Source organism: Paenalcaligenes suwonensis (assembly GCF_011290505.1).
Lineage (GTDB): Bacteria > Pseudomonadota > Gammaproteobacteria > Burkholderiales > Burkholderiaceae_B > Paenalcaligenes > Paenalcaligenes suwonensis.
Window position 1 is genome coordinate 171,588 of record NZ_JAANPV010000005.1, and the last position, 56,983, is coordinate 228,570.

General features: G+C 50.6%; 60 protein-coding genes and 1 pseudogene (2 of these 61 only partly in view). 28 read left to right on the top strand and 33 right to left on the bottom strand.

What is annotated here, in order from left to right; translation table 11 throughout:
• Together GY634_RS09415 and rsgA are read left to right on the top strand one after the other, a co-directional pair.
• Window positions 1-714, top strand: the 3' portion of a protein-coding gene (locus tag GY634_RS09415; RefSeq protein WP_166408284.1) for a M48 family metallopeptidase. 549 nt of this gene lie to the left of the window's left edge; 714 of the gene's 1,263 nt are visible here — the last part of the coding sequence; its start codon lies off the left edge, out of view; its stop codon occupies window positions 712-714.
• Window positions 692-1,594, top strand: a complete 903-nt coding sequence (gene rsgA / locus GY634_RS09420; protein ID WP_166408285.1) for a ribosome small subunit-dependent GTPase A — start codon at window positions 692-694, stop codon at window positions 1,592-1,594. The genes GY634_RS09415 and rsgA overlap by 23 nt, the downstream gene beginning before the upstream one ends.
• 4 nt (window positions 1,595-1,598) lie before the next feature.
• On the opposite strand, the gene GY634_RS09425 is transcribed toward rsgA, so the two are convergent.
• Together GY634_RS09425 and rplS are read right to left on the bottom strand one after the other, a co-directional pair.
• The gene (locus GY634_RS09425; RefSeq protein WP_166408286.1) at window positions 1,599-2,321 is read right to left on the bottom strand and encodes a CoA pyrophosphatase; all 723 of its coding nucleotides are present in this window, start codon (window positions 2,319-2,321) and stop codon (window positions 1,599-1,601) included.
• Between the two features lie 67 nt (window positions 2,322-2,388).
• Window positions 2,389-2,760 (bottom strand): 50S ribosomal protein L19, encoded by a 372-nt coding sequence (gene rplS / locus GY634_RS09430; RefSeq protein WP_166408287.1) that lies wholly within the window; start codon window positions 2,758-2,760, stop codon window positions 2,389-2,391.
• A 284-nt stretch (window positions 2,761-3,044) separates the two neighbouring features.
• On the opposite strand from rplS, the gene lplB reads away from it, so the two are divergent.
• Window positions 3,045-3,323, top strand: coding sequence for a lipoate-protein ligase small subunit (gene lplB / locus GY634_RS09435; RefSeq protein WP_166408288.1), 279 nt, complete (start codon window positions 3,045-3,047; stop codon window positions 3,321-3,323).
• Complete coding sequence (locus GY634_RS09440) at window positions 3,320-4,099, top strand: lipoate--protein ligase family protein (RefSeq protein ID WP_166408289.1); 780 nt, start codon at window positions 3,320-3,322, stop codon at window positions 4,097-4,099. Before lplB ends, GY634_RS09440 begins: the two co-directional genes overlap by 4 nt.
• A 352-nt stretch (window positions 4,100-4,451) precedes the next feature.
• On the opposite strand, the gene GY634_RS09445 is transcribed toward GY634_RS09440, so the two are convergent.
• The 3 genes from GY634_RS09445 to GY634_RS09455 form a co-directional block, all read right to left on the bottom strand.
• Entirely contained in the window at window positions 4,452-5,093 is a 642-nt protein-coding gene (locus GY634_RS09445) for a peroxiredoxin (protein ID WP_166408290.1), read from the bottom strand.
• 262 nt (window positions 5,094-5,355) lie between these two features.
• Complete coding sequence (locus GY634_RS09450; RefSeq protein ID WP_166408291.1) at window positions 5,356-6,285, bottom strand: electron transfer flavoprotein subunit alpha/FixB family protein; 930 nt, start codon at window positions 6,283-6,285, stop codon at window positions 5,356-5,358.
• A 3-nt stretch (window positions 6,286-6,288) separates the two neighbouring features.
• Window positions 6,289-7,038, bottom strand: a complete 750-nt coding sequence (locus tag GY634_RS09455; RefSeq protein ID WP_166408292.1) for an electron transfer flavoprotein subunit beta/FixA family protein — start codon at window positions 7,036-7,038, stop codon at window positions 6,289-6,291.
• 232 nt (window positions 7,039-7,270) lie between these two features.
• Here GY634_RS09455 and mltB point away from each other — a divergent pair, with 232 nt between their 5' ends.
• Complete coding sequence (gene mltB / locus GY634_RS09460) at window positions 7,271-8,428, top strand: lytic murein transglycosylase B (RefSeq protein WP_166408293.1); 1,158 nt, start codon at window positions 7,271-7,273, stop codon at window positions 8,426-8,428.
• A gap of 8 nt (window positions 8,429-8,436) precedes the next feature.
• Here the strand turns inward: mltB and GY634_RS09465 are convergent, their stop codons facing one another.
• Window positions 8,437-9,198, bottom strand: coding sequence for an RNA polymerase sigma factor FliA (locus tag GY634_RS09465; protein ID WP_166408294.1), 762 nt, complete (start codon window positions 9,196-9,198; stop codon window positions 8,437-8,439).
• Between the two features lie 242 nt (window positions 9,199-9,440).
• Between GY634_RS09465 and GY634_RS09470 the strand changes: the two genes are divergently transcribed.
• The 20 genes from GY634_RS09470 (at window position 9,441) to fliR (ending at window position 25,387) form a co-directional block, all read left to right on the top strand.
• On the top strand, window positions 9,441-9,866 hold the full coding sequence (locus GY634_RS09470) for a flagellar protein FlaG (RefSeq protein ID WP_166408295.1): 426 nt from the start codon (window positions 9,441-9,443) through the stop codon (window positions 9,864-9,866).
• A gap of 98 nt (window positions 9,867-9,964) precedes the next feature.
• On the top strand, window positions 9,965-11,359 hold the full coding sequence (fliD, locus tag GY634_RS09475) for a flagellar filament capping protein FliD (RefSeq protein WP_166408296.1): 1,395 nt from the start codon (window positions 9,965-9,967) through the stop codon (window positions 11,357-11,359).
• 2 nt (window positions 11,360-11,361) lie between these two features.
• Complete coding sequence (fliS, locus tag GY634_RS09480; protein ID WP_166408297.1) at window positions 11,362-11,781, top strand: flagellar export chaperone FliS; 420 nt, start codon at window positions 11,362-11,364, stop codon at window positions 11,779-11,781.
• 49 nt (window positions 11,782-11,830) lie between these two features.
• Window positions 11,831-12,169, top strand: coding sequence for a flagellar protein FliT (locus GY634_RS09485; RefSeq protein ID WP_166408298.1), 339 nt, complete (start codon window positions 11,831-11,833; stop codon window positions 12,167-12,169).
• Window positions 12,166-13,413 carry a flagellar hook-length control protein FliK gene (gene fliK / locus GY634_RS09490; RefSeq protein ID WP_166408299.1) on the top strand — a complete coding sequence of 416 codons (1,248 nt, stop codon included), beginning with the start codon at window positions 12,166-12,168 and terminating at the stop codon, window positions 13,411-13,413. The genes GY634_RS09485 and fliK overlap by 4 nt, the downstream gene beginning before the upstream one ends.
• Window positions 13,403-13,720 (top strand): EscU/YscU/HrcU family type III secretion system export apparatus switch protein, encoded by a 318-nt coding sequence (locus tag GY634_RS09495; RefSeq protein WP_166408300.1) that lies wholly within the window; start codon window positions 13,403-13,405, stop codon window positions 13,718-13,720. Before fliK ends, GY634_RS09495 begins: the two co-directional genes overlap by 11 nt.
• Before the next feature lie 120 nt (window positions 13,721-13,840).
• The gene (gene fliE / locus GY634_RS09500; protein ID WP_166408301.1) at window positions 13,841-14,173 is read left to right on the top strand and encodes a flagellar hook-basal body complex protein FliE; all 333 of its coding nucleotides are present in this window, start codon (window positions 13,841-13,843) and stop codon (window positions 14,171-14,173) included.
• Window positions 14,174-14,297: 124 nt separating this feature from the next.
• Window positions 14,298-15,986: a flagellar basal-body MS-ring/collar protein FliF gene (gene fliF / locus GY634_RS09505; RefSeq protein WP_166408302.1), complete on the top strand. Its 1,689-nt coding sequence runs from the start codon at window positions 14,298-14,300 to the stop codon at window positions 15,984-15,986.
• Entirely contained in the window at window positions 15,970-16,974 is a 1,005-nt protein-coding gene (gene fliG / locus GY634_RS09510) for a flagellar motor switch protein FliG (RefSeq protein WP_166408303.1), read from the top strand. The genes fliF and fliG overlap by 17 nt, the downstream gene beginning before the upstream one ends.
• Complete coding sequence (gene fliH / locus GY634_RS09515) at window positions 16,967-17,734, top strand: flagellar assembly protein FliH (RefSeq protein ID WP_166408304.1); 768 nt, start codon at window positions 16,967-16,969, stop codon at window positions 17,732-17,734. The genes fliG and fliH overlap by 8 nt, the downstream gene beginning before the upstream one ends.
• Complete coding sequence (fliI, locus tag GY634_RS09520; RefSeq protein WP_166408305.1) at window positions 17,731-19,179, top strand: flagellar protein export ATPase FliI; 1,449 nt, start codon at window positions 17,731-17,733, stop codon at window positions 19,177-19,179. Before fliH ends, fliI begins: the two co-directional genes overlap by 4 nt.
• Window positions 19,176-19,625 carry a flagellar export protein FliJ gene (gene fliJ, locus GY634_RS09525; protein WP_166408306.1) on the top strand — a complete coding sequence of 150 codons (450 nt, stop codon included), beginning with the start codon at window positions 19,176-19,178 and terminating at the stop codon, window positions 19,623-19,625. Before fliI ends, fliJ begins: the two co-directional genes overlap by 4 nt.
• Window positions 19,626-19,637: 12 nt before the next feature.
• Window positions 19,638-20,900, top strand: coding sequence for a flagellar hook-length control protein FliK (locus tag GY634_RS09530; protein ID WP_207625566.1), 1,263 nt, complete (start codon window positions 19,638-19,640; stop codon window positions 20,898-20,900).
• A 158-nt stretch (window positions 20,901-21,058) separates the two neighbouring features.
• A complete protein-coding gene (locus GY634_RS09535) occupies window positions 21,059-21,655 on the top strand; it encodes a flagellar basal body-associated FliL family protein (protein ID WP_166408307.1) in 597 nt (198 codons plus the stop codon).
• Window positions 21,656-22,678 carry a flagellar motor switch protein FliM gene (fliM, locus tag GY634_RS09540; protein ID WP_166408308.1) on the top strand — a complete coding sequence of 341 codons (1,023 nt, stop codon included), beginning with the start codon at window positions 21,656-21,658 and terminating at the stop codon, window positions 22,676-22,678.
• Window positions 22,659-23,198, top strand: coding sequence for a flagellar motor switch protein FliN (gene fliN / locus GY634_RS09545; RefSeq protein WP_166408309.1), 540 nt, complete (start codon window positions 22,659-22,661; stop codon window positions 23,196-23,198). Before fliM ends, fliN begins: the two co-directional genes overlap by 20 nt.
• A 6-nt stretch (window positions 23,199-23,204) precedes the next feature.
• The gene (gene fliO, locus GY634_RS09550; RefSeq protein ID WP_166408310.1) at window positions 23,205-23,525 is read left to right on the top strand and encodes a flagellar biosynthetic protein FliO; all 321 of its coding nucleotides are present in this window, start codon (window positions 23,205-23,207) and stop codon (window positions 23,523-23,525) included.
• 64 nt (window positions 23,526-23,589) lie between these two features.
• Complete coding sequence (gene fliP, locus GY634_RS09555; protein ID WP_166408419.1) at window positions 23,590-24,309, top strand: flagellar type III secretion system pore protein FliP; 720 nt, start codon at window positions 23,590-23,592, stop codon at window positions 24,307-24,309.
• Window positions 24,310-24,319: 10 nt separating this feature from the next.
• The gene (fliQ, locus tag GY634_RS09560) at window positions 24,320-24,589 is read left to right on the top strand and encodes a flagellar biosynthesis protein FliQ (protein ID WP_166408311.1); all 270 of its coding nucleotides are present in this window, start codon (window positions 24,320-24,322) and stop codon (window positions 24,587-24,589) included.
• Between the two features lie 9 nt (window positions 24,590-24,598).
• The gene (gene fliR, locus GY634_RS09565) at window positions 24,599-25,387 is read left to right on the top strand and encodes a flagellar biosynthetic protein FliR (RefSeq protein WP_166408312.1); all 789 of its coding nucleotides are present in this window, start codon (window positions 24,599-24,601) and stop codon (window positions 25,385-25,387) included.
• Window positions 25,388-25,391: 4 nt separating this feature from the next.
• On the opposite strand, the gene GY634_RS09570 is transcribed toward fliR, so the two are convergent.
• From GY634_RS09570 to flgB, 15 genes and pseudogenes are all read right to left on the bottom strand, one after another.
• A complete protein-coding gene (locus GY634_RS09570; protein ID WP_166408313.1) occupies window positions 25,392-26,048 on the bottom strand; it encodes a 3'-5' exonuclease in 657 nt (218 codons plus the stop codon).
• 35 nt (window positions 26,049-26,083) lie between these two features.
• Complete coding sequence (locus GY634_RS09575) at window positions 26,084-28,009, bottom strand: DUF294 nucleotidyltransferase-like domain-containing protein (protein WP_166408314.1); 1,926 nt, start codon at window positions 28,007-28,009, stop codon at window positions 26,084-26,086.
• A 170-nt stretch (window positions 28,010-28,179) separates the two neighbouring features.
• A complete protein-coding gene (locus tag GY634_RS09580) occupies window positions 28,180-28,488 on the bottom strand; it encodes a hypothetical protein (RefSeq protein ID WP_166408315.1) in 309 nt (102 codons plus the stop codon).
• 3 nt (window positions 28,489-28,491) lie between these two features.
• Complete coding sequence (locus GY634_RS09585) at window positions 28,492-29,943, bottom strand: methyl-accepting chemotaxis protein (protein WP_166408316.1); 1,452 nt, start codon at window positions 29,941-29,943, stop codon at window positions 28,492-28,494.
• Between the two features lie 66 nt (window positions 29,944-30,009).
• On the bottom strand, window positions 30,010-31,296 hold the full coding sequence (gene flgL, locus GY634_RS09590) for a flagellar hook-associated protein FlgL (RefSeq protein WP_166408317.1): 1,287 nt from the start codon (window positions 31,294-31,296) through the stop codon (window positions 30,010-30,012).
• Window positions 31,297-31,322: 26 nt separating this feature from the next.
• Window positions 31,323-33,002 carry a flagellar hook-associated protein FlgK gene (gene flgK, locus GY634_RS09595; protein ID WP_166408318.1) on the bottom strand — a complete coding sequence of 560 codons (1,680 nt, stop codon included), beginning with the start codon at window positions 33,000-33,002 and terminating at the stop codon, window positions 31,323-31,325.
• Window positions 33,003-33,099: 97 nt separating this feature from the next.
• On the bottom strand, window positions 33,100-34,059 hold the full coding sequence (gene flgJ, locus GY634_RS09600) for a flagellar assembly peptidoglycan hydrolase FlgJ (protein WP_166408319.1): 960 nt from the start codon (window positions 34,057-34,059) through the stop codon (window positions 33,100-33,102).
• A 4-nt stretch (window positions 34,060-34,063) separates the two neighbouring features.
• Complete coding sequence (locus tag GY634_RS09605; RefSeq protein WP_166408320.1) at window positions 34,064-35,179, bottom strand: flagellar basal body P-ring protein FlgI; 1,116 nt, start codon at window positions 35,177-35,179, stop codon at window positions 34,064-34,066.
• A 15-nt stretch (window positions 35,180-35,194) separates the two neighbouring features.
• Window positions 35,195-35,877, bottom strand: a pseudogene (locus GY634_RS17400) (flagellar basal body L-ring protein FlgH).
• A gap of 38 nt (window positions 35,878-35,915) precedes the next feature.
• Window positions 35,916-36,701, bottom strand: a complete 786-nt coding sequence (gene flgG / locus GY634_RS09615) for a flagellar basal-body rod protein FlgG (RefSeq protein WP_166408321.1) — start codon at window positions 36,699-36,701, stop codon at window positions 35,916-35,918.
• Between the two features lie 34 nt (window positions 36,702-36,735).
• Window positions 36,736-37,482 carry a flagellar basal-body rod protein FlgF gene (flgF, locus tag GY634_RS09620; RefSeq protein WP_166408322.1) on the bottom strand — a complete coding sequence of 249 codons (747 nt, stop codon included), beginning with the start codon at window positions 37,480-37,482 and terminating at the stop codon, window positions 36,736-36,738.
• A 10-nt stretch (window positions 37,483-37,492) separates the two neighbouring features.
• Entirely contained in the window at window positions 37,493-38,722 is a 1,230-nt protein-coding gene (gene flgE / locus GY634_RS09625) for a flagellar hook protein FlgE (RefSeq protein ID WP_166408323.1), read from the bottom strand.
• Window positions 38,723-38,774: 52 nt separating this feature from the next.
• Window positions 38,775-39,464 carry a flagellar hook capping FlgD N-terminal domain-containing protein gene (locus GY634_RS09630; protein ID WP_166408324.1) on the bottom strand — a complete coding sequence of 230 codons (690 nt, stop codon included), beginning with the start codon at window positions 39,462-39,464 and terminating at the stop codon, window positions 38,775-38,777.
• Between the two features lie 11 nt (window positions 39,465-39,475).
• Entirely contained in the window at window positions 39,476-39,883 is a 408-nt protein-coding gene (flgC, locus tag GY634_RS09635; RefSeq protein WP_166408325.1) for a flagellar basal body rod protein FlgC, read from the bottom strand.
• An 8-nt stretch (window positions 39,884-39,891) separates the two neighbouring features.
• Window positions 39,892-40,299, bottom strand: coding sequence for a flagellar basal body rod protein FlgB (gene flgB / locus GY634_RS09640; protein WP_166408326.1), 408 nt, complete (start codon window positions 40,297-40,299; stop codon window positions 39,892-39,894).
• A gap of 171 nt (window positions 40,300-40,470) precedes the next feature.
• Between flgB and flgA the strand changes: the two genes are divergently transcribed.
• From flgA to GY634_RS09655, 3 genes are all read left to right on the top strand, one after another.
• Entirely contained in the window at window positions 40,471-41,157 is a 687-nt protein-coding gene (gene flgA, locus GY634_RS09645; protein WP_166408327.1) for a flagellar basal body P-ring formation chaperone FlgA, read from the top strand.
• Window positions 41,158-41,269: 112 nt separating this feature from the next.
• Window positions 41,270-41,560 (top strand): flagellar biosynthesis anti-sigma factor FlgM, encoded by a 291-nt coding sequence (flgM, locus tag GY634_RS09650; protein WP_166408328.1) that lies wholly within the window; start codon window positions 41,270-41,272, stop codon window positions 41,558-41,560.
• Between the two features lie 15 nt (window positions 41,561-41,575).
• Window positions 41,576-42,043 (top strand): flagella synthesis protein FlgN, encoded by a 468-nt coding sequence (locus GY634_RS09655; protein ID WP_166408329.1) that lies wholly within the window; start codon window positions 41,576-41,578, stop codon window positions 42,041-42,043.
• Window positions 42,044-42,046: 3 nt separating this feature from the next.
• Here the strand turns inward: GY634_RS09655 and flhF are convergent, their stop codons facing one another.
• From flhF to motA, 12 genes are all read right to left on the bottom strand, one after another.
• Entirely contained in the window at window positions 42,047-44,398 is a 2,352-nt protein-coding gene (gene flhF / locus GY634_RS09660) for a flagellar biosynthesis GTPase FlhF (RefSeq protein ID WP_242683667.1), read from the bottom strand.
• Between the two features lie 38 nt (window positions 44,399-44,436).
• On the bottom strand, window positions 44,437-46,551 hold the full coding sequence (flhA, locus tag GY634_RS09665; RefSeq protein ID WP_166408331.1) for a flagellar biosynthesis protein FlhA: 2,115 nt from the start codon (window positions 46,549-46,551) through the stop codon (window positions 44,437-44,439).
• The gene (flhB, locus tag GY634_RS09670; RefSeq protein WP_166408332.1) at window positions 46,548-47,705 is read right to left on the bottom strand and encodes a flagellar biosynthesis protein FlhB; all 1,158 of its coding nucleotides are present in this window, start codon (window positions 47,703-47,705) and stop codon (window positions 46,548-46,550) included. Before flhB ends, flhA begins: the two co-directional genes overlap by 4 nt.
• A gap of 171 nt (window positions 47,706-47,876) precedes the next feature.
• Window positions 47,877-48,524 carry a protein phosphatase CheZ gene (gene cheZ / locus GY634_RS09675; protein WP_242683668.1) on the bottom strand — a complete coding sequence of 216 codons (648 nt, stop codon included), beginning with the start codon at window positions 48,522-48,524 and terminating at the stop codon, window positions 47,877-47,879.
• A gap of 15 nt (window positions 48,525-48,539) precedes the next feature.
• Window positions 48,540-48,926, bottom strand: a complete 387-nt coding sequence (cheY, locus tag GY634_RS09680) for a chemotaxis response regulator CheY (protein WP_166408333.1) — start codon at window positions 48,924-48,926, stop codon at window positions 48,540-48,542.
• Window positions 48,927-48,975: 49 nt separating this feature from the next.
• Entirely contained in the window at window positions 48,976-50,031 is a 1,056-nt protein-coding gene (locus GY634_RS09685) for a protein-glutamate methylesterase/protein-glutamine glutaminase (protein ID WP_166408334.1), read from the bottom strand.
• Between the two features lie 44 nt (window positions 50,032-50,075).
• Entirely contained in the window at window positions 50,076-50,924 is an 849-nt protein-coding gene (locus GY634_RS09690; protein ID WP_166408335.1) for a CheR family methyltransferase, read from the bottom strand.
• 12 nt (window positions 50,925-50,936) lie between these two features.
• Entirely contained in the window at window positions 50,937-52,667 is a 1,731-nt protein-coding gene (locus GY634_RS17340; RefSeq protein ID WP_166408336.1) for a methyl-accepting chemotaxis protein, read from the bottom strand.
• Window positions 52,668-52,718: 51 nt separating this feature from the next.
• Window positions 52,719-53,219 carry a chemotaxis protein CheW gene (locus GY634_RS09700; protein WP_166408337.1) on the bottom strand — a complete coding sequence of 167 codons (501 nt, stop codon included), beginning with the start codon at window positions 53,217-53,219 and terminating at the stop codon, window positions 52,719-52,721.
• Window positions 53,220-53,242: 23 nt separating this feature from the next.
• Window positions 53,243-55,303: a chemotaxis protein CheA gene (gene cheA, locus GY634_RS09705; protein ID WP_166408338.1), complete on the bottom strand. Its 2,061-nt coding sequence runs from the start codon at window positions 55,301-55,303 to the stop codon at window positions 53,243-53,245.
• Between the two features lie 62 nt (window positions 55,304-55,365).
• Window positions 55,366-56,280, bottom strand: coding sequence for a flagellar motor protein MotB (motB, locus tag GY634_RS09710; protein WP_166408339.1), 915 nt, complete (start codon window positions 56,278-56,280; stop codon window positions 55,366-55,368).
• A 2-nt stretch (window positions 56,281-56,282) separates the two neighbouring features.
• Window positions 56,283-56,983, bottom strand: partial view of a flagellar motor stator protein MotA gene (gene motA / locus GY634_RS09715; RefSeq protein ID WP_166408340.1) — the 3' portion only. The gene runs 175 nt beyond the window's last position; 701 of the gene's 876 nt are visible here — the last part of the coding sequence; the start codon falls outside the window, past its right edge; its stop codon occupies window positions 56,283-56,285.

A 56,983-nucleotide genomic window follows, 5' to 3' on the forward strand; every position in this document is an offset into this window, starting at 1 on the left:
TTTAACTTATTTTTGATTTGGGCCTATCCCACGTTTATTGCCCCGCTATTCAACAGCTTTAAGCCACTAGAACGTGACAGTCTGCGTGATCGCATTAATGCTCTTGCCGAACGCAGTGGCTTCAAACTCAATGGTTTGTTCGTAATGGATGGCTCTAAGCGTTCTGCCCATGGCAACGCCTACTTTACGGGCCTAGGCAATAACAAGCGCATCGTATTTTTCGACACTTTACTGAACAAACTGGATGATGAGGAAATCGAAGCCGTATTGGCGCACGAGTTGGGGCACTTCAAACACCACCATATACGTCAGCGCCTCATTTTTAGCTTCGTCGGCTCCCTAGTTCTGTTTATTGTGTTGGGCTGGCTGTCGCAAAAAGCCTGGTTCTATGTAGACCTAGGCGTGATTCCACAATTAGGTCGTGCCAACGACGGTATGGCGCTAGTGCTGTTTTTCTTATGCTTGCCGATATTCACCTTCTGGGTTACCCCGCTAACCAATCTATCGTCCAGAAAACACGAATACCAAGCCGATGCCTTTGCTGCCGCGCAATGCCCACCCATACACCTGCGCCATGCGCTGCTTAAGCTGTATAACGATAATGCGGCAACCCTAACCCCCGATCCCCTACACTCTGCGTTTTACGATACGCACCCAAGCGCGTTAAGCCGCCTCCAACACCTGGAACGTTATGAAAACCAGCAATCTATCTAGTGGTACCGTTATTGCGGCACATGGCCGTCACTATTTTGTAGAAGACCAAAGTGGCGAGGTACGCAAGTGCTATACACGCGGTAAACGTAGCGGGATCTGCGTGGGGGATACGGTGGACTTTAGTGTGCAAAGCGCAGAACAAGGCACCATTGAAACCATACACCCACGACGCAACCTGCTGTATAGATCTGACGAAGCACGCTCCAAACAGTTTGCCGCCAACATTGATCAATTATTGATTGTTGTGGCCTCTGAGCCGCCTTTTTCAGAAGACCTGTGTGGGCGCGCCTTAGTTGCTGCAGAGTTTGCAGACATTGCCCCTATCATTATTTTGAACAAGGCAGATCTACCTAGCGTAGAACACGCCAGAAAACAGCTGCAGCCTTTAGCCGATCTAAATATACCCATCATTGAATTAAGTGCACTCAATGAAGAACAAGTAAAAGAGCTGCTGTATCCTGTGCTAGAAAACCGCTGCACCTTGCTGTTGGGACAAAGCGGGATGGGCAAATCCACACTGCTAAACACCTTAATCCCTGAGGCCAAAGCGCATACCCAAACACACTCTGAAGCCCTAGGCACAGGCAGACACACCACCACCAGCACCCGCCTGTACCACATACCTGGTATTACAGGCGATCTAATAGACTCGCCCGGATTCCAAACCTTCGGATTAGCTCACTTAGAGCCTTCGGATATTGTGCGCGGCTTTCCTGAGTTCATGGCGGAACTGGCTAATTGCAAATTTTATAATTGCACACACCGCCATGAACCCCACTGCGGTATTGTGGAAGCCTTAAAAGCAGGAAGAATTCATGCTGAGCGTTATGCGCTGTACGAACGCTTGCTCGCCGAGTACGAAGCGCAAAGTCGTTACTAAGGACTTAGGCTAAACGTTGGTACGCAGCGTGTAGGTAATGGTAGAAATTACGTACAATCACTGCCGTTGCACCCCAAATAAAATGCTGCTGCCAACGAATAGCAAAATACTGCCTATAGTTCACGCCATCCACCTTCACTTGATGCAAGGTATGTAGGCGAGGGTCTAGCAAGGTAGACAAGGGTACTTCAAACACCTCGGATACCTCTGCTGGCGACGGCACGATTCTATAGCCAGGATGAATCATACCCACCACAGGACACATAGCAAAACGCGTAGAGCTTAAAAAAATAGGCTGCTGCCCTAATGGCTCTAAATAATCGGGTTCTATGCCCACCTCTTCGTGGGTCTCACGCAAAGCAGCTGCTTGCACACTGCTATCTTCAGGGTCTATGCGCCCACCCGGAAAGCTAATCTGCCCGGCATGATGCAACAACTGCGCTGAGCGGCGCGTGAACAGCATAGACAAGCCTTCCTTACGCTGCAGCAAGCCCAGATACACCGCCGCTGGTATAGCCGTAGGAGCCGTAGTGAAACTGTCTACAAACTGATCTTGAAAGTAAGGGTCTACCTGTCCAGAGGCCAAGGTTTTGAAAGCCTCACGTATGAAATCTTCTTGCAAGGCTTCTGCAGCCAAGCGAGGTAAAGCGTCTAGTGCAATAACGGGTTGAGTCTCTGGATTAAACCAGATGCTCCGTTTAGCTTCTGTAGGCGAGATTTCAGACATTAGCACCCTCTAGTTTCAAAAAAGGCACCCTAAGGTGCCCTTTCTGATGGTAGTACAGCTTTTACGCTTAAACTGCTTTGCGTACCAATTTTTCTTTGATACGTGCAGCTTTACCGGAGCGGTTACGCAGGTAGTACAGTTTCGCGCGACGAACAGCACCACGACGTTTAACTTCAATACTTGCAACCTGTGGGGAGTACAGTTGGAATGTACGTTCCACTGCTTCACCGGAAGAGATTTTACGTACGATGAAAGAAGAGTTCAGACCACGGTTGCGGCGACCAATCACCACACCTTCGTAAGCCTGTACACGTTTACGTGTACCTTCAACTACGTTAACGTTCACAACAACGGTGTCACCAGGAGCGAACTCAGGGTGTGCTTGACCGTTTGTCAGGCGTTGGATTTCTTCCTGTTCCAGGATTTCGATAAGATTCACAATTAGCTCCAAAGCATCTTGACTGGGTATTGTTTGCCATTTGTAGGGCTATTTTTAGTGTTAATAGACCTAATTACCCATCAGAGGATGAACTCGGCATTTTAGCACCCATCTTGAAAAAAATCCTTATTTTCAAGGCCAAACGTAGCGTATCTTCCTAAAACCTACAGAATTTCGCTAGCATACAACTTCGTGCAACGCCGTCTCGCTGCTGCACGCTTATTTATGTACGTCTGGTTTACACCACGTAGTGCAAACCCTCTCGTTTACTCAGGAACCTACACATGAAGCATGGTGAGTATAAAGTCCCCAGTGGAAAGCTGGTGGTCATAGACTTTGAAGTTCACAACAATCTGCTGACTAACGTACAGCTTAGTGGCGATTTTTTTCTAGAGCCGCCAGAGGCACTGGACTTGATCAACCATGCTTTGACTGGATTAGCCGCCACCAGTGATGCCACTACCATTCAAGCTGCCGTAGACAATGCCCTGCCTGCCGATGCCCAGCTTTTTGGCTTTGATGCCGCTGCCGTTGCTGTTGTAGTAGGGAGAGCCTTAGCATGAGCCAACGTACTGACTGGAACCACTACCGCTGGCAGCTCATACATGACCTGCCACAAGATCCCGCCCTGCACATGGCCTTAGACGAAATTCTCACCGACGACGTAGGTACAGGAAAACGTCCTCCGTTACTGCGTATCTGGGAATGGGCATCGTCTACGGTCATTATTGGCCGTTTTCAATCGCTTAAAAACGAGGTAGACCCAGAAGGGGCTGCGCGCCACAACATTTCGGTAGTGCGCCGTATCAGTGGTGGTGGTGCTATGTTTTTAGAACCAGGTAACGGTATCACCTACTCTATTTGCGCTCCTGACGCCCTAGTGCACGGCATGAGCTTTCAGGAATCCTATGCGCTGATGGATAGCTGGGTAGTGGAAACACTCAAAACCCTAGGCATAGACGCGTGGTACCAGCCGTTAAACGACATCACTAGCAGCAAAGGGAAAATAGGCGGCGCAGCCCAAGCTAGGCGCTCTAAGGCTGTGCTACATCACACCATGCTGGCATACGACATCAATGCCGACAAAATGCTGGAAGTGCTGCGCATTGGTAAAGAAAAGCTCTCGGACAAAGGCACCACTAGTGCTAAAAAACGCGTGGACCCTTTGCGTAGCCAAACTGGACTAGAGCGTGAAGCCATTACTCGCTGCATGATTGAGCAGTTTAAAAAGCTAGCCCCGTTAGAAGAGGTTTCTTTGGATGCTGACACCCTGCATCGAGCAGAGCAATTAGCAGAACAAAAGTTCAGAACAGCGCAATGGACTACATTGGTTCCGTAAAGATCTATAAACCGCTATACGCCCCTAGCCACATTAAACCCGGGATAGATACGCCCCACAATGCCACCAGGCATACATCCAAGGCTTTTGAATAACGCTGGGAGCGCTTAGCAGCCGCATAGTAGTTTTTTTCTACCTGTGTAGATCGGCTCAATACAGACGAACGGATATGGGAGGACACGTTGTGGCTCTGCTGTTCTCTATACGTAGTAAAAGACATCACACACCTCAATTAACTGTTTTCTTATACAGTACTGTATAGATACACAGCAATTGATGCAAGCAAAAAAAACCCTCTGTGGCTGATAACACCACAGAGGGTAGAACTACATAGCAAGCAAACGTCTATAAATTACTTGTTAGGCTGAGGGGTAATGCGCAAGTAAGGGCGCACCTCTGTATAGCCTTTAGGAAACTTCTGTTTAATCAGCTCAGGGTCTTTCAACGATGGCACGATAATCACATCTTGGCCATCTTCCCAGTTCACAGGTGTGGCCACGCTGTGACTATCTGTCAGTTGCAGGGAATCAATCACACGCAAGATTTCATTAAAGTTACGACCTGTGCTGGCAGGGTAGGTAATCGTCAAACGTACTTTCTTAGCTGGGTCGATGATAAACACTGAGCGCACAGTCACTGTGGTGCTGGCATTAGGGTGAATCATGTCGTACAGCTCGGACACTTTACGGTCCTCATCCGCCAGGATAGGGAAATTAACCGTAGTTTTTTGTGTATCGTTGATGTCGGCAATCCATTCTTTGTGGGACTCGTTACCATCTACGGATACCGCAATGACTTTCACGCCGCGTTTTGCAAACTCATCTGCCAATTTTGCGGTGTAACCCAGCTCGGTCGTGCACACAGGTGTGAAGTCAGCAGGGTGAGAAAACAATACCCCCCAGCTATCGCCAAGGAATTCATGGAAACGAATCTTGCCAGCGGAAGACTCTTGTTCAAAATCAGGGGCAATGTCACCCAAACGCAATGTAGCCATGATTACTCCTTAGTCATTTTCATGAATCTATGAATAAGCCGCCTATCACCGACGACCTAGAATGAATATATTCTCCCAGCATTAAAAAGCACAAACAAATAACTATTAGAAATAAACTTATGATACCTAGAGGCTCGCGTCCACACGCAAAAAGGCCGGGTGCTCTATAACGAAGCACCCGGCCCTATGCCCTACTGTATGACTTACCTTAGCCTCAAAGCTAGCCTACTTGTAGGGCCTATTACCCTTATATCTGCACTGATTACAACGCAGACTCCAACTCAGGTAACACAGTAAACAAATCAGCCACCAGACCGTAGTCTGCCACACCAAAAATAGGTGCTTCCGCATCTTTGTTCACCGCAACGATTACTTTGGAGTCTTTCATACCAGCCAAGTGCTGGATTGCACCGGAGACACCAAACGCCACGTACAGTTGTGGAGCCACGATCTTACCGGTTTGACCAACCTGCCAATCGTTAGGTGCATAACCAGCATCTACCGCTGCACGAGAAGCGCCAATAGCAGCCCCCAGTTTGTCGGCCACAGGCTCCAACAACTTGAAGTTTTCAGCACTGCCCATACCACGACCACCCGTTACCACTACGGTTGCAGCGGTTAATTCTGGACGATCATTTTTTGCCACTTCACGGCCCACAAACTGGGACTTACCGGAAGCAGCGGCGGCGGCAACGCTTTCTACCGCAGCAGAACCACCTTCAGCAGCTTGAGGATCAAAGGCCGTAGTACGAACAGTGATCACTTTTTTGGCATCCAAAGATTGCACAGTAGCAATCGCGTTACCAGCGTAAATAGGACGCTTGAAGGTATCGGCTGACTCTACCGCAATGATGTCAGAAACCTGTGCCACATCCAGCTTAGCCGCTACACGTGGTGCAACGTTTTTACCTGCTGACGTTGCTGGGAACAAAATATGACTGTAATCCCCCGCCACTGCCAATACTTGTGCAGCAACGTTCTCAGCCAAACCATCAGCCAAGCTCGCATCATCAGCCAACAACACTTTGCTTACGCCGGCCACTTTAGCGGCGCTATCGGCAACCGCTTGTGTATTATGACCTGCAACCAATACATGGATATCACCACCCACCTTAGCGGCAGCGGCAACCGTGTTCAGAGTCGCAACGTTCAGACTCTGATTATTGTGTTCTGCAATTACAAGAATAGCCATGACTTAGATTACCTTCGCTTCGTTTTTCAGTTTCTCAACCAAGGCAGCTACATCTGCCACGATAACCCCTGCTGAGCGTGCAGGCGGTTCACTGACTTGCAGTGTTTTCAAACGTGGGCTCACGTCCACCCCAACCTCTTCAGGCTTGATGGTTTCCAAGGGCTTTTTCTTCGCTTTCATGATGTTTGGCAGCGTGACGTAACGCGGCTCATTCAAGCGCAAGTCGGTAGTAATCACGGCAGGAAGGTTTAGCTTCAATGTTTCCAAGCCACCATCAACTTCGCGTGTTACTTGTACGGAATCTGCAGCCAACTCTACTTTGCTTGCGAAAGTAGCTTGCGGCCAATCCAACAACGCTGCCAACATTTGGCCTGTTTGGTTAGCATCATCGTCAATGGCTTGTTTGCCCAGAATTACCAGCTGTGGCTGCTCTTTATCCACTACTGCTTTCAACAGTTTGGATACGGCTAGCGGTTGCAGTTCAGCATCCGTTTCAACCAGAATGGCACGGTCAGCACCAATAGCCATTGCTGTACGCAAGGTCTCTTGGCAAGCTGTCACACCGCACGATACGGCAATCACTTCACTGACCACGCCCTGCTCTCTTAGACGTACGGCCTCTTCGACTGCAATCTCGTCAAAAGGGTTCATCGACATTTTGACGTTAGCGATATCCACATCGCTTTGATCAGATTTCACGCGCACTTTTACATTGTAATCAACGACGCGCTTCACGGGTACCAAGACTTTCATCCGGTTATCTCCAAAACACTTTTAAACAAATTTCAATGGCACTCATAGTTTGAGCGATTGCAAATCACCATACCCAACCTATCACTATACCTAAATCTGCAGCGTTCATACTGCAAAATTATCACAACGACTGCAGTTTTACTCACAATCTCAGTACCGAACTTTTACGGTTTCAGCATATACAGTAGCCACTCAAAACCAGTAACATAGTGGCTCTTGAAGGAAAGCCACTATGCCTATTGCCGTGACCATTCTACGAAGCTGCCTCTTACTCTCTTTGCTGACTGGCTGTGCTGCGCCGCAGACAACCGCCCCTACAGATAGCACCCCCGTTGCCGCTACTACCGCCCCAGTGGCTAATGCGAAGCAATCAGGCCATCGAGAATTAGTCATCTACGACGACCTCAACGCCGGTGATTCCAGTGCTAGCAGACGTCAGCCACCGGTACGTGCCGACGGTTCACTTCAACCCTGGGCTGCTGAATGGGCGCAAGCCTTAGAGGCCCAACGCCAAATTCCAGTAGCCTACACGACGGCCCTACTGCAAAACGCTAACTACAATGCCACCGCCGCCAAGCTCATGGCACCAAGCAAAGGGCGCATTAAGAAAAGCTGGGGCACATACCGTAATCGTTTTGTTGAGCCTATTCGCATTCGCGAAGGCTTAGCCTTTTGGCGCAACCATGCCGAAACTCTGGCCAAAGCAGAACAGCAATATGGCGTGCCTGCTTCTATATTGGTTGCCATCATCGGCGTAGAAACCTTATACGGTAAATACACGGGTGACTTTAATGTTTTGGAAGTGCTAAGCACCTTAGGTTTTAGCTATCCTGATGACAACCGCCCCGAACGCGGTGAACTGTTCCGTAACCAGTTGGCTGACCTTATTTATTTAGACCAGGCAGGTATTTTGGATGCCAGCTCGGTAGAGGGCTCTTTTGCTGGTGCGATGGGTTTGCCGCAATTCATGCCCGGTAGTTTGCTGCGTTACGCACGCGACGGCGACAACGATGGCAAAATCAGTTTGCATGACTCTATTGCCGATGTCAGCGCGTCTATTGCTAACTTCTTGCTAGAACACGGCTGGTCAGTAGGCCAACCACCGTTCTTAAGCGTGCCTTTGCCATCACAACCCGAAAAACTGGTTACTGGCGGCTTAGAAGCCACCCTAAACTGGAATGATCTGTACCCAAATCAATCGGCACCTAATCAGCTAAGGTCTGTGCCTTTGGGCATTGTGAACTTGGTGGATGAGCCTCGTGGAACGGTAGAGTATCGTGTTGCTACACCTAGCTTCTTCTCTATCACCCACTACAACCGCAGCTACTTCTATGCTGCATCGGTAGTGGAACTGGCTAATGCGTTGGAAGCCGGCATGAAAAAACAGTAAGGCTTGCCTTACAGCAATGCGGAGTATTCCACACTACCTGGCGAATACTCCCATTGCTCTCTGGACAGCGCGGCACGAATACGGGCTATAGCCTGACTACGTAGTTGCGAAACACGGCCTTCTGTTACTTCCATCACCATCGCAATTTCTTTTTGGTTTAAGTCTTGCTCAAACTGTAGCGACAACAATAGTTTTTCACGCTCAGGTAACTGATCTATGGCAGAGATCAAGGCACCACGCAAAGCCTGAGACTCCAACTGCAGCAACGGATTTTCTAGCGGTGACGACGGTTTGGCACCACCAGATAAAAACTCTAACGCATCACCCGCCCCCTCTTCGCGGCGAGCTAAGTCTTCATAATGCAGCACTTGTACACCACTGGCTTCTTCAAGTAGTTGGTAATACTGCTCTATGGTTAAATCCAATTGCTCTGCAATTTCAGACTCTAAGGGCTCGCGCATAAGCTGCTGACGCAACAACGTCACGGCATTATCAATTTGCCGTGCTTTAGTACGCACACTACGCGGCAACCAGTCTTGACTGCGTAACTCGTCCACCATTGCTCCGCGTATGCGGGTAACGGCATACGTTTCGAACTGCGCCTCTACCATCACCTGATAACGCCTAACGGCATCCAGCAGGCCAATCATCCCTGCTTGAATAAGGTCATCAAGCTCAACACTTGATGGCAGACGCGACACAAGCAGCAGCGCCTGGCGTCTAACGAGCGGCGCGTACTTCTCGATCAAAGCGTTTTCTGAAGCGGTCATGTGTGATAGATCCGGAAATACTTACACATAATTTAGCTATTCTCAGGCCTACACCACATTTGAGGTCTATGAATCAAGCGCTGATTTCCACGCCTATTCACATTATTAGCTTAGCGATTGCGCTTTAAGGGCTCGCTAAAGATTCCGTAGCGCTGTCCGTTAAGTTCAATAGATTCCTTACACCCTTACTGGCAGCTTTTACGCTTGCCCTGTGCTAACCGTCCCGGATCGGAGCCATCGTCATGATCAACCCAACAGGACACGCTTTATCACTTTCCTCTACGAGCTTAACCACCGCCCAGCAAAATCTGGAGTCGGATGCCGTAACGGATGTGGATGCAGCGGTAACCGTCACTGAATCAACTGCCGCAGACAAAGCAACAAACCACAAGCAACCTTCAACACCTTTTGATAAGCATGCTGCCGCCTACGCATCCGAATGGGAAAAGAGCACGCTAGATAAAGCGCTAGAAACGTTGAATCAAGACATGCAAGCATGGGCAACAGGTTTGCGTTTCGACATAGACCCTGACACACAACGCATTGTGCTTTCAGTAGTCGATAACGACAGTGGTGAAGTCATTCGTACCGTACCCTCAGAAGCCGTCATGGCCGTCGCCAAAATGATTGCGAAATTCCAAGGTAAAGGCATTAACACTAAGGCGTAAATGGTAACGAAACCATTGATCTAAGGAACTTTAGGCACGCTAACAGCCGCTTTGCAAGCAGGCTGCCTCAGGCACAATACAGAACAAGGAGCTTTTTTATGGCAATTTCATCCGTTGGGGTAGGCTCAGGCTTACCTGTAGACAAAATTCTCGCTGACCTACGTAAAGTAGAAAATCAGTCGCTGGCGCTCATTCAAAACCGTAAAACGGCGGCTGAAGCACGCTTGTCTGGCTATAGCGTATTGAAAGGCTCCTTAGATGGTTTGCAAAGTGCAGGCAAGAAGCTGGCTGACCCAGATATTTTCAGTGCGTTTAAAGCCACTGCTTCCAATGATGCCATTACCGCCAAAGCGAACAGCAATGCGATTCCCGGCTCGTACGAAATCGAAGTCAAAGCCCTTGCCACGGCACAACGTCTCACCAAAACTGATGATCGCGAAAGAATACTCAGCGATCAAGAAGGCGGCAAGATTAGCGTCACCATGGAAAATGGCGACACACATGAGGTAGACTTGGCCGGTTTTGACAACACCATGGAAGGCATGGTGAAAGCCATCAATAGCGACCCCAAACTGGGCATTAGCGCTACGCTCATTAATGCCGGCGAGGGGAAAACACACTTGGTGATTAGCTCTACCAAAACAGGTGTAGGTAACGCAGTTAGCAAAATCGAAGTCAAAGACAATGCACAACTAAATGACTTCTTAGGCTACGAGAAAGAAGTCAATGCCAACGCGTACACAGAGCGCGCAGCACAAAACGCTGAACTTACTATTGATGGCATTGACATCACCAGCCAAAGCAACACGGTTGAAAATGCCGTTGAGGGTGTCACCCTAACACTCAACCAAACCACCACTGGCAGTGAAAATGGCAAAACCACCCGTCTTGCTCTAACTCGTGATGATGCGGCGACAAACAAAACCATCCAAGAATTTGTGACGGCTTACAACAATGTAATCAGCACAATTTCCTCGCAGACTAAATATGACATAGACGCCCAAAAAGGTAGCGCGCTCACTGGCGAAGCCCTGCCTCGACGTATTCAGTCTGATATTCGTAATGCTATCGGCCATAACCTAAGTGCTGGCGAGGTGCGCAGTCTGTCGCAAGCGGGGATTACCATCAATCTCAGCACCGGCATGATGGAAGTAGATCAGAAAAAACTGGATGCTGCCCTCAAAGATAATAGCCAAGACCTCGCACGTCTGTTCTCTGGCAAAGAGGGTATTGGACAACGCTTGGTAGACAGCACCGAGGTCTATCTAAAGAAAAAAGATGGCTTGCTTTCTGTCACCAACGACAACATCACCAAAAGCATCAAAGATATTGATAAGCAGATGAAAGTTGCTGAGGCCCGCATTGAAAACACAATGGAAGCCTACCGCAAACAGTTTTCCAACTTGGACAAAATGATGAGCCAAATGGGCGGCATCAGTGAATACCTTGGCCAGCAGCTTTCTATGCTGGGTAACATGAACGACAAGAAATAGTTATGACTTACGCCCCCACTAGACGCGGCTACGGCCAACGCTCAGTACAAACCTATGCCAACATAGGGTTGGAAACCGAAGTATTAAGCGCTTCTCCAGAACGCCTTATTACCTTACTGTTTCAGGGGGCACGAGCCGCCATACTTCAAGCCAAACTGCATTTTGACAATAACAATATTGCTGAGCGCGGCAAAGCCATCTCTAAAGCATTAGACATTGTTGACAGCGGCCTTAAGGCTTCTGTTAACACCGAAAAAGGTGGCGAGGTGGCACAAAACCTCATCACTGCTTACGACATTATTTTGCATCACCTACTGCGTGCAAACTTGGACGCTGATCGCACCAAGCTAGATACTGCTGACAAGCTACTAGAAGAGCTTGGACAAGCCTGGACCACCGCTGTTGATCCGCAACGCGCCTAAAGAGGTTACCCCTCTTTACTCTGGCATATCCACACCGAGCACTACCATCATGAACACCACTGCCCCCACCCTGCTGCAACAGTACGAAACCATTGCAAACATTACCAGCAATATGCTGCAACAGGCCCAACTTAACGCCTGGGATGAGGTGCTTATACTCAGCGAACGCTACATTGAAGCGGTAGACTGCTTGCGTACACTAGATTCGTTAAGCGGCAGCGATAAAGACACCAGACGCGAATTACTCACTCGCATACTGGAAGATGACGCACAAATACGCCATCTCGCCACACCCGAGCTAAAACGCCTAGATCAACTGCTAGGCAACATGAAGCGCCAACAGAATATTCTGCAAACGTACTACCCAAATACAGCTAGCCATTCATGAGCATTGGCGGTCACTCCCCTCTAGGTACTCTACTGATACAGCGCCTAGATGCTGCGCTGGGTAATACGGTTGGCCAGCAAAGCAACATCAGCACTGGCGCCAGAGCGGATGCAGTTAGCCAACCTCAGCAGTCTGAACGCAATCAGCGCAGCGACAACACCACGACACGCCATCCACAACATAGCGTGGAGCAAGCCAGTCGTCATGCCCAACATGGCAAACAACAGCAACTACGGCAAGATGTAAGCCTAAACCGTCAGGCTGCCATTGAGTCGCTGCTTCGGCACACCAGCACTGCCGCCACAAAGTCCGCCCCCACTACTCTGGGTAAGGCGGCACAAACTATTGTGCAAATTATTGATCGCTACCCAGAGATCAAACAAGGCCTACAAGGGCGTCACCCTCTGGCAAACAATGGTGACTTGCGCAGCTTACTTCACGCCGCGCTGACTCAGGCCCGCACCCACACCGTTAGCTCGCCTGCTCAACAAACACCACAACCGCCTACGCCCACAACCGAGCAAGCTACTGCAAACACTCAACTTGCTCGTCCCGCTGCTGCAGCTTCCAGTTTGCTGCAGCAACTAGACACCACAGCACTGGCGCAGAGCTTCATGAAAGGCCTGCAACAAACCGTGCAACACAGCGGCATGTTTTACGAAGCCCAGCTTGCACGCTTTGCCTTTGGCCAAGGCGCATTACAAACCTTGGCGCAACAGCCGCAAAACCAAACAACTAACGCTCAACAAGCACACTCCTCACACAAAAGCGGTCATACGGAAACGCAACACACATCGCCCACCACACACAGCGCACCAGCCGCCACAACGGACAGCAGCGATTCTCCACACTCATTGCTGATACGACAGCAATTAGAAGTACTAGCGAATCAACAGTTTCAGTGGCGTGGTGAAGCATGGCAAAACGTACCGCTAGACTGGTTAATCCAACGCAAACAACAACACGAAGGCTCTCCTAACCACAAACGTACCGTTAGCAGCCAACAGTGGGACAGCCACCTACGACTGCAACTTCCTTTGCTAGGAAGCATAGAAATTGCCGTAACACTGGTAGATAAACAATTATCGCTACGCATTGTTGCCCCTGATGGGCATGATGCCTTGCAAGCTCATTTACCCACCTTGCAAGGTAGGCTAGCGGCTCTGGATTTCAATTTGCATACCCTCACCATGCAAGAAGACAGCGCTTCAACTCCTTCTGCATCAGAACAGCATGACGGATAAAATTTTTTCTCCACCCTTGCGCCCTAGTGCCGTTGCATTGCGCTACGACGCCCACGACCCTGCCCCTAAAGTGGTTGCCAAGGGCTATGGCAACATCGCTGAAACCATTATTCAAACCGCTACCGCCAATGGCCTGCACGTGCATGAGTCTCGCGAACTCGTGAGTTTATTGATGCAAGTAGACTTAGATGCTCATATTCCGCCTCAACTCTACCAGGTTGTGGCTGAGCTACTGGCATGGGTCTACAGCATTGAAAACCTTGATAGTCAGCCCCTCACCTCGCCTGAAAAAAACCATAAGGCTTGAAAAGCCCACTTTTTTGGCGGTAGATACACCGCTTGCCTTAGTGCGTACACAGGTACAGTAGGCTGTGTAATCGACTCATTATGAGAATGGGTTCCGTGCACCACTTTGGACGAGTTTTAAATGTCTACCTCCATGCTTTCCAGCCTAGAGTCTGTCTTGGCAAAAATGCAGGCCCTTAGCGACGTAGCCGGCAATCGCCCTATTAGCGCTAAACCTACTAGCTCTACTGAATCCGGCTTTGCCGCCGAACTGTCTCGTTCGTTGCAACGCCTATCTGCCATGCAAAACCAAGCCCAAGATCAAGCCAAAGCGTTTGAAGCTGGTGTACCCGGCATAGCACTGAACGACGTCATGATTGATATGCAAACCGCTAGTGTGGCATTTCAAACCACCGTTCAAGTTCGCAACCGTTTGGTAGCGGCCTATCAAGAAATTGCCAGCATGCCGGTATAAGTCCCGCTGCTATCGCCACATTTAACTAGGCCACGTCCGTTTTCATGTTTCACATGGTCGTATCACTACTCCCGCACAGTCCTGTCGCGACATCCCGCGATGCATTAAGATGAGGTAATCTGTCGTGAATCAGGCAGTGCAGATTTTTTCTCGCGTTCCCGGTTTTACTAAAATCATGGCCCTTCCCCGACCCGTACAGTTGGGGATAGCAGCGGCGATGATTGCTTTGGTTGCTGTTGCAGCCATGTGGGCCCGCAAACCCGACTACGGTGTTTTATTCTCCAACTTGGATGACCGCGATGGCGGCGCCATTGTGAGCGCACTGGGTCAACTCAATATCCCTTACCAGTTTTCTGATAACGGTACCGCCATTCTTGTGCCAACAGCCCAAGTGCCAGAGGCCCGTATGCAACTGGCGAGCCAAGGCTTACCCAAAGCCGGTAACGTAGGCTTCGAACTGCTGGACCAATCCCGCTTTGGTGCTAGCCAATTCACCGAGCAAGTGACGTACCAACGCGCACTAGAAGGCGAGCTGGCTAACTCCATACAAGCGTTGCACTCGGTACAAGAAGCCAGAGTGCATTTGGCGATTCCGCGTGAAACCTTATTTGTCCGCGACCGACAAGAACCCACCGCGTCTGTACTGCTAAGCCTCTACCCTGGCCGTAACTTAGGTGAAGATCAGGTGTCTGCCATCACGTGGCTAGTGTCCTCTAGCGTACCCAACTTGAATGCGCAAAACGTATCAGTAGTAGACCAAAACGGCAGATTGCTCACCATGCCTGTAGGTGAAGGCGGTGTGAATAGCCAGCAGCAGAACATGGTAAACGATATAGAGCACCGCTCTGTACAACGTATTCTGACTTTGCTGAATCCCATTCTGGGCGCCGGTAATGTACGCGCACAAGTTAGCGCCGACATGGACTTCGCCAAACGCGAAGAAACCTCTGAAATCTACCGCCCCAACCAACGCCCTGGTGAAGCGGCTGTTCGCAGCGAACAAAGCAGCACCTCTATTAATAACAATTCCCTGCCCGCTGAAGGCGTGCCCGGCGCACTGAGCAATCAACCTCCTGTAGACCCTGTTGCTCCTATTGTGAACCCGGTTGCCAATGCAGCAGAAGGCACCGCCACAGAGGCGGCAGCACCACAAGACCAACAACAGAACGCCCTGCGCAACCTTAATGAGCAAGCCAGAGAAGTCTCTGCCACCGGTAATGCACGCCGCGACGTCACCACCAACTACGAAGTAGACCGCACCATCAGCCACATCAAAGGGCCTAATGGTCAGTTAAAACGCCTGTCTGTCGCGGTTGTAGTGAACTACCGCCACGAGCAAGGTGAACTGGTTGCCTTAGACGACAGCGAGTTAGAGAACATACGCGAGCTAGTTAAACAGGCCGTGGGCTTTTCCGTAGAGCGCGGTGACAGCATCAGCGTCGTAAACAGTCGATTCAGCGACCTACCTGACACCTCGGTTCCTTTCTGGAAAAACAACGACTATCTAGAGCTAGGCATGTCCCTCATCAAATATCTGTTGTTAGCGATACTGTTCTTCGTCTTCTGGCGCATTGTGATCAACCCCATCATCCAAGGGTTCATCCAAGCCTCTGCGCAAGCTGATGCGCGTCGCGCCGAACAAGACCAAGAGTTGGAGCGTCAGCAACAGGCTCAAGACAGGGCCTCTGAAATCAACCGTTATGAAGACAACCTGAGCACCGCACGCTCTATGGCCGAACAAGACCCACGAGCCGTAGCCATGGTATTGCGCAGCTGGATGACCAAAGAAAATAAAGATGAAAAGCGCGGATAACAAACTAAGAGAAAGTGCCATCCTAATGATGGCCATAGGCGAGGATGCCGCTGCCGAAGTATTCAAGTTTTTGAACCCTAAAGAGGTACAAGAGCTTGGCTCAGCAATGGCCAGCCTAAAGCAACTGACCCGAGCCGACATGGACTCCATCTTGGAAGAGTTCAGACAAGAGGCCGATCAGTTTATGGCCGTAACATTAGACTCCAACGAGTACATTCGCTCTGTCTTAAATAAAGCGCTGGGCACCGACCGTGCGGCAGGCTTAATTGAAGACATTCTGGAGGCCGGTGATGGTGTCAGCAGCGGTATTGATGCCCTGAACTGGCTGGATGCCCACAGCGTGGCTGAACTGATTAGCGATGAGCACCCTCAGATTATCGCCACCATTTTGGTGCACTTAGAGCGTGACCGCGCCGCAGACATTCTGACTGAACTGCCCGAGCGTCTGCGTGACGATGTGATCTTGCGTGTTGCCACCTTTGGTGGGGTGCAACCCAATGCGCTGCATGAACTGACCGAAGTGCTAAACGGAATGCTGTCTGGGCAAGGTGCCAAACGCAGCAAAATGGGTGGTACGCGTACGGCTGCTGAGATTCTGAACTACCTAAGCGCCAGCGACGAAGAGTCCGTGATCAAGAGCTTGCGTGGTATCGATAATGATCTTACCGATCGTATCGTGGAAGAAATGTTCGTCTTTGACAACTTGGCTGACATTGAAGACACCGCTATCCAGCTGATCTTGAAAGAAACAGAGACAGCCTCGCTAACCGTTGCCCTGAAAGGCGCAACCGACGAGCTACGCGACAAGTTCTTCAAAAACATGTCCAATCGTGCGGCCGATATGCTGCGCGAAGATCTGGAAGCCCAAGGCCCTGTACGCATGTCCAAGGTGGAACAAGAGCAAAAAGCCATTGTGGAAGTGGCTCGCCGATTGGCCGAAGGTGGCCAAATTACATTGGGCGGCTTAGGAAGCGACGAGTATGTCTGATCACACCCCTTCCTCACCTTATGGTCACTGGCAACGCTGGGAGATGCAAGCTTTCGAGTTACCGGAACTAGCATCCAAACAGCGTAAGCGAGAAGAAGCTGCCAAACCGGCTATGCCTGATGTCGCACAGTTGATGGCTGAAATTGAAGAGCTACGCCAGGCGGCCGTTCAACGCGGTCACGCTGAAGGCTTTCAAAATGGCCACGATCAAGGACATCAACAAGGCTACGCCCAAGGGGTAGAGGAAGGCAAAGCCAAAGGGCATGAGGAAGGGCTGACTCTAGGCCATGAGAAAGGCTTTGCAGAAGGCCAAACGCTGGCACATGAACAAGCACAGCAGCTCAACACTTTACTGACCAGTACTCAGCAACAACTTGAAAGTCTGTATAGCGACATGGGTGAGGCACTGCTCAATACCGCTGTACGTATTGCTAGCCATGTTGTGCAACACACTTTGCACACCCAACCTGAGCACCTACTGCACCTAGTACGCCATCTGCTGGAGTCCAACATGGATGACCAAAGCGGTATTAGCTTTTACGTGAACCCAAGTGACTACAACGTGGTGCATGACTACCTCAGTAACCGAGAACACGCTCCCGCATGGCGTGTACTGGAAGATAACAGCATCACCGCTGGGGGCTGCAAAGTACGCACAGCGTTAGGCGATATTGATGCCACCTTGGAAACTCGCTGGCACCGTGCTATCCATACTCTTAACCTTGCCTCTTCTGAGGCAAGCGCGCTGGAACTATCATGAGTACACTGCCAGCCTCCCCCTTCTCTCGCTGGCAAGCTCAACTGCAAAACGCGGTCTTGCGAGTGGAGTCCACCGATCCTTTGCTCTATAGTGGACGCGTCATACGCGCTACTGGATTGGTAATTGAAGCAACGGGGCTGCGCTTGCCTGTGGGCTCCGCCTGCCGCATCGAATTATCCTCAGCACAAGACTTGTGGGCCGATGCCGAGGTGGTAGGCTTTGAAGGCGGAAAACTGTTTTTAATGCCCCAAGGCGATACTGCTGGCCTAACACCTGGCGCCCGCGTGCTGCCACTGGAAGCCAGTTACGATCACCCCGTCGCCTTACCTAAAGATGGGCAATCTACCCCACCTCCGCCGCCCGCCATCACCCACCATCTTCCCGTAGGAGATCACCTGCTTGGGCGTGTGCTAGATGCTTCGGGCAAGGCACTGGATGGTTTTGATGAGCCCTCTACCGCCAAAACAGCCAGCCTACATACCGAGCTGATCAACCCCTTAGCCAGATCCCCTATTGATACAGTATTAGACGTTGGCGTCAAAGCCATTAACGCACTGTTAACGGTGGGCAGGGGTCAGCGCATGGGGCTTTTTGCAGGCTCCGGGGTGGGTAAAAGTGTGCTGTTAGGCATGATGGCGCGCTACACCCAAGCCGATATTATCGTGGTGGGGTTAATTGGCGAGCGTGGTCGCGAGGTTAAAGAATTTATTGAGCACAACTTAGGCCCTGAAGGCTTAAAACGTGCTGTGGTGGTCGCCGCCCCTGCTGACGTTTCACCCCTGCTGCGCTTACAGGGTGCCGTATACGCTACCCGCATCGCTGAGTACTTTCGCGATCAAGGCAAGCATGTGCTGCTTATTATGGACTCCCTTACCCGCTATGCCATGGCACAACGGGAAATTGCCCTAGCTGTGGGCGAGCCTCCAGCCACAAAAGGGTATCCACCTTCCGTATTTGCCAAACTGCCCGCATTGGTAGAGCGCGCCGGTAATGGCGCCGTCAATCAACACGGTAAAGCAGGTTCTATCACGGCGTTTTACACCGTGCTGACCGAAGGCGATGACCAACAAGACCCCATTGCTGATTCTGCCCGCGCCATTCTAGACGGTCACATTGTGCTGTCCAGAAGCCTTGCTGAAACGGGGCACTACCCCGCCATTGATATAGAGGCCTCTATTTCTCGCGTGATGTCTGCTGTTGTACCGCCAGAACAAATACAGTCGGTACATCGTTTCAAAGGGCTGATCTCTCGCTATCAACGCAATCACGATTTGATTGCGGTAGGTGCCTACACCAAAGGTAACGACCCCGCCATTGATGAAGCCATAGACCGTTTCCCATGGCTGGAAAGTTTTCTCAAACAGGACGTCAACGAACAAGTGAACTACGACGACTCCGTCGCTTTGCTGCGTACCGTCCTGCATTCAGGGAGCAATAGCCTATGAAGCCGCAACACTCATTAGCCATGTTGATTGAATTGAGCGAACACCGCCGAGACGAGGTAGCTCAGCGACTTGCAGCGCTAAACCAAAGCTATAACGCCGCTCAACAACAGCTCACGATGCTGCAGGAATACCGCCAAGATTATGCCCAACGCTTACTAGAGGCTGGTCAAAATGGTGTTGCCATGTCGAACTACATGAATTTTCAGCGCTTCATTGGCACTTTGGATGAAGCCATTCAGCAGCAAAATACTATATTGGGTCAGTTGTCAGAAAAAATCAGCAAAGAACAAAGCCTGTGGCTGGAAGAGAAAAAACGCCTACATGCTTATGAAACTTTGCATGCCCGTCGTCATGCTGAGTGGCAGCGCACACAAGCGCGCCAAGAACAACGCTTAAACGACGAGTTTTCGGCAGCTTTATTCCAGCGTTTACACCCTACACATTAGTCCGAGGCAGTTATGACTACACAGGCTCTTACTCTGGTTGCTCCCGTTTCTGCCAGTGCCCCTACTACCGCTGCAGCACAAAGCAGCCCAGATACAGACAGCTTCGCATCGGTGCTGGCGTCGCAAAACGAAGGTGGCAACAGCAAAGAAGGGGCTACAGATTCTGTCATAACTCTCCCTAGTCACACCCCTCGCGACAAACAAAAGCTGGACTCTTTACTTGATGTCGCTGAAGAAACCGACGACAGTGCAGACTCGGCGCTAAGCATGATCGCGACCACCTTGTTTATTGCTGCCGAATCCGTCAGCATTCAGCAAGGGTTACGCCAACACGTAGCCGCCAACAACGCTGACTCAAACGCATCAGATGCCGCGTTTTCACACGCTAAAACGGCGGATAATCTCCCACAACGTTCCAGGCTACCGCTAAGCGATACAACTCCTGCGCTATCCAAGCCAATGCTAGAAACAAGCAATGATGGTGCGCTACGGTTCACCAATGCCGCACTGCCTCATGACGTGAGCACGGCCCCAGTTGACACCAAAGCCTCTAGCAACGTGGCACAGCCGGCCCTAGCAAAAAATGAGTCTACCGCTAGTGTGCTCAGCACCGCACCGCTTGCCGGAAAAACAGCAGTGCTTACCGATAACGTGAAAGCGGCATTGTCTTCTCTGCCCGCCGCGCATACTCCCGTGTCCACACAGGCAGAGCAGATCCCCCTTGCGCAAGACACTCCCACTGTCACCACAGCCATTGCTAGCGCCACGAGCAACATCACCACGCTGGCCACACCTGGCTCCTCTCCCGTCCTGCAAAGTAGCTTACATCAACCGTTAAGCTCGCCAGCATGGGGCCAAGAGTTCAGCAAAACCATGGTGAGCTTCTCGCGCCAAGGCATACAGCACGCCGAACTACGACTGGATCCGCCAGAGCTGGGGCCGTTACGTATTAGCTTAAAACTGAGTGACAACATCGCGCACGCCTACATTGTGTCAGCGCATGCCAACGTACGTCAGGCAGTAGAGCAAGCCTTACCTCAACTGCAGCAGGCCTTGGCACAATCTGGTCTCTCTTTGGGGCACACCGACGTAAGCGACCAGCCATCAGAGCAAGCGTTTTTATTCCAGCAAGGCTCAGAAGAGTCCTCTTCTGAGTCGGCGTCTTCTAACCGTTTTGACGACCTACTGCATGGACGCACTTCCTCGTCCACCGAGACAACAGCACCACCGGTACGCCGAGCTATCCCTGACGCATTAGTAGATACCTTTGCTTAATCAAGCTAACTAGCTCAAGTTTTTACTTAGCACACCGTAAAGAGTGGATTAAGACGGCAATACCTCCCTTATTCCACTGCATTTGAATTGACTGCCTAGGGCACAATGACCTCAGGCTTTTTTTGCTGCGACACAGAATTTCGCGCGACATTGTTACTATGGCTACTTCTACTACAGTTCGCTCCAAAAACGCATCCTCATCGGCAACCACCACGACTGAGCGACCACCTCGTCGCCCAGCACGCTCTGGTTTTTCCCGTTTTCTTAAAAATCTGCTGATTGTCTTGCTGATTATTGCAGCCAGTGTAGGCGCTACGTTGTACTACTCATGGCAACAAGGCGGCATTAGCTTTTTTGCGGCTCCCAAAGCGGCTGGCGCAGAACCAGACGCAGAGGTCGAAAAAACCGTTGCAGCACCTGCTGCTCCCGTTGTTTCCGCTAAGCCTATTTTCACATCGCTAGAGCCCTTCACCGTTACGGTTAGTGATGGTCAACGCTCGCGTATTCTCTACACTGCGTTAACGCTGCGTGTAGAAGATGAGGAAACCCGTTTACTACTGGGTGAGTTCATGCCAGTGGTTCGCGATCGCGTACTTAAAATCCTCTCTGCTCAACACCCTTTCCACGTGCAAACACCACAAGGTAGAGAAGAGTTGGTTAATGCGCTCACTCTCGTGCTGAACGCTCCTTACGAGCCCAGCCAAGTAAAACCTCGTATCGCTAACGTTTTATTCACCGCTTTTGTGGTCCAGTAAATGTCGTACCAAAGCTTTTTATCGCAAGACGAAGTCGATGCCCTGCTGGCGGGTGTCACCGGTGAAGGCACCGACAACCCCAGCAAAGAGCTCCCTGCCAGCGGTGTAAGGCCCTATGACTTGGCCTCTCCCGAGCGGGTAATTCGACACCGTATGCAAACGCTTGAGCTAATCAATGAGCGTTTTGCCAGACGGTTGCGCAGCACAATGCTCAGCTTTATGCGTCGTAATGCGGACATTACGGTAGGCACGATTAAAGTACAAAAGTACAGCGACTTTGAGCGTAACCTGCCCGTCCCTAGTAACCTGAACATGGTGAATCTCAAGCCTTTACGTGGCATTTCACTATTCACCTTCGACCCCAGCTTAGTTTTTCTAATTATTGATAGCTTGTTTGGTGGTCATGGTCGCTACAGCACTAGGGTTGAAGGCAGAGACTTCACCGTAACCGAACAACGCATTATTCAACGCTTGCTGACGCACACGTTGGAAAACTATTGCGAAGCGTGGGAGAACGTCTACAAGCTCGAATACGAGTATGTGCGCTCTGAGATGCATACCAAGTTTGCCAGCATCAGCTCAGGCAATGACTTGGTGGTGGTGACCTCCTTCAACATAGAGTTTGGTGCACAAGGCGGCAATCTGAATATTTGTCTGCCCTACTCCATGATCGAACCGGTGCGTGACTTACTGACTCGCCCACTGCAAGACACCAGCAGTAGCGCCATTGATCAACGTTGGACCCAACAGCTAACACGCCAAGTACGTAGCGCTGATGTAGAACTGGTGGCCGATTTTCAAAAAATCCAAGCCTCTATTTCTACGCTGATGCAGCTACAAGTTGGCGATGTATTACCTATTGATATTCCTGAACGCATCTTTGCACACGTTGATGGCGTACCCATCATGGAATGCCAATACGGCACTTCCAATGGACGTATGGCACTACGCGTACAAAAAGTGCTGACCTACACAGAGCCTGATTTCCGAAAAGCGAACCAACATGACAGAACCTCAGAATAACAACCCTACACAGCCTGTTTCTTCTGACGACAACACCGAGCTAGACTGGGATGCTGCCATGGCTGAACAATTGGCCGGCCAAACTGACGACAAATCCTCATCCACCCAAGCGGCTGGCTTGGAAAGCATGAATGATGATTGGGCATCGGCTCTGGCCGAACAAACCGCCGCTACCTCTAGCGACAGCGCGAGTGTGGCCGCTACACCCAATGCAATCTTCCCAGCTCTCAGTGGTGGCGCGGGCAGCAGCCAAAGCGATATAGACATGATCATGGATATTCCTGTTCAGTTGTCTGTAGAGCTGGGCCGTACACGCCTGACCATTAAAAACATTCTGCAGTTGGGTCAGGGCTCTGTAGTGGAACTGGATGGTTTAGCTGGTGAGCCTATGGATATTTTTGTTAACGGCTACCTGATTGCTCAGGGTGAGGTGGTAGTCGTAGACGAAAAGTACGGCATTCGTGTGACCGATATCATCACGCCTTCAGACCGTATTCAACGCTTAAACACGCGTCGATAAATCACTATGAACGAAGCCGACCTACTACGGATCAGCGCAAGCTTGATTGCGGTCATTTTATTGATCGTAGTAGGTGGCTGGCTGGCCAAACGCACGAAGCTGCTACGCCCCTCGGGTAAAAAGCCCTTGATCTCCATCTTGGACAAGCAAAGCGTGGGGCCACGCATGCAGGTGTTACTCATCGAGAGCGAAGGCCAGAAACTACTGCTAGGGGTAACACCACAGCAGATTAACTTGTTGCACTGTTTTGAATCCTCCGCTGCGACACCAGAGAGCTTTCAACAGCATCTGCAACAACACCAACATGAGCAGAACCCTAATTCTTAATCAACGTGCTGATCGCCAGCCGCTACGCCTTAGTTGGCTTCTGTACGGCTGCGCTCTGATCGCGATGTTGCTGCTAGTGCTTTACCCACACAATGTCTGGGCGCAAGCCAGCTTACCTGCATTCACAACGTCACCCACCCCTGATGGTGGGCAACGCTGGTCACTCAGCCTAGAAACGCTAGCGCTGCTGACCATGATGTCGTTCCTGCCTGCCATTTTGTTATTAATGACAGGCTTTACTCGCATTGTGATTGTATTGGGCTTGCTGCGTAATGCGATGGGTACAGGCTCAGCACCACCCAACATGGTGCTGATTGGCTTAGCCTTATTTCTGACTTTCTTCACGATGGGCCCTGTGTTTGAAGAAATTCATGAACAGGCCTATGCCCCCTTATCCCGTGCAGAAATTTCATTTCCAGAAGCCTTGGAGCGCGGTAGTCAGCCTTTAAAAACCTTCATGCTGCACCAAACCCGCGAAACGGACCTTAAGCTGTTTAGCGAAATGGCTGGGGTGAGCAATCTGGAATCCCCTAGCGACGTACCCTTGCGCGTACTGGCCCCCGCTTTTATTACCAGCGAACTGAAAACAGCCTTCCAAATAGGTTTCACTATTTTCATTCCCTTTCTCATCATCGACTTGGTCATTGCCAGTGTGCTGATGTCATTAGGGATGATGATGGTACCGCCTGTAACTATTTCCCTCCCCTTTAAGCTCATGCTGTTTGTGCTCGCTGACGGTTGGAATTTATTGCTGGGCTCGTTGGCGCGCAGCTTCTATATATAAGAGAAAGACCATGACTGCTGAAACCGTCATGACCATGACCTACATGGCACTGAAAATAGCACTAACCATCGCCGGTCCACTGCTATTGGTAACGCTGACAGTAGGTTTGGCCATTAGTATTTTTCAGGCGGCCACACAGATTAACGAGATGACACTGTCGTTTATTCCCAAGCTGCTAGCTGTGGGCATTACCATCGTCATCCTAGGTCCATGGCTAATCAGCACGCTGGTGGACTACATACAAAGCCTGTTCTCTTCTATACCAGGCTTGGTGCAGTAGCACCTCTACATGATTCAATTCACCACTGAACAGGCCTACCTCTGGCTCAATAGCTTTATATGGCCTTTTTTTAGGCTATTAGGGCTAGTTGCCACAGCGCCTTTGTTCAGTGAGTCCTCTATTCCCAAAAAAGTGAAGGTAGGTCTAGCGGCGCTGATTGCCATTGTGATTGCACCCAGCTTGTCTGACATGCCGACGCTACCCACAGGCTCGTACCCTGCTCTACTACTGGGTATACAGCAGATATTGATAGGTATAGCGCTGGGTTTAATTATGCGCATTGTGTTTGCGGCGGTGCAAACAGCAGGAGAATTTATTGGCCTGCAAATGGGGTTATCCTTTGCCTCCTTTTTTGACCCTGCTACCGGCTCTAACACCGCTGTGCTGTCACGTTTTTTAAACTTGGTAGCCATGCTGGTATTTTTGGCGTTAAACGGCCATCTCATCATGCTGCAAGTGGTATTTCGTACCTTTGAAATACTCCCCATCCAACCCGGTAGCTTGAACAGTAATGGCTGGGGAGTGTTGCTAGAGTGGAGCGCTCAGCTCATGATTAGTGGTCTGCTGCTCGCCCTACCACTGATTATTGTGCTGCTGACCATTAACTTAGCGTTTGGGATTTTGAACCGTACCGCCCAGCAGCTAACGGTATTTGCCGTGGGTTTCCCTATTAGCCTATTGGTAGGGCTATCGCTCTTAACGGTGGTCATCCCCCAAATCACCCCCTTTCTCATGCGCTTCTTTGATTCTGGCTACAGCGCTATGCTACGTATGGCCCGAGGCCTAGCTGGCTTATAAGCACTTAATACCCACGTTTCTTACGCTGTATCTGACGTAGTTGCCGCAACTCTGCCCAGGTAGTAATGCCTTGTTGTGTTGCCTTGCGCAAGACAATTTGTAGCAGCTCAGCCGTCACCATGGCATCCCCCAACGCATTATGTCGCTCTATGGCATGCAAACCAAAGCGCTCTACCCAATCATCTAGGTTTTGCTGCGTTGCAGCATGATCCGAAAATAATGCCGGTAAATACTCCGCCACATTCAAGATCACGGGTTCACACGACCACTGCAATACCGACTTGAAGGCCTGTTGCAGCAACAACGCATCAAAGCCCGCATGGAAACCTACCCATACACTATGCTGGCCTTGCTCGCACAATGCGCCCAGCACCGCTTCGGTACTATCGCCTTGCTGCAGTGCAGTAGGCGACAGACCATGGATCAGCATGGCATCTGCCTGCAAGTCGCCCGTGTGATGAAGCACATGATAAAAAGCCTCGCTATAACGTAATGTCTGCTCAACTACCGCGATGGCTCCTACCGATAAAATCCGGTTATTTTTGCGCTGCAACCCATCCGACTCTAGGTCTACCACAAAGTAGCGCGTACCCAGCAGAGGAAGCTCCCATGGGTCTAACCAGGGCGGCGTTATCACCGACGCTGAGTCGGTTTTTTTCATATAACATTGGAAGAACTTTCTCAAGCGTGTCGTGGTCATTTTTCTAAGGCTTCACGCAACGGCATAATTTGTCGTAATGCCTCGCGAAACAACCTTTTTTCCAAAGGCGTTAACATACTGGCTTCGTCCGGTGTGTACTCACTTTTTACCGTTTGCTGGTGCTTTAGCAAATGCAGATAATTGAATGCTTGGCGTAAGGCATGGGCCGATTCTAGCGGTATAACCTGATGCTGCACCAAGCATTGCAAACGCAGCAACGTATTGGTATCGCGACAACCCTGCTCTAACGCCAAGATGCGCACGGCTTGCGTCAACACTCGTAACCCTTGTTTACGGAAATCTTGATCAGCCACCACAAACTGTTTGCTTTCCAAAAACCGCTGTAGTTGCTCTGCCGTTGGTAGCCTATAACGCAATACCGTTTTCTTTAAGCGCCGTAAGGCGGCGTCATGCTGTTGCAGGCGATTAAGCCAGAACTCATGCACCTGCTGCCACGCCAAACCACTGCCCCATACACACCGTTGATCTAGCAAAGACTGCTGCTTAGAAAGCAACCGGGCGGAGCCCTTTTCTAACCATTTCTGCATGGACTGCTGCCACCCTTGTACTGGCTGACAATAATCGGGGTGGCTAGCCAGTTTCTCACTCAGGCATAGCTGCATGCCGCATTGCTCTAAGAGCCCTATCACCTGCTCGGCCAGCGGCAAGAGTAACTGCTGCCGACCCTGAGCCTGCTCGGCATCCACCGCATCAAATACAATCCCACTTTGCTGTTTACTAAACAGCCACTGCTCTGCTCGAGCCCCCGCGCCGAACACAATCCAGTCAAAGGGAAAACTCACACCGGGATGGTCCAGCAAACATAGCTCTATAGCTCTGCTGATGCAATGATCACGTAAGCCACTAATTAGCTCCATCAGCTGTATAGCATCAGCCCCATGCGCTTGCATGGTGGTGAGTACCGGCTGTACGCTGCGATACACTGCTACTAATTCAGCCGCACTACTGGCGTGATACAACTTGCGCGATACGCTCACCAGATCTACCCTCTGCAATGCAAATACATCACGCTCGGAAATAACACCGTATAACCTACCGCCCTCGATAATACAGATATGACCTATACGCTGCTTTGCCATCAATAACGCCACATCAAACACCGAAGCACTCAAGCCCAAAGCCACCAACTGGCTACTCATCACCTGCGATACAGGCTGCTCTAAGCTTTCCCCCTGCGCCACAATGCGACGTAGATCCCGTAGCGTGAATATCCCTATGGGGTACTCGTTTTCTACGATCACAATGCTACTAATCGCCTGTTCATGCATCTGACGCACGGCCTCACGCAAAGGCACCCCTGGTGCACAGGTGATGGGCTCGCGTGACAACAGGGTATCTAAGGGGGCATTCAGGTTTGCGCCTACAGCGTTGCGCTCGTAGGCACTGGTGCGCGTTTTCTCGTATAACTGCCCAAATAAACTGCTCACACCTTTGAAGACGAAGTGACGCAAACTGTCAGACTGGTGCACCACCTGTAAAAAATCGGTTTTCGCTATCTGCACACAGAACACATCTTCGGCGGCCACATACAGGCGACTGGTAGGCCGCTCGGCCATCAATGCTCCCATAGGAAAGCAGTCGGCCACGCCCAACATACCTATTACTTGTTTTTCAACGCAGGCTTCGCCTGAAGAATTATCTACACTTGCAATACGCACCATGCCCTGACGCACAATCCACAACTGCTCGCACACACCCTGCTCCGGCGAAGCAATCACATCGCCTTGCGCATAAAACACCAACTGACCGCGCTTGAGCAGTTGCTGCATTTCCTCCACCGACAAACTGCTAAACGGTGGGTATTGCGTAAAAAGCTGAATTAACGCGTGCAAGCCTTGTCGCACGGCTTCTTGTCCGGTGCTTAATACGGCTGAAGGTCTGGATACTAAACTGGAACACATCGCGTAGTCTGCCTCAGGAAAATATCGTGGCTACCTGCGGTAGCCCCTACTCTTACCCTAGCATAAAAGCCTATTTTTCACGATGAACCAAAAGTCGTAGAAGCTACGTGCTGAATACAAAAAAGCACACAGGGTTGCTGTGTGCTTTTTGGCGTAAAACGCTGTGGTACTTAACTGGTGGAGCGACGCAATATTTGTCGTAGTACCTGATTAGGGCCAAACTCCAGCCACAACTCACGCTCTACATAAATCGCATTAGGCACTATAGATTGGCTAGAAAACCATACCTGTATAGAACCACCATCCGTCTGGGGATACACCGTGGTAGGTGCCGTCCCCAAACCTAAGCGTGCATCAGCAACCGTGGTAACACCCGGCTCTAACCATGCCGTATTGCTGTTGTATGAGTTACCGGTGCTGTAACACGCGGATAGCGTTATCGTTACAGCCACCACACCTGCACGCCAAAGCTTCTTCACGTTTTAGAACTCCACCCAATCGTCATCACTGTTTTGCGCTTTTTTAGTACCGCTCAAATCAGGACGCAACAAGGTCATGTCATTTGAAGCCGCGCCACTGCTTTTCTTAGGCAAGCTAGGCGTGCTGTTCGCCGCTGTTGCTGTACGTGCAGAAGCCAGTTTTTTGCTGGTTGTAGCGTGGGTAGCAGCGGAAGTCTGGTCATTGCTTACTTGCGCTTTACGGGATTGTCGGGCGCGCACTTGGCGTGCCGCAATATCAATCACTTCGGACTCAGGCAGTCTGAAACTGGTCACTGCATCTTGCACATGCTTTAACTCTGCATTCAAGGTAGTCGCTGCTCTTGCCGTTTGCTCTACTAATCTAGAGTTGTATTGTGTGGCTTCATCCATTTGGCCCACAGCACGGTTAATCTGATCAATCCCTGAGGACTGCTCTATCGTCGCTGCGGTGATTTCGCCCATGATATCGGTGACACGTTTTACGGAATCCACGATTTCCTGCATGGTGGCACCAGCGCGCTCTACCTGGCCTGAGCCTTCGCTTACCTTAGAAACAGAGTCATCAATCAACGCGGTAATTTCACGAGCGGCTTGCGCACTGCGTTGTGCCAATGCACGCACCTCAGACGCCACCACTGCAAAACCGCGGCCTTGCTCACCAGCACGGGCCGCTTCCACTGCCGCATTCAGCGCCAGAATATTGGTTTGGAAAGCAATGCTATCAATGACGCCCACAATGTCAGCTATTTTGCTGGAGCTTGCCGAAATACCTTGCATCGTAGCAACGACCTCTCCCACAGCCTTACCGCCGCGCTGTGCAACATCAGAGGCTGTAGCAGCTAGCTGGTTAGCTTGGTGTGCGTTATCGGCGTTTTGACGTACAGTACCCGCCAATTGCCCCATGCTTGCTGCGGTTTGCTGCAGTGCAGCCGCTTGATCGCTAGTACGGTCGCTGAGGTTACGGTTACCATCGGCAATGTCTACCGAACCCGCACTGATTTCATCCATACCGTTGCGTACGGCGCTGACCATACGAATCAGCGCATCTTGCAGTCTACGCAGGGCAGAAAACATATTGCCCATTTCGTTATTGGTTTTAACCGTTACACGCTGGCTTAAATCACCCGATGCCATGCTATCGAAATGCTGCATCACTTGATGCAATGGACGCACAACGCGTGTAGACAAGTAGTGGTACATCAAAATTGCCAAAACAACGGTTAGTACACCCAAGGCAATAGACCAATACAAACTAACTTGATACAAGCCTTCTGCTTGCTGCAAATGTGTTTTCAAGGCGGATGCACTAGCGCTACCACTGGCCAACTGCTGCAACGCCGTTAAACTTTGCGCATGAAAATACAGGCCCAGTATGGCAATCAGTACTGCCGACAAGAACAACCCTGCCAGCAAAACGGTAGCACCCGTTTTGATTTTAATATTTTTGAATAACATCTGCTTTTACCCAGTTTAGATAGTCAACTGCCTACTACGAATCAAAATTCTGTGCGTGATCAGCGATTACGCTTTCATTGCCAGCAAACTTGCGCCTTGGATTTTTTTGAATGCCAACACAGCTGCTTCCAGCGCAGCACTACGCTGCTCTAACTGTGAAGAGGCCGTGTAATAATCCAAATCTTCTATACGTATTAGCTCTTTACTTAGGTGTAATGCCTGTAACGTACCGTTGTCGTTAAGCGCGGAAATTTCATTCATACGACCGCCCACCGACGCACGTACCGTCAAGATGTTGTCGTAGTTAATATCTAAACGCTGCATGGCACCGTTTAGCTGGTTACGCAATGCCGCTTGTGCAACTGGGTCGCCAGAAGAAGGCTGCTCAAGCACATTAATCAAATCACTCAGCGTGTTGAACAGGTTCACATCTGTTTGTGGGTAGTCACCACGTGCTGTAGCACTCGCGCGTTCCACGTTAAAGGTATCTCCAGCAGCCGGTTTGCCGCCAAAGAAAATGCTGATCCCAGAATCATCGGTGCCTGCTGGCAGATTGATAATAGTTTCGCCTTTCTCGTTAACGGTATAGGCCTGCGCTGGTGACACGACATTCGTAATAGAACCATCAGCCTCTAGGTAGTTAGCCTCTACTTCGTAGGTGGTTTCGTCGATGAAACGCACTTCGAAGCTCACCATATTCTGGGCCGCTTTAGGATTCACAATAGACGGCTGGGCAATAATCCCTGTACCACCATTGCTACTGGCTGCGCTGGTAATAAACGAGTTGGCGCCTGGCGTCACGCGTGAAAACACATCCACACCGTGGTTGCTGGTGGGCAACTGACGGGTTTGATCTACTTGCACCAAACGCTCTACTTGGTCGCCATGGTAGGTGACCGACGTGCCGTCGTACACGTACGGGGCCACATTGCCTTGGCTACCTGAAAACAGATACTGACCCGAGGCATCTTTACTGTTTGCCAAGCCCAGCAACGACTCCATGCTATCGCGCAGTACGTTTGCCAACGTGGCTCTATCGGCGTCAGACAACGTGCCGTTACCCACTTCCACCAAACGTGTTTTTACATCACGTACTTGGGAGGTTAGTGAGTTCAAAATATTTTCTTCTTCACCCAACATACGGGTGGCCACGTGGCGGTTTTCAGCAAAGCGTTTATTCATGCTTTGTGCTTGTGCCAACGTAATGCTCTGCGCGGCAGCTAAAGGATCATCAGCTGGCGTCAAAGAACGTTTACCACTACCAATTTGCTGAAAAATTTCCATCAATTGGTTCTGCTGTCTGCCAATGGAATTCAAACCCGTCTGAAAATACAGATTAGTACTAATACGCATGACTGTGTTCCTGTAAAAACAACGGGTTAATTACGCAAACCCAATAGTGTGTCGAACATGTTTGAGCTCACCTCAATCATGCGTGACGCGGCACGGTACTGTTGTAGGAACTTATCCAAGTTCAGTACCTCTTCGTCTTCGTTCACACCAGAAATTCGTTGTTGCGACGCATAGTTCTGTTGAATCAAGTTCGCTTGTGCTTTGGCTGCCGTCGCATTTTGCTGGGCCTGCACAGCCACTTTGTTCACCAGTTGGCTGTAGGCTTCGTTAAAGTTCAGCGTGCCGTTGCCCATCGTGCGTTGTTCTTGTAACGCGGCCAATTTCAGTGCAATGTCACCGTTGGCCGAACCCAATGGGTTGCCATCTTTATCTTTACCAGCCGCTGCTACTTTAGCGGGGTCGTCTAACACCAGTTCAATACGGCCAGCCGCATTACGCGTAGGCTGCACCAACCAGCTATCGCCCTCTACTGCTGTTGCGGCGTCATCAAACTTAAATTTCACGCCATCAATCTCAAAACCTGCTTCAGCTTCGGCAGGAGTAAAGACTTTGGTGGGGCCATTTGGCAGAGTTTTTACGCTGTACTCACCATTACGGAATTCCACTTGGTAGTCGGAACCGGTGAGTTTATTGGCGTCGCCCAGCTCAATATTTAAATCGGGGGCTGGTGACGAACCAGACTTATTGCTAGGAATGGGCTTACCTAGCTCGATACGGAAGAAATCACCGCCGGCATTACCCGCCAAATCAAAACCTTCAGCATGCACAGCGTTAATCGCTGAGGTAATACCAATGGCCAAGCGGCCTAAATAGTTTTGGGTAGCATCCAGTGATTCGCTGCGATATTTCAACAAACCGCCTAACTGACCACCTTTAAAGTTGCTGTCTTGCAATTGCACGGTTTTACCCACACCGTCTTCAAACGCTGCGGTATAAGCCACTACAACTTTAGATGGATCGCTAGTAGACGTTTGCGCTTGCAACGGGAACACTTGGCTACCGCCCAACAACACCTGCCCATTGCTAAGCGTTAGGTTAAATACACCGTCTTGCTCAATAACCTTCACGTCTACCAATTGGTTTAATTCCATCACCAATTGCTCGCGCTGATCCAGCAAATCGTTAGGGCTGTGATCAGGCGTAGCAGCCTTAGCAGCCGTAATCTGCTGGTTCATGTCGTGTATACGTTCCACATAACTATTGATCTGCGAAACAGTAGTACGTACCTGCGTATTCAGGTTGTCACGCTGTGCTTGCAACGAGCTTTGTGCATTATTGAACTGCGTGACTAAGCTTTGAGCGCGACCCAGAAGCTCTTGTCTGGCATCGGGGTCGCTTGGGCTTGAAGCCACGGCATTCATGGCATCAAAGAAATTCTGTATCGCGGGGCTAATCCCTACCGTACGATCGCCAAACAAGTTGTTGACTTGCCCAATTTCAGTACCGTAGGTAATCAGTGCTGCACCAGCACTTTGTGACTGCACCAACTGATTCCACACAAAGGAATCGTATGCTCGCTGCACTGTGACTGCCTGCACGCCACGCCCTACATAACCCGCCCCTATGTTTTGAGCGCCCGCTGTTTGGGACAATACCGTTTGGCGGTTATAGCCTTCAACTTTAGAGTTGCTGATGTTATGGCCAGTTATCTGAAGATTTTGCTGGGCATTCTGCAGAGCTGACAAACCGAGGCGGGATAAATTCATAACAAATTCCGTTTTTGAGAAAGCGCCGCCAACTAGGGCAACGCAAACACGATCAATGAGCTATTAACGGGCTGTAAGAGCGAATCTTTAGGGAAAATTAACGACTTCCCGCGTCAAAATACGCCATGATCTGTATTAGTTTTTGGGCATAGTTAGGATCCGTCGCATAGCCGGCATCTTGCACGCGTTGTGCAGCCTCTTGTGGCGTAGCCGCTTGCATCACCGACTCGTAGCGCGGGCTAGTACTAATCAAACGCGCATAGTCGGCTAAGGACTCCTCGTAGGAGTCATAGGCTCTGAAAGGCTGTTTTACTTTTTTGTATTCGCCATTTTCAAATTCAGTGGTCATGATGTGGGCCACTTTCCCTTTCCATCCCTTGCCGGCTTTAATACCAAACAAGTTATGCGTGCTTTGACCATTTTCATGCAGAATTTCGCGCTTACCCCAGCCAGACTCTAAGGCTGCCTGACTTAATATCAGCTTCATGGGTACACCACTTTTTTCGGCTACCACTTCGGCTGCTGCATACATTTTTCCTACAAAACCACGCACATGCTCAGGCGCACCACGCACAGCCGAGTACACCTGATCCAAGCTCCCCTTGGCGCTAAGCTTACGAATCAACGCACTGATAGACGGCGCATCCACGTGACGAGCCGTACCTTGATCCTGACTAGCTATACCCTGCTGCCAAGCGTTGCTGCCAGGCTGACCCATAGAAGCCTCACCGCCCTGCATTTGACGAATTAACGCCTCTGCCAACCCCATACCGGGGTTTGCCAACTGCAACGACAACTGCTCATCACCCATGCTTTGTGTCATGCGTACTTGCTCGCTATCGAACATGCCATTACCACTGGCATTCGCACGCGCTTGCTTTAACAACTGTTGAATAAACAGTGCTTCAAACTGCTGAGCAATTTTTTGTTGCTCAGCCGTGCTGCCACCATTACGGTCCTGAGCATTGCGCTTCAACTGCGCCAACTGCTCGGCATCAAACATGGAAACAGCTTGCTCGGCACCTGAACCAGGACGGGGGTAGTAATGGATACTCATAACACTAAATCACCTCTAAGTCGGCGCGCAACGCACCTGCACTCTTCAGGTTTTGCAAGATGGACAATAGCTCTTGCGGGGTAGCACCCAGCGCATTCAATGCACGCACCACATCCGCCAAATTGGCACTGGTGCTCACACGCTGCAATGCCCCGCCGTCTGAACGCATTTCAATATCGGTGCGATCTGTAACCACGGTTTGACCATCCGTAAAGGGTGTATTGGGCTGGTTAACTTCGGCTTGCTTACTGATCACAATGGATAGATTGCCGTAAGCGATGGCCGCTTCATCAATGGTCACCGTGCGATTCATCACTACCGTGCCGGTACGTGCATTCACCACCACTCGCGCTCTGGCCGGTGGCAAGCTCACGCGTAGGTTTTCTACTTGTGATAAGAAATTCGCCTGCATTTCAGGCCCTAAAGGCGCTTGCACTTGAATCACTCGCGCATTTAAGGCGGTTGCGATAGTGCTGCCGAAATGCCTATTCAATGCAGCCACTACGTTTTGTGCCGTACCAAAGTCCGAGCTATTCAGTTCTAAAGAAATCAGCCCATCGCGTATATAAGTAGTAGGCACATCGCGTTCAACAATGGCGCCGCCCGGAATCATGCCGCCGTTCAGTTGGTTCACCTGTACGCTGGAACCGCCAGCCTCAGCCCCGGCACCGCCCACAAGCAAGTTACCTTGTGCCAACGCATACACCTGACCGTTTGCCCCTTTAAGCGGTGTCATCAACAATGTACCGCCACGCAAACTTTTAGCATTCCCCATCGAGGAAACCACCACGTCCACCGACTGCCCTGGCTGAGCAAAAGCCGGTAAACGCGCTGTCACCATCACAGCTGCCACGTTTTTCAACTGCATGTTGCTGCCTTGGGGAATAGTCACCCCCAACTGCGACAACATGTTGGTCAAACTTTGTTGGGTAAACGGCGCCTGACGCACCTGATCCCCACTACCATCCAAACCCACCACCAAACCATAACCAATCAATTGGTTATCGCGCACACCTTGGATGGTGGCTAAATCTTTAATGCGATCTGCCGCATGCAAGGGAAACTGCAACCCCAGCAGCACGCTCGCCAATAAAACCCGTAATACCGCTCGTATAGACATAGTGATACTCATCAATTAGAACGGAGAAATATTCAAGAAGAAACGCTGCAGCCATCCCATGGTCTGCACTTCATCCATAACGCCTTTGCTACGGAACTCAATACGCGCATCAGCCACTTGCGTAGAACTGACGGTATTGCTGCCGGAAATAGAACGTGGGTCTACAACGCCCGAAAAACGCATGTATTCACTACCTCTATTAATAGCAATTTGTTTTTCCCCGGCAATTTGCAAGTTGCCGTTTGGCAAGACACCAATCACGGTAGTGGTCAGCGTGCCTGAGAACATGTTGTCAGCACGACTACTACCCGTACCGTTAGCTTGGTTTTTCCCTTCCACTTCAAAGTTTTGTCGGGAACCCAATTCGCTAGGAAAATTGAAGGGTCTGCACCAAAGTTCAAACCGCCACTGGAGTTACGGTTGGTGCTAGTAGAAACGTTTTTCGCCGCATTCGTACGCTCTTGAATAACGATGGTCACGATATCACCCACGTTACGCGGCCTACGATCTTCAAACAGCGGGTAGTTACCGTAGGCACTGGGCTGATAAATAGAACCATTCGCCACTACCTCGGGTAAGATTTGTGCGGGTGGTTGCGCCGTTAACGGCCCAGTCACCACAGCCTCTGGAGGCACCAAAGCGCAGCCTTGTATCAGCATTATGGCGACCGCCATGGCTACAAACAGACTACGCATCATCACTTTCATTACTACCACGCTGTTATCCACTTGGCTGATTACAATTGCGCTAAACGCGCCAACATCTGGTCAGATGTCTGCACGGCTTTACTGTTCATCTCGTAAGAGCGCTGGGCAATGATCATATTGACAAGTTCTTCAGCCACGTTCACGTTAGACGTTTCGGTATAGTTCTGGCGCACAATACCAGCCCCATCCAAACCAGGTTGCAAGAAGTTAGCTGCACCCGAAGAGTCGGTTTCTACGTACAGGTTCTCACCCATGCTTTGCAAACCACCGGGGTTAGCAAAGGTAGTGATCTGCAACTGCCCTACTTCCACGCTAGTACCTACTGCACCAGGCTGCGTCACAGAAACCGTACCGTCTCTACCAATGGAGATTTCCAACGCGTTGTCGGGAATGTTGATAGGCGGCTGAATGGGGTAACCACCCGCAGTAGTTAACTGACCGTTTTGATCCATCTGCAATGTGCCAGCGCGCGTGTAAGCAAAGGTGCCGTCAGGCATTTCCACTTGCAAGAAACCACGCCCTTCAATAGCCACATCCATGGTGCCACCAGTGTGACGCAAGTCACCTTGAGTGTGAATACGCTCGGTAGATACCGTGCGCACCCCTGTACCCAATTGCAAGCCTGTAGGCAACTGATTAGCAGCACCCACTTGGGCACCTGGTTGACGTATGGTTTGGTACATCAAGTCTTCAAATACGGCACGGCCGCGCTTAAAACCAGCCGTATTCACGTTTGCCAGGTTATTGGAAATAACATCCATACCTGTTTGTTGGGCTTCTAAGCCCGTTTTAGCAATCCAGAGAGATCGAATCATTTTGTATTCCTCACATGCACCATGCGTGCATGGCTTAACCGTTCATGGACAGAATGGAGTTCGCCCGTTCTGCATTGGTATTGGCGTCTTGCAGAACCTTCATCTGCATTTCAAAGCGACGGGCATTATTAATCATGCCCACCATGGCTTCTGCCGCACTCACATTACTTTTTTCCACAAAACCAGATACCACCTTGACGCTTTCATCCATAGGCTGTGCTTGTCCGGCAGGCAGTCGGAACAAACCATCATCGCCACGTATCAGGGTTTGAGGATCAGGGTTCACCAGTTTCAACTGCCCCAATACCTGAATATCTTTAGGACTATCCCCCGCACCTAAGGCCGTGATTTGCCCATCGGTGGAAAAGGTCAGTACCGCTCTATCAGGAACCTCAATGGGTGCGCCATCCGCAGACAATACAAATTGCCCTCGACGGTTCACCAGCATATTGTCTTGGTCTATAGAGAAATCACCGGCACGCGTGTAGGCCTCACCTTCGGGGGTTTGCACCGCAAACCAACCTTGATCCGCAATGGCAATATCCAATGGATTACCGGTTTCGCTTAAGGGACCCGCTTGCATGCGACTACCGGGCGTTACGGTGACGGTGGACACACGCGTTGGCAGTGCAGGCGCACCTTGTACAGGTACGGCGCGCTGCAATGCCAACTGCTCTCTAAAGCCTGAGGTATTGATGTTTGCCAAGTTGTTACTCAGCGCAGACTGCTGTTCTAGCAGTCGCTGAGCACCATTCATGGCGGTGTAGATCATCCTATCCATGACTCAAGCCTTAGCGCATGGTGATCAGTGTTTGCAAAACCTGATCCTGCGTTTTAATGGTTTGCGCGTTCGCTTGGTAAGTACGCTGAGCAATAATCATGTTGACCAGCTCTTGCCCCATATCTACGTTGGACTCTTCCACCGATTGGCCACGCACCACAGCCATGCCGTTCTCGCCTGGTCTACCTAAAATAGGTTGACCCGAGGTGGCTGTTTCCGCCCAGACGTTACCGCCTAAAGGCTGCAAACCTTGCATGTTGTAGAAGTCAGCCAATACCAAGGTACCCATAGTTTGGGTTTGGCCGTTGGTGTAGTTAGCCACAATGCTGCCATCGGCGGCGATGGACATGCTCGCGTACTCACCCATTTTGTAGCCGTCTTGATCTGGCGTCGCAGCAAATGGACCACCCAACTGGGTAGAACCAGCGTATGACAAGGAAACCGTTAAGTTTTCAGCTGGTGAGTTTCCACCATCCACAGGCAGGGTCAGACTTACCGCTGTTGTTGGACTAACCAGCTCACCCGCCTTATTAAAGGTTAGCGTTTCGCTCATAGGCTTGTGATTCGCAGGATCAGACTCATCCATCAACTGCTTACCGTTCATGAAGTACTGCACTTCCCACGTGGATTCACCATTAACTGCGTCACGTTTGATGAAGTACTGCGTCACCTGATGGGCGTTACCCAAGGAGTCGTATACGTTGTACGGGAAAGAGCTGGTATAGGTATCAGGATTGGCAGGATCAACCGTCGTGGTTGTCGCTGGCACCACCTTCGCATTGGAGTCCAAGTTAGCACGCAAGCTCATGTTGCTGGTTGCTTTAGGAGCAATGTTGCCAGTAGGAATACGAATAGGCTGTGGATCTGTAGAACCTGGTAAGTAGCCGGTTAAACGGTGGCCTTGAGAGTTAGTCAAAAACAGGTTTTTATCGGGAGCAAACTGACCATTACGTGAGTACACGATGGCGCCGCTTTGATCCTGCAGTCGGAACAACCCTTTTTCGCCATCGATGGCCATATCAAACTGGTTACCCGTAATGGATACGGTACCAATGGTGAAGCGTTGGTTTACCCCCGCCACACTCACACCCAAACCCACTCTGGAGCTTGCGTATACGTCAGCAAACTGAATATTTGAAGACTTGTAGCCCACTGTGGACGAGTTAGCAATGTTATTACCAATCACATCCAAATTCTGCGAAGCCGCATTTAACCCGCTTAAACCTTGTCCAAAACCCATGATTTCTCTCGCTTAAATCCGTTTGAATTCCCCACCTATAAAAGGTGAAGCCTTACATAATCTTGCGTATATCCAATAGCGAATACGTACCCGCCAGGCCCAAGTCCAACAACAAGCCTTTGGTGCTGTACGACACGCTACCCACTTTGCCTGAGGTCAGCATCTCGGCATTCACCGCTTTACCCTCGGTGTCTAGCGCCTCTACTTTGGTGGTGTAAGCGCCATCGGGAACAGGGTTGCCTGCATCGTCTAGGCCGTCCCACTGCACATCGTGCACACCTAACTTCATGTCTTCCAATTCAAGCTGGCGCACCACACGGCCCGCTTGGTCGGTAATGGACACCACCACGCGATGGGCTGGTGCCGCCAAGTCCACACCAAAACCCGTCGTAGACTTAATACTGCTGTCCTCTGGATCGGTGCCTACTTTGACCTTGTTGCCTGGCACTAAGACATTTTTGCCAATTAGCGATGCGGCCTGCATAGACTGAGACACATCTAACTGCCCCGACACCGCCAACAAGGTATTGTTTAAATCTTGAATCCCTTGCACCGTCGACATTTGCGCAATTTGGCTAGTGACTTGGGCGTTATCCATAGGGTTCATAGGATCTTGGTTTTGCATTTGCGTAATCAGCAACGTCAAAAACCTGTCCTGTGTTTCTGCCATCAGACTGTTATTTTGCTGACGTGCATAATTCATTGGGTTGGCAGCCGCATCTGTGCCATTAACAGTAGTCATTTACGTTCCTTTTACTGGCCTAAGCTCAACGTACGCATCATCAAGTTTTTAGAGGTATTCACTACCTCTACGTTGGCTTGATACGAACGTGATGCCGAAATCATATTGACGGTTTCAGCCACCACATCCACGTTGGGCATAGCGACATACCCTTGATCATTTGCCAAGGGATGATGCGGGTCATACTGCATACGTGCTGGCGCGTTGCTTTCCACCACAGAGGCCACTTTGACGCCTCCCACAGCGGTTTGCGGACTAAGCGGCGCAACTTGAAACACCACTTGGCGCGCTTTATAAGGCAAGCCATCAGGGCCGGCGGCGCTATCGGCGTTAGCAATATTGCTAGCCGTCACGTTCATGCGCTGGGACTGGGCATTAAGCGCCGATCCAGCAATCTGAAAAATACTGAAATTACTCATGGATCACCTTATTGCTGCAACGCAGCCATCAACCCTTTGATGCGCTGAGACAAAATCGTCAGCGAGCTTTGGTAGTGCATACTGTTATCGGCAAATGCCATACGCTCTACATCCATCTCTACCGTGTTGCCATCTAAGCTGGGCTGCAAGGGTTGGCGGTACAGCAGATCGGTTTGCAAGGCGTTAGAACCCGCACCCGAAATATGGCGTGCTGAGGTCATATCTAATTTGACGGCTGGCAAATTCATGCTGTTACCCATGGCTTGCTGCAACGCTTGGCTGAAATCAATATCACGCGCTTTGTAATGTGGCGTGTCGGCATTCGCTATATTGGCCGCCAGCACCTCTTGACGCTGTTGGCGCAAACTTACTGCCGTTTTGTAGAAACTGAAATCCTCACCTATACGGTCGATCATGTTGTATACCTTTGTCTTGCGTTTCCAGTACAGAAACCTGCAGGCAGCAGCCATTTGCCACCGAATGCCATAATGGTAGCCGCGAGCCTCGCTCTACAAAGTAGGAAATAAGACAGTATTTCTTTGCTAGTTCAGTTCTTGATGCTGCCTTGCACTGACTACAATGCTGTTATGCGCTATGTTTCTGCTTTACTGTTCTCGGCCGTTACGGCCAGCTTTTCTCTGCATGCTTCATCGTTGCAATCCGCCGATGAAATCATGGAGGGCGTAAGCCATTATGTGCTTGAACAAGCAGAGTCATTGCCCGGCACCCCCACCATTACGGTGACGCCTCCACGGCTGCAACAACAGCAGGCCTGCGATGCGCTGGACTATGCCTTGCCTGGCAATACCGCCCTACGCTCACGTATGCGCGTTATCGTTAGTTGCCACGCACCGGAACGCTGGACCCTTCCGGTACAAGTGGCTGTTAGCATTCAAGGCTTTTACTACGTCAGCAATAAAACCCTCAATAAAGGCGAGCTGATTTCTCTGGACGACTTAATTACCCGCGAAGGCGATCTACTTCGTTTACCGCCCAATGTGGTAACTGATCCCAGCCTGATTGTTGGCTACATGACCAGTCAACGCCTCAATACGGGCAGTACGATTAAGTCCACACTGCTACAAAACCCGCAGTCTGTACAACGCGGCCAAATGGTGCGCACCATCGCCAGAGGCAATGGCTTTGTCATCAGTAACGAGGGACAAGCACTACAAACCGCTGCCCCAGGCAGCCAAGTACAAGTACGCGTGACATCCGGTCAGGTCATTACAGGCACAGTGCTTGATTCTGCTACGGTTCAAGTCCCGCTTTAACGTAAAATGACGCCATACTTTCCAACATCACTAGACACCATTAAAGAAACGGCGATCACTGCCGTTACTGTTGGAACCCTGCTTCAGAACTTTTGCTTTTACGTTCATCGCCATGAAAATTAATCTTAGCTCCAGCAAACAGCCTGCTACCGACCGGCTTACCGTTGGTCAACAAAAACGCGCCATGACGGACGCCTATCAGGCAAGTAACAGCCCCGCCTCCAGTCAGGTTGATCTCAGCACTACTGCCCGACAATTGCAAAACCTGCAATCGTCCGAGCACGACCTGAACATTGAAAAAATTCAGTCCATTAAGGACGCCATTGCCTCTGGCAAACTGGAAATTGATACCAGCCGTATTGCGGACTCATTAATTGCCAGCGCCAGAGAACTTCTGAAATAGCGCGAGTTACGCATCATGAGCCTACAGTCACTACATTCCTGTCTGAACCAAGCCATTACCGTCTTGGAAGCGTTTAACCAGACATTGTCACAAGAAAATGACTTGTTGCTCACCACTCATGATGATGCGGACTTGTATGCGTTTACACAGCAGAAAACTGAGTTTCTGGCCGAACTAGAGCAACAGCATGAAGCCTGCGGGTTAGCTCTGAAAGCATTGGGATTAACGCACTCACACGAAGGGTTAGTGGCCGCCGCCGAACTGGATGCGGAACTTGCCCCTGTAGTGCAACACTTCGTTGATCTGGCTGAAAAAGCCCAGCACCAAAACGACCAAAACGGCATTATCATCCAGACTTATCTGGAGCATAATCAGCAAGCACTGCAAGCCGTTACTGCATTAATGCAGCGATCGGAGCAGGTTTACACCGCACAAGGTAAAACCCGCTCTCATAAACCGCTGCTTACCCCCATCAAAGCCTAAGCACTAGGCCTCTTGCAAGGCCTCTTTCAATGCAAAGCAGCGCAGTATAGCTTCCACCAATTTAGGTGCTGATAGCGTATTACGCTGCTGTAGCAATAACTGCAACTGACCATACAAGCCTTGCTGCGATGAGCCAGACTGTAGATCGCTACCCGCCAATGCCAGTAGGGCTGCTAGCCTCAGTTGTTGTGCCACAGGTAGTTCAACGCTAGATTCATCGTGCACCGCGCGCCATGCCGGAATCAGCAAACGACCTACCAATCGTTGTTCATGCTGCAAGATCGCCCACATCGCCACATCGGCTTCGGACAGCATAGACATCGCACCGGCATACACCAGCACCACCATGTCTCGCAACACCGCACCACTGTATCTGTCGGTTAACCGTACAGCCACCAAGTCCAATGGCAACTCTGCCACGCCTCGTTGACGTATAGATACACGCTCTTTTGCCACCCATAAGGTCAGGCTAGGAATGCTCTGCCCTACCAATTGCTGCAACTTCAACTTACGTGATAAATCAGACACGGCATTGAATTGCATTTGTTTAATTCTGGCCGCCGCACTGGTGGTGCCATTTTCATGCCAGAATCGGCTACCCAATGGCACGCTTGCCATGAATGCCGTATCTGCCGCCACTAAAGCCTGCCATACGGAGGGCGTGAAACCATCCAGCATATGCATCACAGCCGTTGTATTACGACGTGCCTCTACCCACTGCACCGCTTGCAATAGCTGATCTGCCCATTGCGGCTCTTTCAGCACATGCTCGCCTACCGTATTTAACCACCCCATGGGGCCAGCCAATTGCTGTAATGGTGCTGCCAGCGCCTCGCCATGCTCAGTACATAAATTAGTGAGCAACGCTTTGCTTTTTTCAGGCTCATCATTAATCGCTATATTGACTGCCTGATAACTACTGAGCATTACTGTGCCGGTTGATTCACTCAACTCGTGTATGGCCGAGCGCATCAAATCTTCCGCCTGTTCGGCTAAGTAAGGAGTATCCAACTGCCCCGATGACAAATCACGCCAACTATCAAAGGCAGCGGACAAGGGCAACGAGTGCTCAATAGCTGAACTGTGTTTGCGTAAGCCCTCTACATCAAGTTTACGCATCCCCGCGCCACTCATCACCAGTGACGTGAGCTTCTGCTTACGAGCCAAGTCATCCGCGTCACTGACGCTCTCTTTTTGTTCCGCTACAGACAACAGTGCCGCCAAATCACCCGCTGTTGGCGCATACAGCGCTTTGCTGTTGTACGCTGTACGCGTGAATGCCATATCCACCAATTGCTTGGCAGTCATAAAGCGCAGATTCTCGGGCACTTTCTGTCCATCCGAGACGTAGTGCACGGGCAACTGGTAGCGTATTGCGGTATCCAATGCAGGCCCTAACCTACTGGCTTCATCTACCTTAGTAATAATGCAACCTGACAATGGCGTACCACCATCAGTTTTATACACGCGAGCCACTTCGTCTAACGTATCACCATGACTAGACGCGTTAAGCGCCAACAAACGCTGTATGCGCCTACCCGCACTGGATAACAACGCAGCCTGATCCGCCACAAAGCTGTCGCGCTGACTAATGCCCACGTTATCAATCAAAATAATTTGGTCGGGCCTGATGGTTAACAACAACTGGCGCAAGCCCGCGCTGTCTTGCTCCACATGTACCGGCACACGCAAAATATCCGCGTAGATTTTTAGCTGCTCATGCGCACCGATTCGGTAGGTATCGGTCGTAATCAACACCAACTTATCTGGGCCAAAGCGTTTGACACAACGTGCCGCTAATTTAGCAATGGTGGTGGTTTTTCCCACCCCAGTAGGCCCCACCAAAGCCAGCGCCAAGCCTGGTTGCCATAAGCGATCTTCACTAGGCAGCACAGGCAAGTGAGTGTCTAGCTCATGTCTGGCCCACTCAAAAGCCGCTCGGTCATTTAAATGGGCCGGCATACGTTTCAACATTGCCCGCAGCAAGGCAGTACTAAAGCCGTAGCCCAATAAGGTTTGAAATAGCGACAGTGTTTCGGGTGCACGCTGCAGTTGGTTGCTCCACAGCAATTCATCAATACGGTTTTCTAAGGCACCGCGCATAGCACCGATGGCGGACATGAGCTCAGCAGGTTGCTGCTGACTCACCCCTGCATACGGCGCATTACTGGGCACAGGCATCGCCGCGGGCGACATACCCACGGGTGCAGACTGCGACTCCTGCATAGGCGCTACCGCCGGCGCAGGCACAGCACTAGCCGTGGCATCCGTCGCCAAAATTTCTACCCCACCATTGACCCGTCTGTTCGACACAATCAATGCATCTGGCCCTAAAGCCAAACGCACTTGACGCATGGCTTCCCTGCTCGTACTACCAAAAAAACGACTTACACTCATGCCTGATTACCTATCACTGCCGTCACTTTCATGACGCGTTCATCTGGAATTTCTTGGTTGGACAACACACCTAACTGCGGTAAATGGTGACGTAAGAAACGCGACAATGACGGCCTTAACAATGCTGGCACGACCAGCACGGCGGCATCGCCCCGTTGCTCTTGCTGCTGGGTTGCTCGTTGCGCTTCTGCCAATAGCGTCTCGGCCAAACCTGGCTCTAAGGCACCACTGCTAGTCAACGCTTGCGTGAGCACTCGCTCTAAACGGGCATCTAAACCAATAACGTGCAACTCGCCCTCGCCGGGGAACCATTGCTGTGTAATAGCGCGACCTAGTGCGGTACGCACCATGGCTAACAATTCTGCCGCCTCATCCAAGTTGGCACCCAGCTGATTCTGCGCTTGTAAACGACCAATATTTTCGGACACCACCTCGATAATGGTGCGCATATCGCGTATAGATACTTCTTCGTCCAACAGCCCACGCAGCACTTTGTGGAATAACCCCAAACTGACCGTTTTGGGCACAAAGTCTTCCACCAGTCGCGGAAGCTCTTTGCCAACACGATCCAACAACTGCTGCACTTCTTGTCTACCCAACAACTGCGCACCATGACGATGCAGCAAATGATTCAAGTGAGTAGCCACTACCGTGCTGGCATCCACTACCGTATAACCAGAAATTTGTGCCTGTTCACGCAACGACACGTCTATCCACACAGCCGGCAAGCCAAAGGCGGGGTCCGTAGTAGGCGTTCCCGATAAGTTCATGGTGACGCCACCGGGGTCAATGGCCAACCACTGCCCTGGCATCGCCACACCACGCCCCACTTCTACGCCATACAACAGAACACGGTAATCATTAGGCTTTAACTCTAGGTTGTCACGAATGTGCACCACCGGAGGCAAGAACCCCACGTCCTGCGCAAACTTCTTGCGCAAGCTACGGATACGGTGCAAAAGCTCACCATTTTGGGCATGATCTACCAAGGAGATCAACCGGTAGCCTACCTCTAAGCCTAGAGGGTCTACCATGGCCACATCATCCCAACTGGCTTCCGATGCCGCCGCATCAGCGGCTTTTTCTGCCTCACTAGGACCTATGATTTCTGCTTGCGCCACCTGTTGTTGGCGTTTTTGTATGGTCCAACCTATGGCTCCAACAATCGCCGCAAAGGTCAAGAATGCCAAGTGTGGCATGCCGGGAATCAACCCCATCAAGCCCAAAATACCGGCTGTCAAAAACATCACATGCGGGTTGCTAAACAGCTGGTTAACCATCTGTTGACCCACGTCCTCGTCGGTAGCCACTCGGGACACCACCACACCCGCAGCGGTAGAAATCACCAGCGCCGGGATTTGCGCGACCAAACCGTCACCAATAGTCAGCAAGGTGTATACATGCCCTGCCTCACTAAAGGATAAATCGTGCTGCATCACCCCTACGATCAGACCACCGATGATGTTAATCACCATGATCAGCAAACCAGCAACCGCGTCACCTCGCACGAATTTACTGGCCCCGTCCATCGCCCCGTAGAACTCAGCCTCTTGCGACACTTCCTGACGACGACGACGCGCTTCTTCCTCACCAATCAGGCCAGCATTTAAGTCAGCATCAATCGCCATCTGTTTACCGGGCATTGCGTCCAAGGTGAAACGTGCGCCCACCTCAGCAATACGCCCCGCACCCTTGGTAATCACAATAAAGTTAATGATGACCAAGATAATGAAAACAATTAACCCAACCGCAAAGTTCCCGCCCACCAGAAAGTGACCGAAAGCCTCAATCACCTGACCAGCGGCATCTGGCCCTTTGTGACCATTTAGCAATACCACCCGCGTGGAAGCGACGTTTAGCGCCAAGCGCAGCAACGTCGCAAACAACAGCACAGCCGGAAATGCCGCGAAATCTAAGGGTTTCTTGGTGAACATCGCCACCAACAGAATCATCACCGCCAAGGCTATGTTGAAGGTAAACAGCAAGTCCAACAAAAAAGGCGGTAATGGCAGCACCATCATTGCCAAGACCAGCAAGATCAGCACCGGGCCTGCCAGCATCTTGGCATGGGCCGAACCATTATTTTTCAGTAAGGTTAAAAAGCTATTCATTCAGCAGAAGCATTGGCTGAAGGCGACAAAGGATCAAAGCCTTTGGGCACTTCCAAATTAACAGGCTGTTGCGGTTCAATTCCCACTCCTTTATTCCAGCTACGTAGCTGGAATACCCAAGCAAGCACTTCCGCAACAACGGCATATAACTCAACAGGAATTTCCTGATTTAATTCAACATGACTATGTAAGGCCCTCGCCAACGGCGGAGCCTCTAAACGCGGCACACGGTGCTCTGCAGCCACTTCACGTATACGCTGCGCAATCAAACCGGAGCCTTTAGCCACCACCCGTGGTGCACCTTTTTCACCCTCTGCATAACGCAGCACCACCGCATAGTGGGTAGGGTTGGTAATCACCACATCGGCATTCGGTATTTCTGACATCATGCGTCGCTGGGCCATCGCTCGCTGTTGCGAACGTATGCGACCTTTGACGTGAGGATCCCCTTCGCTTTCTTTGTGCTCTTCTTTGAGGTCCTGCTTAGACATGCGCATCTTTTTGAAGAAGCTAAATAACTGCCACGGCGCATCAATAAGCACAATCACAATCAGACTGGAAATAATCATCGCGCAACTTAGCGCAACCAGCCCCAGCCCCTTCACCAACGCCTCAGTAGGGTTTACATGCATCAGGCTGGTCATTTGATCTCTGTAGTGCCAGATCACCATCACAGCAACCGTGCCAATTAAGCCTGCCTTAGCCAAGGCTTTCACGAGCTCAATTAACGTCTGCGCTGAAAACATCCGCTTAATCCCTTTAAGCGGATTCATTTTTTCAAACTTAGGTTCTAGTGACTTCCACGAAAAAAGAAAGCCACCCAGCAAGGCTGAACCCGCAATAGCGGTCACCACCAAGGCTAAAAATAAGGGCAACAACCCCAACAAAGCCTCAAAAGCCTGCGTGGCTGCTTGGGCAGTCATCACATTTGCTTCGCGCGAAACGCGTACATCAAACCACATGCTGCTGCGCATAACGCCGGACAAAGCCTTGTACAGCAAACCACCGGATAGCCACAGTGTTGCTGCACCCACGGCTAAAATCAAAAACGTGCTGAGCTCTCGCGAACGCGCAACCTGCCCCTCCTCGCGCGCCTTTTCTAGGCGCCGGGGTGAGGCGGGTTCGGTTTTTTCTAGATCGCTGTCCTCAGCCATGCTATGCGTTGCCAACAAAATTACGGATACATGCCAAAGCGTTATCGTGCTGGCACACGCATCCAAGCGTAAAAATTGTAGAGCAAGCCGCCACAAGCTAAGGACTAAGCAAAGGCGATAAACCGGCTTTATTCACAAAGCCGGATCGAAGTCTGAGGAACTATAGGAGGCTTAAAAGCCTAGGCTGGACAGCAAATCGTCCACTTGGTCTTGGTCGGTCACTACGTCGGCTGCCGCTGTATCGATGACGGGGCCATTTAACAAGCCCGCCGTTTCCTCGCGCTTTTCAGGCGGGACGCTATCAATAAGCACCTGAACCAGTTCGGTTTCTATCGTGCCTATCACTTTCAACATCCCCTGAATGACCTGCCCAGTGAGATCCTGAAAATCTTGCGCCATGATAATTTCCATCAGGTTTTCCTGAGTGGATTTACTGTGTCTACCCACCAGATCCAAAAAGTCTCTGGTGTCATCCACAAGCTCACGGGCAACCGGCAGTTCTGCAGGCTCATCAAACCAGTGCTGCCAGCGTTCGCCTAAATTTTGCGAACCTGCGGCCAGTTGCTCCTGCAATGGGCCGGTTTCTTCTGCGGCAGTTAACACCTTGTTGGCAGCCTGCTCGGTCATGCGGCCTACGTAGCGCAGCCTATCCCTCGCATCGGGAATGGCATGCGCAGCATCTTTAACCGCCTGATCCAGCCCCAACTCATGCATACTCTCGCGCACCAACCGCATGAGCTGCGCGATACGTTGCACGACATCAATAGGCATCACCGCCAATGATTCGTCATTGTTTATCTTGCTGTGATCTTCATCCATCCCGACTCTCCTGCCTTAGCCCATTTTTTCGAAAATCTTATTGAGTTTCTCCTCGAGCGTAGCGGCAGTAAAAGGCTTCACCACATAGCCACTGGCACCAGCTTGAGCTGCTGCAATAATATTTTCTTTCTTGGCTTCCGCTGTCACCATCAGCACAGGCATATTGGACAAATTAGCATCGGCACGTATTTGCTTCAGCATTTCCAAACCGTCCAAATTGGGCATATTCCAATCGGACACTACAAAATCAAAGTTGCCATTACGCAGCTTTTCCAAGCCCATAGCACCGTCTTCTGCTTCATCCACATTCTCGTAGCCTAAATCTTTAAGCAGATTACGGATAATGCGACGCATCGTAGGAAAGTCGTCTACTACAAGAATTTTTATATTTTTATTAGCCATTAAAAGCTCTCCATCATAAATAAAGCACTGGCGAGGGCCTTTCGCCAAATCAAACCCTGTGTCCGTAAGATCCTGCACTCGCCAGCAACTTTGCGCTGATTTCACCTAAAGGCACGGCCTCATCGGCAGCACCTATCATTAATGCTTCTCTGGGCATACCAAAGACCACACTAGTCGCTTCATCTTGAGCAAAAGTGACGGCACCGGCCTGTTTCATTGCCAACAAGCCTTGCGCCCCGTCTTTACCCATGCCCGTCAACAAAACGCCTACGGTATTTTTTCCAGCCACTTCGGCTGCCGAGCGGAACAACACATCCACTGCGGGACGATGTCGATTCACAGGCTCGCTGTCTTCCAGCTCAATCACATAATTTGCACCCGATCGCGCCAACTTCATGTGCGCAATACCACCGGGCGCCAAGTACACATGTCCAGGTAAGACACGTTGCCCATGCTCTGCCTCGTGCACCTGCACTGCACATAAGCTGTCTAAACGTTGCACGAATGACCGTGTAAACCCTGCAGGCATATGCTGCGTAATCAAAATGGCCGGGCTATTTGCCGGCATAGGCTCTAACACTTGGCGAATCGCTTCCGTCCCCCCTGTGGAGGCACCTATTAGTATGAGCTTTTCAGTCGTCGAGAAATGATGAACCAAGCGTGAACGGGGCTCACTACTTGATGGCACCATACTTTGTCGTGGCTTAGACATCGCTGCCGCACGAATTTTGTCGGCGATCAGGTCTGAGTACTCCAGCAACCCATCGCGTAAGCCCAACTTAGGCTTGGTCACAAAATCCACAGCCCCCAGCTCTAACGCCCTAATGGTGACATCTGAATTGCGCTCCGTCAGTGATGACACCATCACTACCGGCATAGGACGCAATCGCATCAATCGCTCTAAGAAGTCCAGCCCATCCATACGCGGCATTTCCACGTCTAGGGTCAACACATCTGGATTGTGCTGCTTGATCAACTCACGTGCGACCAATGGGTCTGGAGCCGTTGCCACCACCTCAAGATCAGGATGGCTATTGATGATCTCTACCATCAAACTACGTACTAGTGCCGAGTCATCAACACAAATCACTCGAATTTTTTTCATGTTACGTTCAATCAGTCAAAGGGATACATGCATGTGTCTAGCGCTTAAACGCGCACATACACCGTTTGCCCCTGTAAACGGAATGCCTTGCTCAAATGAGAAATATTTTCCGAATGCCCAACAAATAACAAAGCGCCTGGCTTCATCACCTGAGCAAACTTATCCAGCAGTTTGCTTTGCGTTTCTTTTTCAAAATAGATCATGGTGTTTCTACAGAACACCACATCAAAGCTTTGGTCCGTAGGCCAGTTTTCGGATGACACCAAGTTAATCATCCTGAAATCCACCATATTGCGTAGCACTGGTTTCACGCGCACCATACCCGCACGCTTCCCTACCCCTCGCTGGAAGTACTTACGCAGTAACGACTCCTCTACAGGCTGCACTCTATCTAAGGAGTACACCCCCTCTTCTGCTCGCACCAACGCTTGCGTATCAATGTCGGAAGCCAGCAAGCTACAGGAGATTTCTGCATTGCTTACGTTTTCCTGCAGCACCATCGCAATGGTGTATACCTCTTCGCCCGTAGACGCTGCCGCACACCATACCGACAAGGGTTTACTGCGTTTTTTCACAAACTCAGCCAACGACACAAAGTGATGGCTTTCTCGAAAAAAAGCAGTGTGGTTAATGGTGAAGGTATTTACAAAGCGCTCCCATTCAGGGGCTCGCGGATTGTGATCCAGAAAATCCAAATACTGGCGCACTTCTGCGACACCTAAGTTTTTGGTCTCTAGGCCCAAACTGCGGGCCACCATATCTTCTTTGTGCTCGCCCAGCACAATGCCCGCTCGCTCTTTGAGCATGCGGGCCGTACGAATGAAATCCTCCCGTGTCGCTTGCGGTATTACCGGCAAAGAATAGACAAAGGATTCCGTCGAAAGATGAGTCATAAGCCTCTAATACTAAGTCGCCAGCACCTGAGGACGCATCGGGGATATGTCGTCATGTTCGTCGTCGTAGTCATATCCCAGCTCATCTGCCTGCATTTCAATAATTTCGCCCGAATTAATCTTAAATACTGCTACTACTTCCATCAGGTGCGCTGCCTGACTTTGTAGTGAGCCTGCTGCTGCCGCAGCCTGCTCTACCAATGCCGCATTTTGCTGTACTACTGCATCCATCTGCGATACGGCTTGGTTGACCTGATCTATACCTTCTGACTGTTCATGTGAGGCAGAGGAAATTTCGTCCATCAGCACAGTAATACCGCGCACAGAACTCACTACTTCTTGCATGATGCCGCCCGCATCATCCACTTGCCTTGCCCCCACATTCACTTTCTGCAGTGAGCCTTCAATCAGGACTTTGACCTCTCTAGCGGCCTGTGCACTGCGCTGTGCCAACGAACGCACCTCACCTGCCACCACTGCAAAACCTCTACCCTGCTCTCCCGCTCGCGCTGCTTCTACCGCGGCGTTCAGCGCCAAAATATTGGTCTGGAAGGCAATACCATCAATGACGTTCACAATATTGGCGATTTCATTAGAGCTAGCCGCAATATCGTTCATGGTATCGACCACCTGCGCTACAGCCTGACCACCGCGCTCAGCCACGTTAGAAGCATCGTGTGTCACCCTATCGGCTTGCTGCGCATTATCGGCATTCTGGCGCACCGTGCTGGATAGCTCTTCCATACTGGCTGCGGTTTCTTGTAAGGCCGCCGCTTGCTGTTCTGTGCGACTGCTTAGATCGGTATTACCTTGAAAAATCTCTTGAGAGCCCTGCTCAATCGCCTGCACACCATCGCGTACCGCCAGCACCATTTTTCGCAAACTATCTTGCATGCGACGCACGGCTTCACTGAGCACACCAATCTCGTTATCAGAAGTCACTTCAATGCGCTGCGTTAAATCACCACTAGCAATACGATCAAAGTGTTCTTGTGCGGTGCGCAATGGCGTCAATACCATGCTGCGCAAGAACGCATACACACCCAAGCAAATCAGTACGCATAACGCCAATGCCACACCCACCAACTGTATGACCAAGTCGTATTGCTTTTCTTCTTTCTCAAAACTTTCATCAATGTACGCCTGCTGGAACTGCTGCAAACGCTCGGCAGCATAGTACATGTCTGACTCAGCGCCCGAGGCCAAAATAGCCAAGTGCACTCTAAACTCTTCCATACGCCCCTGCTTCACCAAATCCAGCAGTGGCGGCACAGCTTCTAGCAACTTTTCAAAGCTGGCATACAACGGCACATAGGTATTATTGATATCTTCAAAACTCTCGGAATACTCATGGAACTCATCAAATGCCATTTTGGTACGTTGGTAGTCCATGTCTACACGATTCAGCAACCGAATCGTGTTGTCATCCAACTTACGTACTGCACCATCACTACTGTTTACCCATTCGCTAGCGGTGGTGTAGCTCTGATTGTTTTGATTTGATATATAAGCAGCCGAAGCCCTACCCAACGCGGTTTGTGTATCTTTATAAAAACCAATACTGCGATTCAATAACTCATTAGCCTTTTGGTTGGTCACAATGACATCCAACGCTTGGTTATTTGCTCGCAAAGAGAAAATGCCCAATGCCGCACCGGCCAATAACATCACCATAAAGAAAAACATCACCAGCAATAAACTGGTTCGTACTTTCAAATTAGCAAGCCCTAACCTTTTCAGCATATACATCTCCTCTTTTTTTGCTTTTGGTTCAGATCACTTCGTGCGCCAGCGTTATACCAATGCGCTATCCATCAGCGCCATTTCCTCGCTAGTCATCAGTTTTTCTATATCTACCAGGATCAGCATGCGCTCATCCAAGGTGCCTATACCGGTTAAGTACTCGGTAGAGAAGGCTGTACCAAATTGCGGTGCATCGCTAATCTGCGAGTTTTGCAACACCAGCACATCCGATACGCCATCCACCACTACCCCCACAACCCGTGAACCTAGGTTCAGGATAACGACGACAGTTTGGTGGTCGTAACTCACTTCATCTAAATTGAATTTGATGCGCAAATCTACGATAGGTACGATCACGCCGCGCAGGTTGGTCACCCCTTTGATAAAAGAGGGAACGTTCGCGATGCGTGTCACGCTTTGAGCGTCATAGCCGCGAATTTCCTGCACTTTCAGAATATCAATACCGTACTCTTGCTGCGCGAGGATAAACACCAGATATTCTTTACCCGCACCTTCGTTCTGATTATCGTGTTTGCTTTCTATAGTCGACATGTGTACTCCGTACTGAAATTTCTTTAGCTCAGCGAACCAACACGGTCACGCGTTAGTCGGTGCAAGGCAAAAACATCTACGATCAAGGCAACACTACCGTCCCCCAAGATGGTGGCGGCCGATATGCCCGGTATTTTTCGGTAGTTAGCTTCTAGGTTTTTCACCACCACTTGGTGCTGGCCAATAAGGTGATCCACCAACAAGGCAAAGCGCATGTCTTCTGCCTGCAAGATGACCGCAATAGCCTTAGTCATGTCGGTTTCTGCCCCGTCAACCGAGAAAATATCTCCCAGTGAAATAACCGGCAGATACTCACCCCGTACATGAATCACATGGTCGTCGTTAGACAACTGACGTAATTGCTCTGTAGTGGGCTGCATGGATTCCGTCACATGGCTAAGCGGCAAAATAAAGGTTTCATTGCCCACCTGTACCGACATGCCATCCAGAATCGCCAAGGTCAGTGGCAGCACAATACGCGTGGTCGTACCATTGCCTTCACGCGAGAACATTTGCACATGCCCGCCCATGCTCTGGATATTACGGCGCACCACATCCATCCCTACGCCACGGCCAGATATCTCGGTGACCTTCTCTGCGGTGGAAAAACCAGGCGCAAACAGCAATTGCCACAACTCGTCATCAGGAATGTTGTCATTACTGATTAGGCCTTGTGCCATCGCCTTTTTAAGAATTTTTTCACGATTCAAACCACCACCATCGTCTATTACTTCGATGATGATATGACCGCCCTGATGCTGAGCCGACAGGGTTAAGGTGCCTTCACGGCTTTTACCTGCTGCCTCACGTTTTTCAGGAGTTTCAATACCGTGGTCAATACTGTTACGCACCAAATGAGTCAGCGGATCAATAATGCGCTCAATCAGGCTTTTATCCAGTTCGGTACTTTGCCCTTTGGTCACTAAACGTATTTGCTTATCCAAACGTGCGGCATTTTCACGCACCACACGCGGGAATCGGCTAAACACATAGTCCATAGGCATCATACGAATGGACATCACCGACTCTTGCAAGTCACGTGCATTACGCTCTAACTGCTCAATGCCATTGATTAATCTATCGTGTACGACTGGGTCCAGCGTAGAGGCCGTTTGCACCAACATGGCTTGGGTGATCACTAGCTCACCCACCAAGTTAATAATTTGGTCTACACGTTCCACACCCACCCGTATCGTGCTGGACTCACTGCGTGCATTGTTGCTGGCACTATTTTTGGCTTTGGCCGCAGGAGCAGGCTTAGCTTCTGGCGCTTCAGCCACAGCAGTTTCGGGTTCAGCTGGTTTTTCCTCTACCACCGTGGCAGGAGCTTCTACAGGAACCTCGGCCACAGAGGGCGCAACTGCCGTATCAGCAGCAGGCAACGCTTCGCGCTGAACACTGATTTGGTCTTCGTTCACCACAAAGCAGCACACAGCGATTAAATCATCGGCGCTAGCAGTGGTTTGCAGCCACACCGTTAACTCTGTGTCGGTACTTTGCTCATGCAGCACATCACCCATGATGGCCATTTCATCTTTAAGTACCGCAATATCTTTAGCACTGCTACGCTGCACACGCACGCACAACGGCAGATTCTGCGAATCCGCAGCAGGTGCTGCCGCAACTACAGCTTGCGCCACCACGGGCTCGGCCACTACAGCAGCGGGTGCTGATACACCCTTTTTATGCTCTTCGGCCAGTTGACGCAATTGAGCGCAAATGCGCTGATACGCTTCTTCATCAGGATCTTCTTCCTGACGGTAGGCTGCTACTTGATCCGTCAACACGTCCTTAGTCTCAAGAAATAAATCAATCATTTCCTTACGCAAGGACATTTCACCGTTGCGCACCAAATCCAGCAAATTCTCTAGTAAATGGGTGGTCTCTGCTAGGTGACCAAAACAGCCAAAGGTGCCTGCTCCCCCTTTGATAGAATGGGCGGCGCGAAAAATGCCGTTCAGCTTGTCTATGTCTGGGTTCTCAAGATTGAGCTCCAGCAACAAGCTTTCCATGTCTGTCAGCAGTTCATCTGCTTCATCAAAAAACGTCTCAAAAAACTGGCTTAAATCAACGCCGGAGCTCATGCGTGATTCCTTCGTAGAAATAGGGTCCGAACAAGAGTAGTCATTGCACTGATTGATCTACATCAGGGGTCGTAAAACGGACCTGCAATTTCTGGCACCATAGTTTCGCCAGCTTTGATCAAGCTTTGCAGATCGTGTCCTACGTCTTCGTACTGATTCTGAGCGTCCAACCGTTGTTCTGCTCTCTGGTTCAATACGACAATACTGATACGTCGATTTACGGCTGCTGCGGGATTATCTTTAACTAAACTAATAGTGTCGGCCAAACCTAGCATTTGTTTGATTTTTGACTCGCCCAAACCACCTGCCACCAACTCGCGTCTGGCTGCATTGGCGCGGTCTGCCGAGAGCTCCCAGTTGGAGTACTCGCGCTCACCACGCGCATATTGGAAGGAGTCTGTATGACCGGCCACCTGTATACGGTTAGGCAGTGCGTTTAATGGGCTACTTAACGCACGCAAAATACTGCGCATATACGGCTCTACCGTTGCGCTACCCAACATAAACATGGGGCGATTTTGTTTGTCGATAATTTGGATGCGCAAGCCGTCTGGCGTCATGTCTATCAGCAATTGATCCTTGAACTCATTCAAGATCGAATCGCTATCAATCACATCCAGCAGCTCTTCACGTAAGTCTTCTAAGCGTTCTATATCGCGACGATGGCTATCGGGGTCCGCCCCATTTAGCGGCATCACACTAGGAATCACACTAGGATTGCCACCCGGAATGACAGAACGAGAGGCATCCGAGCGCATCCCTCCCGACACCGCTTCAGCTAATGGCATACGAAAATACTCAGCAATGGTTTGCAGCTCTTCACGGGGAATCAGCGACAAAATCCACATCACCAAGAAAAATGCCATCATGGCCGTCACGAAGTCGGCATAAGCAATTTTCCAACTTCCGCCATGGTGCTGAGACTCAACAACTTTCTTGCGCCGTACAACAATACGGTCTGGCCTAGACGCACTCATGATCAGCCTTGTTTATTCGCAGTACTGCGAGACTGACGCACGTGGTCTTCCAGCTCGGCAAATGATGGTCTATCGGTGGCGTACAGCACTTTACGGCCAAACTCTACCGCTAGTTGTGGAGGGTAACCGTTCAAATTCGCCAGCAATGTCACTTTGATGCACTCCAGCACTTTGGCTGCTGCTTCGGTACGACGTTCGATCACGCTCGCAAATGGCGACACAAAACCGTAGGCCATCAAAATACCTAGGAAAGTCCCTACCATCGCTTTAGAAATTAAATCAGCCAACACGGCAGGAGGCTGATCAACGGAAGCAAGTGCTTTAATTACCCCCAACACCGCCGCCACAATACCAAAGGCTGGCAACGCATCTGCCACCACATGCATGGCTCTACCGGGGGTATTACGTTCGGCGATAAAAGCTTCGATCTCTTGGTCCATCAAGGTTTCGATTTCAAACGAACTCATATTGCCGCTGATCATGAGTCGCATGTAATCCGACACAAACACAATCAGTTCTTTTTCCTTCATCACCGAAGGGTAGGCAGTAAAAATAGCACTTTGAGTAGGGTCTTCGATGTCACCCTCGATGGACATCAGACCATCACGACGAGCTTTATTCAGCAATACATACAGCAGCCCCATTAGCTCCATGTACAACGCTTTGCTATAGGGTGTACGCTTCATCGCTGTTGGGATAGCCC

What these genes read in the sequence shown, in the direction of transcription:
- rsgA (WP_166408285.1), top strand. Translation starts at nt 692, where the DNA reads ATGAAAACCAGCAATCTATCTAGTGGTACCGTTATTGCGGCACATGGC.
- GY634_RS09425 (WP_166408286.1), bottom strand. Translation starts at nt 2,321, where the DNA reads ATGTCTGAAATCTCGCCTACAGAAGCTAAACGGAGCATCTGGTTTAAT.
- lplB (WP_166408288.1), top strand. Translation starts at nt 3,045, where the DNA reads ATGAAGCATGGTGAGTATAAAGTCCCCAGTGGAAAGCTGGTGGTCATA.
- GY634_RS09440 (WP_166408289.1), top strand. Translation starts at nt 3,320, where the DNA reads ATGAGCCAACGTACTGACTGGAACCACTACCGCTGGCAGCTCATACAT.
- GY634_RS09445 (WP_166408290.1), bottom strand. Translation starts at nt 5,093, where the DNA reads ATGGCTACATTGCGTTTGGGTGACATTGCCCCTGATTTTGAACAAGAG.
- GY634_RS09450 (WP_166408291.1), bottom strand. Translation starts at nt 6,285, where the DNA reads ATGGCTATTCTTGTAATTGCAGAACACAATAATCAGAGTCTGAACGTT.
- GY634_RS09455 (WP_166408292.1), bottom strand. Translation starts at nt 7,038, where the DNA reads ATGAAAGTCTTGGTACCCGTGAAGCGCGTCGTTGATTACAATGTAAAA.
- mltB (WP_166408293.1), top strand. Translation starts at nt 7,271, where the DNA reads ATGCCTATTGCCGTGACCATTCTACGAAGCTGCCTCTTACTCTCTTTG.
- GY634_RS09465 (WP_166408294.1), bottom strand. Translation starts at nt 9,198, where the DNA reads ATGACCGCTTCAGAAAACGCTTTGATCGAGAAGTACGCGCCGCTCGTT.
- GY634_RS09470 (WP_166408295.1), top strand. Translation starts at nt 9,441, where the DNA reads ATGATCAACCCAACAGGACACGCTTTATCACTTTCCTCTACGAGCTTA.
- fliD (WP_166408296.1), top strand. Translation starts at nt 9,965, where the DNA reads ATGGCAATTTCATCCGTTGGGGTAGGCTCAGGCTTACCTGTAGACAAA.
- fliS (WP_166408297.1), top strand. Translation starts at nt 11,362, where the DNA reads ATGACTTACGCCCCCACTAGACGCGGCTACGGCCAACGCTCAGTACAA.
- GY634_RS09485 (WP_166408298.1), top strand. Translation starts at nt 11,831, where the DNA reads ATGAACACCACTGCCCCCACCCTGCTGCAACAGTACGAAACCATTGCA.
- fliK (WP_166408299.1), top strand. Translation starts at nt 12,166, where the DNA reads ATGAGCATTGGCGGTCACTCCCCTCTAGGTACTCTACTGATACAGCGC.
- GY634_RS09495 (WP_166408300.1), top strand. Translation starts at nt 13,403, where the DNA reads ATGACGGATAAAATTTTTTCTCCACCCTTGCGCCCTAGTGCCGTTGCA.
- fliE (WP_166408301.1), top strand. Translation starts at nt 13,841, where the DNA reads ATGTCTACCTCCATGCTTTCCAGCCTAGAGTCTGTCTTGGCAAAAATG.
- fliG (WP_166408303.1), top strand. Translation starts at nt 15,970, where the DNA reads ATGAAAAGCGCGGATAACAAACTAAGAGAAAGTGCCATCCTAATGATG.
- fliH (WP_166408304.1), top strand. Translation starts at nt 16,967, where the DNA reads ATGTCTGATCACACCCCTTCCTCACCTTATGGTCACTGGCAACGCTGG.
- fliI (WP_166408305.1), top strand. Translation starts at nt 17,731, where the DNA reads ATGAGTACACTGCCAGCCTCCCCCTTCTCTCGCTGGCAAGCTCAACTG.
- fliJ (WP_166408306.1), top strand. Translation starts at nt 19,176, where the DNA reads ATGAAGCCGCAACACTCATTAGCCATGTTGATTGAATTGAGCGAACAC.
- GY634_RS09530 (WP_207625566.1), top strand. Translation starts at nt 19,638, where the DNA reads ATGACTACACAGGCTCTTACTCTGGTTGCTCCCGTTTCTGCCAGTGCC.
- GY634_RS09535 (WP_166408307.1), top strand. Translation starts at nt 21,059, where the DNA reads ATGGCTACTTCTACTACAGTTCGCTCCAAAAACGCATCCTCATCGGCA.
- fliM (WP_166408308.1), top strand. Translation starts at nt 21,656, where the DNA reads ATGTCGTACCAAAGCTTTTTATCGCAAGACGAAGTCGATGCCCTGCTG.
- fliN (WP_166408309.1), top strand. Translation starts at nt 22,659, where the DNA reads ATGACAGAACCTCAGAATAACAACCCTACACAGCCTGTTTCTTCTGAC.
- fliO (WP_166408310.1), top strand. Translation starts at nt 23,205, where the DNA reads ATGAACGAAGCCGACCTACTACGGATCAGCGCAAGCTTGATTGCGGTC.
- fliP (WP_166408419.1), top strand. Translation starts at nt 23,590, where the DNA reads ATGTTGCTGCTAGTGCTTTACCCACACAATGTCTGGGCGCAAGCCAGC.
- fliQ (WP_166408311.1), top strand. Translation starts at nt 24,320, where the DNA reads ATGACTGCTGAAACCGTCATGACCATGACCTACATGGCACTGAAAATA.
- fliR (WP_166408312.1), top strand. Translation starts at nt 24,599, where the DNA reads ATGATTCAATTCACCACTGAACAGGCCTACCTCTGGCTCAATAGCTTT.
- GY634_RS09570 (WP_166408313.1), bottom strand. Translation starts at nt 26,048, where the DNA reads ATGAAAAAAACCGACTCAGCGTCGGTGATAACGCCGCCCTGGTTAGAC.
- GY634_RS09575 (WP_166408314.1), bottom strand. Translation starts at nt 28,009, where the DNA reads ATGTGTTCCAGTTTAGTATCCAGACCTTCAGCCGTATTAAGCACCGGA.
- GY634_RS09585 (WP_166408316.1), bottom strand. Translation starts at nt 29,943, where the DNA reads ATGTTATTCAAAAATATTAAAATCAAAACGGGTGCTACCGTTTTGCTG.
- flgL (WP_166408317.1), bottom strand. Translation starts at nt 31,296, where the DNA reads ATGCGTATTAGTACTAATCTGTATTTTCAGACGGGTTTGAATTCCATT.
- flgK (WP_166408318.1), bottom strand. Translation starts at nt 33,002, where the DNA reads ATGAATTTATCCCGCCTCGGTTTGTCAGCTCTGCAGAATGCCCAGCAA.
- flgJ (WP_166408319.1), bottom strand. Translation starts at nt 34,059, where the DNA reads ATGAGTATCCATTACTACCCCCGTCCTGGTTCAGGTGCCGAGCAAGCT.
- GY634_RS09605 (WP_166408320.1), bottom strand. Translation starts at nt 35,179, where the DNA reads ATGTCTATACGAGCGGTATTACGGGTTTTATTGGCGAGCGTGCTGCTG.
- flgG (WP_166408321.1), bottom strand. Translation starts at nt 36,701, where the DNA reads ATGATTCGATCTCTCTGGATTGCTAAAACGGGCTTAGAAGCCCAACAA.
- flgF (WP_166408322.1), bottom strand. Translation starts at nt 37,482, where the DNA reads ATGGATAGGATGATCTACACCGCCATGAATGGTGCTCAGCGACTGCTA.
- flgE (WP_166408323.1), bottom strand. Translation starts at nt 38,722, where the DNA reads ATGGGTTTTGGACAAGGTTTAAGCGGGTTAAATGCGGCTTCGCAGAAT.
- GY634_RS09630 (WP_166408324.1), bottom strand. Translation starts at nt 39,464, where the DNA reads ATGACTACTGTTAATGGCACAGATGCGGCTGCCAACCCAATGAATTAT.
- flgC (WP_166408325.1), bottom strand. Translation starts at nt 39,883, where the DNA reads ATGAGTAATTTCAGTATTTTTCAGATTGCTGGATCGGCGCTTAATGCC.
- flgB (WP_166408326.1), bottom strand. Translation starts at nt 40,299, where the DNA reads ATGATCGACCGTATAGGTGAGGATTTCAGTTTCTACAAAACGGCAGTA.
- flgA (WP_166408327.1), top strand. Translation starts at nt 40,471, where the DNA reads ATGCGCTATGTTTCTGCTTTACTGTTCTCGGCCGTTACGGCCAGCTTT.
- flgM (WP_166408328.1), top strand. Translation starts at nt 41,270, where the DNA reads ATGAAAATTAATCTTAGCTCCAGCAAACAGCCTGCTACCGACCGGCTT.
- GY634_RS09655 (WP_166408329.1), top strand. Translation starts at nt 41,576, where the DNA reads ATGAGCCTACAGTCACTACATTCCTGTCTGAACCAAGCCATTACCGTC.
- flhF (WP_242683667.1), bottom strand. Translation starts at nt 44,398, where the DNA reads ATGCGTCAAGTGCGTTTGGCTTTAGGGCCAGATGCATTGATTGTGTCG.
- flhA (WP_166408331.1), bottom strand. Translation starts at nt 46,551, where the DNA reads ATGAATAGCTTTTTAACCTTACTGAAAAATAATGGTTCGGCCCATGCC.
- flhB (WP_166408332.1), bottom strand. Translation starts at nt 47,705, where the DNA reads ATGGCTGAGGACAGCGATCTAGAAAAAACCGAACCCGCCTCACCCCGG.
- cheZ (WP_242683668.1), bottom strand. Translation starts at nt 48,524, where the DNA reads ATGGATGAAGATCACAGCAAGATAAACAATGACGAATCATTGGCGGTG.
- cheY (WP_166408333.1), bottom strand. Translation starts at nt 48,926, where the DNA reads ATGGCTAATAAAAATATAAAAATTCTTGTAGTAGACGACTTTCCTACG.
- GY634_RS09685 (WP_166408334.1), bottom strand. Translation starts at nt 50,031, where the DNA reads ATGAAAAAAATTCGAGTGATTTGTGTTGATGACTCGGCACTAGTACGT.
- GY634_RS09690 (WP_166408335.1), bottom strand. Translation starts at nt 50,924, where the DNA reads ATGACTCATCTTTCGACGGAATCCTTTGTCTATTCTTTGCCGGTAATA.
- GY634_RS17340 (WP_166408336.1), bottom strand. Translation starts at nt 52,667, where the DNA reads ATGCTGAAAAGGTTAGGGCTTGCTAATTTGAAAGTACGAACCAGTTTA.
- GY634_RS09700 (WP_166408337.1), bottom strand. Translation starts at nt 53,219, where the DNA reads ATGTCGACTATAGAAAGCAAACACGATAATCAGAACGAAGGTGCGGGT.
- cheA (WP_166408338.1), bottom strand. Translation starts at nt 55,303, where the DNA reads ATGAGCTCCGGCGTTGATTTAAGCCAGTTTTTTGAGACGTTTTTTGAT.
- motB (WP_166408339.1), bottom strand. Translation starts at nt 56,280, where the DNA reads ATGAGTGCGTCTAGGCCAGACCGTATTGTTGTACGGCGCAAGAAAGTT.